We start from the raw sequence: 57671 nt of genomic DNA on the forward strand, positions 1-57671 counted from the left end.
ATGAGATTAATTTATGATAACTACGGATTTAAATCACAAATTTTAGCAGCCTCTGTACGTAATACAATGCATGTTATTAACTGTGCAAAATTAGGATCTGATGTAATGACTGGACCTTTATCATCTATTACAGGATTGTTAAAACATCCATTAACAGATAGTGGATTGGCACAATTTTTAGCTGATTATAAGAAGGGAAATTAGTATTGGAATTATTGTTATAAAGAAGAGAAAAAGGTAAATTCTATTTAGAGTTTACCTTTTTTTTATGCAATAATAATTACAGTAAAATTCTCGTACATTCTAAGTCAATAGTACTTTTTGATCAATCTATAACACTTCATGCACGATTTTTGTTATCTATATATTATGTTTAAGCGTATTTTTATTCTTTTAATAAGTTCTATCAACTCAAAATTTTATGGCCATAAATAAAAGAAGCTTTAGTCTCTATTTTTTACTACTCATTTTTAATTTCACTTTATTTTCTCAAGGAAAAATTGAAGGAAAATTAGAGAAATGGAACAAAATAACCATTCATTTTAATTATGAAGAATTTAGTGAAAACGATGAAGACAATCCATTCTTAAATTATAGGTTAAATGTTACTTTTAAAAATGGAAATGAAGAAATAACGATTCCTGGTTTTTTTGCTACAGACGGAAATGCTGCTGAAACAAGTTCTATAAAAGGTGTTGTTTGGCAGGTGCGTTTTATGCCCAATAAAATTGGAAAATGGACCTACAAAGCTTCTTTTAAAAAAGGAAATGAAATAGCCATAAATGATGATGAAAAAACTGGAGAATCGGTTGGTTTTGACGGGACTTCTGGAAGTTTTATAATCAAAGAAAGTAAAAATAGAACGGAAGGAAGATTAGTTTACAAGAACGAACGTTATTTACAATATTCTGAATCTAATAAACCATTTTTAAAAGGTGGTGCAAATAGTCCAGAAACCTTTTTGGCATATTATGAATTTGATGAAACACCAGCAACTCATAAATATCAACCGCATTTTAAAGATTGGACAAAAGGAGACCCAACTTGGCAAAACGGAAAAGGGAAAAATATTATTGGAGCACTCAATTATTTGGCTTCTACAGGAATGAATTCTGTCTTTTTTTTAACAATGAATGTACAAGGAGATGGAGATGATGTTTGGCCTTGGGCTACTAAAAATGACCGAACTCGTTTTGATACAAGTAAACTAGATCAATGGGAAATTGTCTTTGATCACATGGATAATTTAGGTTTAATGTTGCATATTGTTACGCAAGAAACAGAAAACGAATTACTATTAGATATTGGCGAGTTAAAAACGCAACGTAAATTATATTACAGAGAGTTAATTGCAAGATTTGCACATCACTTAGCAATTACTTGGAATTTAGGTGAAGAAAATGGACCTGTTCATTGGTCTCCAAAAGGACAAAACGATGCTGATAGAAAAGCAATGGCGAAGTATATTAAAACACATGATCCTTATCATAATTTTGTGGCTTTACATACACACTCTATACCAAAAGAGCAAGATTTGTATTTAGAGCCTTTATTAGGATATGAGTATTTAGATGGGCCTTCTATGCAAACAGCAAACCCTAATTTAATTCATAATATCACAAAAAAATGGGTGAATGAATCTCAATTAACAGGGAAAAACTGGGTGGTTTCTCAAGATGAAATTGGGCCTGCGGATGCAGGAGCAAAACCAGATGCAGATGATCCAAATCATGATGCTATAAGAAAGGAAGTTTTATGGGGGAATTTTATGGCTGGTGGTGCCGGAGTAGAATGGTATTTTGGTTATAAATTTGCGCATAACGATTTAAATTGTGAAGATTGGAGGTCTAGAGAAAACGTTTGGAATCAAACAAAATATGCATTAAACTTTTTTAATAAGTACTTGCCTTTTGATAAAATGCATGCTGCAGATGGTTTAACAGATAATTTAGACGATTATGTTTTTGCAGAAAATGATAACACGTATGCTATTTATGTACCAGAGGTAAAAGAAACTAAAATTAATTTATTTGGTTCAACAAAAGAGTACATTATTAAATGGTATAACCCAAGAACTGGAGGAGAATTGGTAAATGGTACTGTTAAAAAAATTACAGGTGGAGGTGAAAAATCTATTGGTTTTCCACCAAATAAAGATAAAGATTGGGTTGCACTTATTAAATCAACCAAAAAGGAAAAAGAAAGTTCTCAAGAAAAGGAACAAAAAATTATCAGTTTAAATGCTATTCAAGATTTCGATTTATTAGAAAAGGATGGTTTGTCTTATTACAAGGATTTTCCAAACAACGTATTGGCAATTAATGCATCCGAAGAAAATAATAGAAACAAGTTTGCAACTGCAATTGCTAAATTTAAAGGAGTTACAGGTGTTTATAATTTTACTTTTGTAACCACTGCAGAAAATGATGGAGAATCTGAATATGTTATTAAAATTAATGGGACTACTTTAGATACTATTAAAAACGCTAGAGTTTCTGAGTCTTTTAAAAGTATTAGACATCAGGTTAATGCTGTTTTTTTACATGTAAATGATATCATCGAAATAACCTCTAAAGCAGTGACCAATGGTTTAATTCCTGAAGGAAATGAAACGGCTTGGTCTAGAGGGAGATGGAATTCTATCACTTTTACGCCTAAAGATTATTCGTTGCTAAAAATATTAGCAGATACAAAACCTTTTGAAGAAAAAGACGGAATGTTAGAAATTGAAGCAGAAAATTATCATTATAAGAGTAATAATAGCACCAAGAGAAATTGGGTTGTAAGATCTTTAGATGATAAAATAAGTGCAACAAACTATAGTAAATCTGCTCATAAAAATAGCTATATCCAAGCATTACCAGATACAAGGGTTACACATGAAGATACACTTATTTTAGGTGAAAATTTCTTTCCAGTTTCTGGTACTGGAGGTGTTATTTCTTATAAAATAATAATAAATAATCCAGGAAAATATTATATTTGGGTCAATGCACTTTCTACAGGTACAGAAGATAATGGGGTACATGTTGGTTTTAATGAAAATTGGCAAGAAAGTGGAGCCAGAATACAATGGTGCGATGGTAAAAATGAATGGACTTGGTCTTCTGCACAAAGAATGCCCGATAATCATTGTGGTGAAAAAAAAACAATTTATTTAAACTTTGATAAATCAGGAGAATACGTGCTGTCTTTTTCTATGAGAGAAGATGGTTTTAAGATGGATCGTTTTATTCTAACAAAAAACAGTAATTTTAGTCCTAATTAAAATCCCAAATTATGCAACTTAAATGGTGTCTTACTTTTATTTTGTCTTTATGCACATTGTTTTGTGCACCTATTGAGGCACAAAATAAAACGCAAAATTTTAATTTTGAAACGATAAAAGAGGGGATTTCTAAAGTTGGTATTTATACCATTATTCAAGATAATTACGGTTTTATTTGGATAGGAACCAATGGGGCTGGTTTGTATAAGTTTGATGGTCTTGATTATACTTCTTATAAATTTAAGCAAGAAGATGCAACATCTATAAGTAGTGACCTGGTGTTTTCTTCCTATTTAGATAAAAATAATAATCTTTGGATTGGTACAGAAGATGGTTTAAATCTTTACGATAGAGATTTAGATCTGTTTAAAAAAATATCTGTTGGTCTATTAGAGAATGCTAATATATCTGTTTTGAGTATTCTAGAATGTAGAGGTAACCTTTACATTGGTACAAGGTTAAATGGTTTATTTAAGCTTAATCTAAAAACCAATAAAATACAAAGAATAGCTTGTAAAGATGCTAGTAAACCTGCTATAAATAGTATACAAAAGGATAAAAATGGTACAATATTTCTTGGTACAAGTTTAGGGTTAAGAATACTAGATACACTAAACGCTGTAATTTTAAAACCAAAAAAAATAGAGGGTGCTACTATTTTAAATTTTGAGATACCTATTCAAACTTTGTTGGTAGATACTAACAATAATTTATGGGCGGGAAGCTACACAAAAGGTGTTTTTAAGTATCAACTTAAAGACAATAATATTGTTAGTTTCTCACAATTTCCGATAACTGAAAAACGCATATTATCTTTAGTGGAATTAGCCGATAAAACCTTTTTGTTTGGTTCCGAAAATGATGGTCTTTTTCACATGGGTTCTAACGGAGTTTTAATAAAAAACTATCGCTATAATAAAAAAGACAAAAATAGTATTCGTTCAAATTCAATTTGGTCATTATTTGTTGATAATAATCAGCGAATATGGATGGGATATTACAATAGTGGTGTTGTTGTTAGTGATCATTTATTTGATAAATTCGATAACATAGAAAGCTTAGAAAATAACCCGAATTCTTTGCAAATCGGTTCAGTTACTGGTATAGTAAAAGATGCCAATGATAAATTATGGATAACGATGGATGGTGGTGGTATTGATGTTTTTGACATCAAAACCTCTAAAATAGACCATATCAATAAAGCTAATGATAAAACATATTCAGGACTTACAAGTAATCACATTCAAACTATTTTTATTGATAGTAAAAAGAATATTTGGGCAGGAAGTTGGGATAATGGGATTTACGTCTTAAAAGATGGATTTAAAAATATTACAAATATTAATATCGAAAACTCAAATGGAAAATTATTATCTAATGCCATTTTAAGTTTTGCAGAAGATAAAGACGGTATTATTTGGATAGGGACTTTTTACACAGGTGTATGTAGTTTTAATCCAAAGACACATGTTTTAACACACCATAATTCACAAGAATTTTCAAAATATGGTATAAATACAAGTGATGTTAGAAAAATATTGGTAGATAGTGATGGCGCTATTTGGTTAGGAACAACTATTGGCCTTTTTAAGATAAACAATAATCAAGGCGTATTAAGTGTAAAATCTTTTGTGAAGCCAATGGCTAATTCTAACAATAATCAAAGAAGTTCAACACATATATTATCTTTATATGAAAGTACAGATAATTATCTTTGGATTGGTACAAGAGGTGCTGGATTGTGTAGGTATGATAAAAAAACAGACGAATTTAAATGGTTTAATAAGTTTTCTGGTCTAAATGAAGAAAATATTGCAAGTATCATTGAAGATAATAAAGGGGATATTTGGGTAAGTGGAAATTCGGGAATTACAAAACTAGATTTAAAAACAAATGAAGTTGTTAATTATACCATGAATGATGGTTTGTTGTCTGATGATTTTAATTTTAATGCAGTATTAAAAGATGAAGAAGGAAAACTTTATTTTGGAAATTATAAAGGAGTAGATTTTTTTAACCCAAAAGACTTAAGTACAAATTCTAGCGTACCTTCTCTATATTTAACTGGGTTAAAAATATTTAACAAAGACGTGGTTCCTAATGAAGAAAACTCGCCACTTACAAAAACCATTACAGAAACTTCAAGTATAGAGTTTAATCATAAACAGTCTGTATTTACTATAAATTATACAGGGATTAATTATACAAGACCAGAGAAAAATCAATATGCTTATTATTTAGAAGGTTTAGAAAAATCTTGGAATTATGTAGGCAATCAAAGAAGTGCTACTTATACCAATTTAGATTACGGAGACTACATTTTTAAATTAAAGGCAGCAAATAATGATGGTCTTTGGAACGAAAAACCATTAGAATTAAAAATAACAATCTTACCACCTTGGTGGAAATCTAACTTGGCTTTGATTATTTATGCGCTACTTTTTGGGTTAGGAGTTTACCTTTTAAATAAAATAACACAAAATAGGTTAAAAGAAAAAGAACTCATTAAAAACGAGAGAACTCAAAGACTTCAACAAGAGGATTTAAATAAAAAGAAGTTACAGTTTTTTACAAATATTTCTCACGAATTTAGAACTCCTTTAACGTTGATATTAAATCCTTTAAAGGATATGATGAGGGATGAAACTTTAAACTTACCAGAAAAAGTTAAATCTAAACATAGTACTATTTATAGAAATTCTGATAGGTTATTTAGGCTTATAAATGAGCTAATGGATTTAAGAAAGTTAGAATTTGATAAATTAAAAGTAAGAGCATCAGAATTAAATTTGGTAGATTTTACCAAGAATATTGTGCTGTTCTTTAAAGAAGAAGCTGCAAATAGAAATATATTTTTGACTTTAGATACAGAAATGTCGTTGATAAAAACATGGGCAGATCAAAATATGCTCGAAAAAATTATCTTCAATATTTTGTCAAATGCAATGAAAGTAACTCCAGATAATGGAGTGATTAATGTAAATTTAATAGACAATGATGAAGACTATATTTTACCACTAATTTCATCAACCAAAGCAGTAAAAGTAGTAGAAATTGTAATATCTGATACAGGAAAAGGGCTTGAGGAAGATCAGGTAGATAAAATATTTGAAAGATTTTATCAAGTAGAAAGTCTTAATAAAACTTACTATGGTGGTACAGGTATTGGACTGGAAGTAGTTAGTAGTTTTGTTAATTTACACAAAGGTAAGATTGAAGTAACAAGTAAAATAAATGAAGGAACTACGTTTAGAATAATTTTACCAAAAGGGAAAGAACATTTTTCTGCAGATGAAATTAAGAGTTTTAAATTAGAGGCAGATCTTCCTAAAAAAGAAATAAACTTTATTCCAGAAAATAAAATTTCAGGAACAGAAGAAAATGAAGAAATCGAAAAAATAGCCTCTAAAAAATATACTATTTTAGTTGTAGAAGATAATACAGAGTTAAGAAATTATTTAAAAACGGAATTAAGTAAAACATACAAGGTTTTATCGGCTATTAATGGTGTGGAAGGTTTAAAGATTGCTGAAAAATCTTTTCCAGATGTTATTCTAACAGATGTTATTATGCCAGAAATGGATGGTTTTGAGTTTTGTAGACGTATTAAAACAGATATTAAAACAAGTCATATTCCTTTGTTAATGCTTACTGCAAAGGCAAGAATTGATGATCGTATTGAAGGGATTGAACACGGTTCTGATGCTTATATGACCAAACCATTTGATATGCGTTTGCTTACTTTAAGACTAAATCAATTAATTACCAGTAGAAAATTAATTTTTGATAAATACTTTAGTGAAGTTAGTGGCGCAAAAGAGAACACGAATGCTACCTCTATAGACAAAGAGTTTATTAATAAAGTTTTGGCATATATAGGAGAAAACATTAGCAATTCTAGTTTAAGTGTAGAGGAATTGGCTAATGAATTAAACCTAAGTAAAAGTCAATCATACAGAAAAATAAAATCTCTAACAGGACAAACTCCAAACGAACTGTTAAGAAGAATTAGATTAGAAAGAGCATATCAAATATTAGAAACGGGTTCTGCATTTATAAGCGAAGTTGGTTTTAAAGTAGGTTTCTCTTCTGCATCTTATTTTACAAAATGTTTCAAAGCACATTTTGGAAAACTTCCAACCGAGGTTGTTATCAAAGAAAAGTAATAACTCTTTCCCTTTTTATTTCTTGAATGTAAAATTAGCTACCAAAAGCTAATAGAGATAGTGTATTTGTACTATTTTACCTTAAAAAGAGCCAAAATTAACATCTAATGCATTCTTTTTTTTACTCAAAAGTGCAACAACTTTCTATATTTGGATAGTAGTATGAGTTAATTATGCAGAAAAAATATCCAATACGAAATATCATTATAGAAATCTTAATCGTAGGTGTTTTAATACTGTTACTAGTTTTAATCTTTAATTAATAACCTTGAATAAAAGTAAAATAAATATCAATAAACTAAAATCTAATGTTGCATTTAAAATCTGCTTCATTTCGTTATTTCTTGTTTTCTCATGCAGTAAAAAAGAGACTGAATTTAAATTTCAAAATCAATCTTTATCAACAGAAGAAAGAGTAGTAGATTTAATTAGTTTAATGACATTGAAAGAAAAAATATCTCAAATGAGATATGATGCACCTGCAATAGAAAGATTAGGTGTGCCAGAATATAATTGGTGGAACGAATGTTTGCATGGAGTTGCAAGAGCTGGTGAAGCAACTGTTTTTCCGCAAGCAATAGGAATGGGAGCAACCTGGAACCCAGACTTAATTTTTAATATGGGAACTGTTGTTTCTGATGAAGCTAGAGCAAAATATCATCAATTTATTAGTAAAGGACAAAGAAGAATGGGGCAAGGTCTAACTTTCTGGACTCCGAACATTAATATTTTTAGAGATCCACGTTGGGGAAGAGGACAAGAAACGTATGGAGAAGATCCTTATTTAACAAGTAGAATAGGAGTAAACTATATAAAAGGTTTACAAGGTGATAACGAAAAGTATTTAAAAGTTGTTGCTACTGCAAAACATTTTGCTGTTCATAGTGGTCCAGAAAAATCGAGACATCAAGATAATTATGTAACAACTAAAAAAGATTTATACGAAACCTATTTACCTGCTTTTGAAGCTGCTGTTAAAGAGGCTAAAGTCCATTCTGTAATGTGTGCATATAATAGATATAATGGTAAACCTTGTTGTGGAAGTGAAATGTTACTTCAAAAAATATTAAGAGAAGATTGGGGTTTTAGTGGTTATGTAGTTTCCGACTGTTGGGCAATAAATGATTTTTGGGAAGAAGATAAACATGCAGTTGTAGAAACACCTGAAGAAGCTGGTGCTTTAGCTGTAATGAGTGGTACAGATTTAAATTGTGGTAGTGTTTATGACCCTAATTTAAATGAGGCAGTTTTAAAAGAATTAATAGATGAAAAACAACTAGATGTTGCTTTAATCAGATTGTTTACAGCTCGTTTTAAGTTAGGTATGTTTGATGATCAGAAGGATGTTGAATGGTCTAAAATACCATACGATGTTGTTGCAAGTGAGAAACATTACAAATTGTCTGAACAAATTGCCAAAGAATCTATGGTGTTGTTAAAAAATGATAATAATATTTTGCCTTTAAGTAAGAGTATTAAATCGATAGCGGTAATTGGTCCGAATGCAGATTCTAAACAAGCGTTGTTAGGTAATTATCATGGAACACCAAATAACTTTATTACACCGTTAAAAGGATTGCAAGAGAAATTGCCAAACACAACTATTAATTATGCTTTAGGTTCATACATTGCAAAAGAATGGCCAACCTTAAAAGAAATTCCTAAAGAGGTTTTAAAAAATGAAAAAGGTGCAGGTCTTAAAGCGGAATATTACAACAACAGTAATTTAGAAGGAGAACCTGTATTTATAAAAAGTGATGCAACTGTAAACTTTATTTGGACACCTGTTAGACCTATAAAAGATTTAAAATCTGATGATTTTTCAGTAAGATGGTCAGGAGAAATTGTGCCAGAAGAAGCTGGAGAATATAGAATTGGTTTAAAAGCAAGTAGCTATGCAAAGCTTTATATCAATGATTCTTTAAAGTTTGAATACAGTGCAGATTATGAGCCAAAATTAGAATATTTTGATGCAAAATTAAAAGCGAAAGAAGCTTTTAAAATAAGAATAGAATATAGCAATACACTTTCAGACCCTCAAGCACATTTAGTTTGGGCAAAATTAAATGAAGACTTATTATCGCCAGCAATAGAAGCTGCAAAAAAATCTGAAGTTGTAATTCTTTGTTTAGGATTATCGCCAGAAGTAGAGGGAGAAGAAATGCCTGTAGTTATAGAGGGTTTTGATAAAGGAGATAGATCTAAAATTACATTACCAAAAACACAATTAGAATTGGTTAAAAAGATTCAGATGTTGGGTAAACCAACAGTAGTTGTTTTAATGAACGGAAGTGCTTTGGCTATTAATTGGACTGCAGAAAATATTCCTGCAATTCTAGAAGCATGGTATCCTGGTGAATTTGGAGGTAATGCAATTGCAGATATTCTTTTTGGTGATTATAATCCGTCAGGAAAATTACCAGTCACTTTTTATAAGTCTGTAAAAGACCTTCCCGATTTTAAAAATTACGACATGGAAAACAGAACTTATAAATACTTTAAAGGAGAACCACTATTTCCTTTTGGTCATGGTTTAAGTTATGCTAAATTCGAGTATTCAAATTTAAAAATATCAAATAAGATTGCAAAGAATGAGGATATCGTTATTTCTGTTGATGTAAAAAATAACAGCAAATATTCAGGAAAAGAAGTTGTACAATGTTATGTTACGCATGAGAATGATACCATTAAAAACAATCCAATAAGAAGTTTGGTAGATTTTAAGAAAGTACTTGTAAAACCGAACGAAACTAAAACAGTAACATTTAAAATTCCGTCTACAAAATATGCAAGAGTATCTGAAGAAGGAAAAAAAGTAATAGAATCTGGTATAATAAATATAAGTATTGGTGGTAAACAACCAGATAAGTCGGTTACACCAGAAGATAACGTTTTAATTACAAAAGTTCAAATTCAATAAATAAGTAAAAACAAACAAATTCAATTAATTAAAATTACTCAAAATGATAAAAATGAAAATCGCAATCATAGCATTGGTTATGATATGTTCTCAGAGTATGTTTTCGCAATCCAAGACCGTTAGCGGTTCTGTGAAAGATAATACAGGAGAATTATTACCAGGAGTTAGTGTAGTTATAAAGGGTACACAAAAAGGTGTACAAACAGATTTTGACGGTCTATTTAAGATTGACAATATTTTGCCTACAGATGAGTTAGTCTTTTCTTACATTGGTATGACAGGTAAAACAGTTCTTGTAGGTACAAGTACAAAAATTGATGTTGTTCTAATGGAATCATCAGAAAGTCTTGACGAAATCGTTATTGTAGGTTATGGAAAACAAAGTAGAACAACAGTAACAGGTGCAATAGCTACGGTGAAGTCTGAAGATATTTCTACATTACCAGTAACAAATGCAGAATCTGCTTTACAAGGTAGAGCAGCTGGTCTTACAATTACTAATAGTGGTTCTCCAGGATCTTCACCATCTGTATTAATTAGAGGGTTAGGTTCAGTGGGTAATAATAGTCCATTATATGTAATTGATGGTGTTATTGTAGGAAACTTGTCTGGTATTAGTCCTAATGATATAGAGTCAGTTTCTGTATTAAAAGATGCTTCTACTACAGCGGTCTATGGAGCACAAGGATCTAATGGTGTAGTGGTTGTTACTACAAAACAAGGTAAAAATGGAAAAGGAAAATTAAGTTTTAATACATATACCGGTTTTCAAACAGTAACACAAAGATATGATGTATTAGAAACCATAGATTATTTAAAATATGCAGGTGAATTAGGTGTGTTTCCTAATAGACCTTTATCTACTTACAAAACCAATACAAATTGGCAAGATGAAATCTTTAGAGTAGGTATAATTCAAGATTATAATTTAAGTTATTCTGGAGGTACAGAAAATTCAACACATCTTTTTTCTGGTGAATATTTAAAACAAGAAGGAACTATAATTGATTCAGGTTATGAAAGATATTCTTTTAGAGCAAATAGTAGTGCTAAATTTGGGAAAGTTAAAGTAGGAGAATCTATGTCTATTTCTTTCGGAAAACAAAACCCTGAAAGAGATGAAGAAGGTAGATCACTTATAGAGCACGCCATTAAATCGGCTCCTTATTTATCTGTATATAATGCAAGTAACTTAGGTGGTTTTCAAGGGCCTTCTTCATCAGCAGATGGACAAGATGCTGTAAACCCAATACGAGCTCAAACAATTGGTAATGCAATAAATAAATCATTAGGAATTATAGGTAATGTGTATGCAGAAGTAGAAATTATGGATGGATTAAAATTTAAATCTCAAGTAGGTTTAGATTATTACACATACGATAATAGTAGTTTTAAACCTTCATACAGTGATGATAGTGTAGAAGGAAGTACAACACACGCTCAAAACTACGCAGCAATTACACGTAATACAGGTAGTGGTCAAACAATTATATTTGATAATAGTTTAACCTACAATACAACTATTGCTGATAAACATAATATTGAAGCATTACTATTGGTTGAAAAATATCAAGGTCAGAATAAAAATCTAAATGCTAGTAGTAGAAATGCTGTTACAGATGAAGTAAATCAAATTTCTAATGAAGACTCAAGTGTTAGTTCAGGTTCTTCAGAATTAAATAAAATTGGATACTTAGGGCGTATCAATTACAATTATGATGGTAAATACATTGCATCTGCATCTTATAGACGTGATGCTTCAGCAAGATTTGGATCAAACAAACGTTGGGCTAACTTTTACTCAGCATCTGCTGGTTGGAATATTGCAAAAGAATCTTTTATGCAAGATTCTCACTTCAGTAACTTAAAATTAAGAGGAAGTTACGGTACTGTAGGTAGTGATGCTATTAATAATTATGCATATGCACCTTCTCTAGTTCAGAATTTTGAATATCCTATAGGTGGTGAAAACGCAATTGGTGTAACAGCCGACGGAGGTTCAAATCAAGATTTACAATGGGAAAGCAAAGAAATTATAAATATTGGTTTAGACGCAGGTTTATTTAATGAAAAATTTACAGCCTCTTTAGAGTACTATCAAAATACTAGTGATAATTTATTAATTAATATACCTACTGTATTATCAAGTGGTATTAATGCGGGTGTTTTACCTGTAAATGCTGGTTCTGTAGAAACTAAAGGTTTTGAATTAGTATTAGGATTTAATGATTATGATGGAGACTTTACTTGGTCTGCAAACTTAAATTTAGGAACTTCAAAAAACGAAGTATTAAGTTTAGGAGCTAGAGATGAAATTACAGGGTCTCAGTACAAATTAGGTGGAGCAGATGTTACACGTACAATTGTAGGAGAACCATTATTTCATTTTTATGGTTTAGAATCTGATGGAATTTACCAAAATCAAGATGAGGTAAATGCAGTGTTTACCGCAAACCCAAATCAAGTTATTGTGAAGCCAGGTGATATTCGTTTTAAAGATTTAAATGGTGATGGAACTATTAATTCTGATGATAGAACTATTATTGGTAATCCATTTCCAGATGTAACATATGGTTTAAATTTAGACGCTAAATATAAAAACTTTGATATGAGTCTATTCATTACAGGTGTTGCAGGAAACGAAATTTTTAATACAAATACATTCGATTTAGTAGGTGGATCAAATAGATTATTTAATGTAAGTCAATCTTATTACAATAATAAATGGTCTGCAGCAAACCCAACAGGTACAGAGCCTAGAATTTTAGGAGCACCTCAAAATAACGGAATTTCAGATCGTTTTGTAGAAGATGGATCATACACCAGGTTAAAAAATGTTTCTTTAGGGTATACGTTGCCAAGTGAAATGTTTGAAAAATATTTTTCAAAATTACGTGTGTATGTTAGTGGTACCAACTTACTAACTATAAGTGATTATTCTGGTTTAGATCCAGAAATTGGAGGTGGTGAATATGGAATTGATAGAGGTAATTATCCACAACCTAAATCTATTTTGTTAGGAGTTCAAGTTTCATTTTAAAAATTAAACAATTATGAAAAAATATATATTAATAATTATAGCGTTTTTAGGAGTTTTTACAATAAACTCTTGTTCTGAAGATGATTTAGAACTATCAAACCCAAGTACATTATCGCCAGATACTTTTTTCTCTACTGAAAATCAAGTAGAATCATCAGTAAATGCAGCGTATGCAAATTTACAACCATTCGGATTGTATGGTAGATTAGTATTTTACATGATGGACAACATGTCTCACGAAAATTCTGGCAACGGACAACAAGAAGGAGATAAAGTAACCTTTGCAGATTTTTCTTTTGATTCAAGTCTTCCTTCTATTAAAGATTATTGGGATGGATGTTTTAGAGGAATTAACAAAGCAAATTTTGTAATTTCTAATTCTGAAAAAATTAATGCATTGCCAGAGGGTACATTAACCGCAGCTAAAAAAGCAAAATTTATTGGTGAAGCACGTTTTTTAAGAGCATATTATTACTCGCTTTTAGTAAATCGTTTTGGAGGAGTTCCTATTTATTTAGGAGATGGAACCGACAATGTAGAAGGCCAACCAAGAAGCACAAAAGCTGCAGTGCTTGAATTAATTATAGACGATTTAAAATATGCGGCTACTAATCTATATGATAAAAGTGCAGAAACTACGGGTAGAGCAACAAAAGGAGCAGCGCAAGCTTTGTTAGGAAAAGTGTATTTATACCAAGAATCTTATGGTTTAGCTTTAGCAGAGTTTAATAAATTATCTGGTTACGCTCTTGAAACAAATTACTATGATAATTTTATGGAAGAAACAGAGCATGGTGTAGAATCAATTTTTGAAGTTGAATACGATATCGCTTTAGGAACTGAACAATTCTGGTGGTCTCCAGTTAATGGTACAGGTCCAATTAATGCAACTAAGAGAGGGCAAGATTATGGAGTTTTAGATTGGTTTAATGTGTATCCATCAGACGATTTAGTGGCTGAGTTTGAAGCAGGAGATAAAAGATTTGCTGGTAGTTTTTACGTAGCAGGAGACACCTATAACAATGGAGATAATACGTTTGTTGAATCGGATTTTGCTGAAAACGGAGGTAATATTAGACCCGCAGCTTGGAAAAAATACCAAAATTATTACAAACAACCTTCAGAAAATGGAGAATCTGGAATTAACGTGAAAGTACTTCGTTATTCAGATGTGTTATTAATGATGGCAGAATGTGAAAATGAAGTTGGTTCTCAAGCATCAGCAATTGGTTATATAAATAAAGTAAGAACAAGAGCAGGATTAGCTGATTTAGATGTAAGTTTATCTAAAGATGCTGTATTTAACGCTATTGTTCATGAACGTAAAGTAGAGCTTGCAGGAGAACAAGTAAGATTTGATGATATGCTTAGATGGGGTATTGCAGCTACTGAATTAGCAGGTACTAATTTTCAAGTAGGTAAAAATGAATTATGGCCAATACCAGATGCTGAAATTAGTTCAAATATTAATATTAATTCAGAAGATCAAAACCCAGGTTTTTAATACTTGAGTTCATGTAAATTAAGTTTAGTTTTAATAATGGTGTGTAACAAGGCACACTGTTATTAAACTATTTAAAGTTAGTTGTTTATAAAGTAGATTGTAGAGTATTTGGTTGTAAGGAAGAAAGCATTTATAGCAACTTGCAATTTTATTTTACAGGATTAAAATAATTATAATAAAAATACAATTATGAAAAAATATAAAATATTAGGTTTATTATGTTTGTTCATGGCTTTTTGTTCATGTACAAATAACGATGATGATGTTGCTGCATTAACGCAACCAACATTTACAGTAACAGAATCTGCTGAAAATCCAGGTGTTTATTCTTTTGAAAATACAACGCCAAATAAAGAGGATTTTTATAGTTATTGGGAGTTTGAAGTTGCTGGAAATAAAGTAGCTGATAAAGCAGGTGCTGTAGAATATAAATACAAAGAGTCTGGAAGCAAATTTGTAACACTTACCATGGTTAGTGTAGGAGATGCTTTACAAACGTCTCAAACTATTGATGTAATTGTACCAGTAGCGGAAGTAATCGTAACAAATCCAGAAAATTTACTATTAAACGGTTATTTAGCTGAAGGTGATGGTGATGACTTTACAAACTGGAGCGCATATAATGGAGGCGATAATATTTTTGCTACAACAGATGCACTTATAGGAGGTAGAGCAGCTACAATATCAAATTCTGCAGATGCAGATCCTTGGAGTGTTCAATTTGTAAGTGACGCTATTGAAACAGTAGTAGGAGAACAATATACTGTTTCGTTTTGGGGTAAAGGAAATGGAGAAGTAGTTCGTTTTTCAACAAAACCAGATGCATCTGCTCAATATGGGCCAGATTATACATTAACATCAGAATGGCAACAATACACTTGGACAATTACTGCAAATGAAGCAGCTACTAATATCTCTTTAGATATGGGTAAATCTGCAGGTACATTTGTAATAGATGTTATTGAAGTTGTAAAAGGAGACACAGCACCAGCACTTCCTTCTGATACTAGTTTAATTTTAAACGGTGGTTTTGAAGATGGTTCTGGTAATGATTTTACAAATTGGGGAAAATACAATGGAGGAGATTTTATTGTTGAAGAAACAAGTGATGTTTTATCAGGTGCTAGAGCCGTTAAAGTATCAAACTCTGCAGCTGGAGATCCTTGGAGTGTACAATTTGTAAGTGATGCCATAGAAACAGAAATAGATGCAGAATATGAAGTTACTTTATGGGCAAAAGGAGACCCTGCTGTAATTCGTTATTCAACAAAACCAGATGCAACGGCAAAATATGGACCTGACTATACAATTACTGCAGATTGGGCAAAATATACTTGGACTTTTGTAGCGAATGAAGCAAATACAAATATATCTTTAGATATGGGTGCATCAGCAGGTACATTCATTATTGATGATTTAAAAGTAGAAAAAAAATAATAGTAAAACCTTAATTAACGAAATATAGATTTTATGAAAATAAATAAATTAATAATATTATTAATCTCAACGCTATTCTTATTCTCTTGTTCAGAAGAGGATGAGAGTATCATGGGGGCTGAAGGTGAAACACCAATTTCAGTTAAAGCTTCTTTTAGTTATACAGTTTCAACAGCAGATCCTTATGTAGCAGTTTTACAAAGTACTACAGAAAGTTCCGTTGAATATCAAAGTTTTTGGGACTATGGTTTAGGAGGTGGAATTGTAAGTGATAACGCAGGTATTGCTGGGGTGAGATATAATGATGCAGGAGAATATATTGTGAAATACTATGTTATTTATGATGGACTTACAACAATAGCAACTCAAACAATTAGGGTTGATGAAAATGGAGTTTGTCCAGATGGATTATGTGGCTCAACAAGTAATATAAGTTTAAAAGACGCAGCAACTACTTTTTCAGTTGGTACAATCACTAGAGCATCTTGGGTAAAAGCAGGAGGGAAACATACAGAAATCTTAAAAAAGGAGTTTAATAATATAACTTCAGAATATGAGATGAAAATGAATGTGATGTATCCATCGCAAGGAAACTACGATTTTAGTGCAGCAGATGCTATGGTAGATTTTGCGCAAGCAAATGGTATGAATGTTCACGGACATGCATTAATTTGGCACAATGCAACACCTTCTTGGGTTGAAAATTTTGCAGGAACCAATGCTGAATTTGAAGCAATGGTGAAAGATTATATTACAACCACTTTAACAAGATTCAAAGGTAAAGTTCGTTCTTGGGATGTGGTAAATGAAGCTTTTGAAGATGGATCAGGTCATCCACTTAGAAATTCTGTTTTTAGACAAAAAATGGGTGATGACTATATTAAAAAATGTTTTCAATTTGCAAGAGACGCAGATCCAGATGTATTGCTTTTTTATAACGATTATAACATGGCTTCTAGTACAACAAAAAGAGCAGCAATGTTTAAAATGGTCGATGAGCTAGGTGATTTAATTGATGGTGTTGGAGCTCAAATGCATATTTCTTATGAAGGTCCTTCAAAATCTAATATTGAAGCAGTGGCAGATGGTACTGTATCTAGAGGTTTAAAATTACACTTTGCTGAGTTAGATATTAGAGCAAATCCAAACAAGGATATAACTACTTTAACAGATGATAGAGCTCAAGAACAAAGAGCAAAATATAAAGAAGTAGTTCAAATATACAATTCTATTCCTTTAGCAAATAAATTCGCCCTAACAATTTGGGGAGTAAGAGATAATGAATCTTGGCTGATAGATTTTTGGGGAAATGCAGATTGGCCTTTATTGTTTGATTCAAATTATAATAAAAAAGCTGCTTATTTCGGTTTTTTAGAAGGATTACAATAAATAAGTTATTTGTTAAGTGTAATTTGAATTTAGAATCAGTTAAACTTTTCTGCGAAGTTTAACTGATTTTTTTTTTAGAATAATAACCAGTTAATTTTTTATATATCATACGATGAAAACAAAAAATCTTATAAAACTAGCTTATATATTGGTGATTTTTACAAGTGTTATTGCGTGTAATAATTCAAAAGAAAAGAAGGAAGCATTAGGGTTAAAAAATGAGGCAACTTTTCCAATTGGTACGGCAATAAATATCAATAGGTTATTAAATGATGCGAAGCTTCAAAAATTACAAATTGAGAATTTTAATAGTATTACTGCCACTAGTGATATGAAAATGCAGTCCATTTTGCCGGTTGAAAATCAGTATAACTGGAAAACTGCCGATACCATTTTACAGTACGCTACAAAACACAATCAAAGGTTATTTGGACATAATTTAATTTGGCATAGTTCTACACCAAAATGGGTAGAGGAGAAAGGTGAAAAAGATAGTATTTGGTTAGGTGATTTTATGCAACAGTATATAAAAACCTACGTAGGAAGATATAAAGGAAAAGTAGCAGCTTGGGATGTAGTTAATGAAGCTTTTGAATCTAGTGGAGCGAATTATAGAGAATCATTTTGGTTTAAAAAACTAGGCAAAAGTTATATAGCAAAAGCATTTCAATATGCACATGAAGCAGACCCGGATGCTATATTATTTTATAACGATTTTAATATTGAAAGAGATACAGTAAAGTTAAACGCTGTATTAAAAATGGTTAACGAATTTAAAGCTAAAGGAGTTCCAATTTCTGGTATTGGTTTTCAAATGCACATAAGAATGGATATTCCTGACGAAATTATAGCGTTTGCATTAAAAAAAGCTGCGGAAACAGGTTTGCAAATTCATCTATCTGAAGTTGATATTATTTTTAATACTCATAATGATGAACGGTTAGGTGGTATTCAGAATTATAGCGTTTTAACCGATGAAATGAAACAAGCGCAAGCCGAGAAGTATAAAAATTTGATTAAAATGTATAAAGAGATAGTACCTAGAGAGCAACAATTTGGAATTACGTTTTGGGATTTTACAGATAGAGATTCTTGGATTAAAGGCTTCTTTAATTTGAAAGATTGGCCGTGTATATATGATGATAATTTACAACCAAAGCCGGCCTATTTTGGTGTGTTAGATGGTTTAAAAGAGTAAAAATATATCGTATGAAAAAATGTGCAATAGCAATGTTATTTGTAATTGCCGTAATTGGCTGTACAAATAAAAAAGAACAAATTAAAGCAGTTAAAAAACAGCTAAATACATTTTCAAACCCAATTTTACAGGGTTTTTATCCAGATCCAAGTATTTGTAAAGTAGATGATAGTTATTACCTTATAAATTCAACATTTGCTTATTTTCCAGGAATACCTGTTTTTAAAAGTGATGATTTAGTAAACTGGAAACAAATAGGAAACGCTTTAAACAGAGCAGAACAATTAGATTTAGAAGGTTTAGAAGTTTCTCAAGGCGTTTTTGCTCCTGCAATTTCTTATCATAATGGAGTGTTTTATATTATTAACACGATTGTTGGTGGTAAAAATAATTTTATTATTTCCGCTTCAGATCCTGCCGGACCTTGGTCTAACCCAACTTGGTTACCAAAAGTAGAAGGTATAGATCCATCAATTTTTTTTGATAAAGATGATAAAACGTATGTTGTTTTTAATAGTAATCCTCCTAATAATTCACCAGAATATGATGGGCACAGAACTATTAAAATTATAGAATTAGATGTTAAGAATCTAAAAACAGTTGGTGAAGCTAAAATAATTATAAATAAAGGAGCAAAACCAGAAGACAAACCTATTTGGATTGAAGGTCCGCATATTTATAATAGAAACGGGTTTTACTATGTAATGGCTGCAGAAGGTGGTACCGCAGAAGAGCATTCTGAAGTTGTGTTTAGAAGTGAAAATATTTTAGGTCCTTATAAAAGTTATAAAAATAACCCGATTTTAACGCAACGAAATTTAGACGTTAATAGACAAAATCCAATAACGTCAACAGGTCACGCAGATATTATTAAAGATATCAATGGTAATTGGTGGGGCGTTTTTTTAGGATGTAGACCTTATAATAAAAATTATTTTAACACTGGTAGAGAAACTTTTATGGCACCTGTAAAATGGAAAAATGATTGGCCAGTTTTTGATTTGGAAGGAGATGTTGTAAAAGATCGCTATCAAATAACATTAAAGAAACCTCTTGCTAATGTACAGTCTGTTAACGCCGATTTTATCGATGAATTTAATACAGATACTTTAGCGTTTGATTGGCTTTTTTTAAGAACTCCTAAAGAAAAATGGTATTCACTTTTAAACGGAGAATTAACAATAAAAACTCGTCCAGAAACTACTTCAGGGACATCAAACCCAAGTTTTATTGGGTATAGACAAAAACATCTATTAGGTCAGGTAACTACAAACCTATCTTTTAAACCAGTTTCAGAGAATGAAAAAGCAGGCTTAATTGCTTTTCAAAATGAAACGCATTATTATTACTTATGTAAAAGCTTAAAAGATAATATGCCTGTTGTTCAGTTATTAAAATCAACAGAAAACGGAACAGAAGAAATCGCCTTTACATCAATAAAAGAGAGCGATAAAATATCTTTTAAGATTCAAGCAAAAGGAATATATTACAATTTCTACTACTCAATAAATAATACAGATTGGCAAGTTTTAAATAAAAATGTAGATGCTCGTTTTTTAAGCACCAAACAAGCCGGTGGATTTGTAGGAACTATTTACGGAATGTACACAACTTCATCAGGTATTAAAAGCAAAAACAAAGCTGTTTATCATTGGTTTAAAAACAAGAATATAAATTAATAGTAATCTGTAAACTAGTGCGTAAAAAAGGCAAATATTGCTAATATTTATGTTGATTTTTAAATGCTATTTACAAAAAATTTTAAAAAATGATAAAATTAATAGGTTCATTATTTTTAGGTAAGTTAAGTTTAATTATTCTATTGTTGTTTTTGCAAAATGGATTTAGCCAAGAGGTAAAACCTCGTTTTAATTACAATGCTAAATACGAACCAGAAAAAGGAATTTATCACGGTGCTGGTCAAGATAAAAATGGGTTTCACGATTATGTAAATGCTGTAGGACAAGATAAAATGCCTGCAATTTATATGACGTATGTTAATATAACTTCACCGGTAAAAAGGATTGAGCGTTGGGGAAAAAGTTTAAAACAGGTTTTAGATAGTTTGCCCAAAGGGATAATGCCTCAAATTGGTTTAGGGTTTACTGGCGGTAAGGATACTGGAGCAGGTTTGGATAAAGAAGTCGCTGATGGAAAATATAACAAACAATTACAAGCATTTTATAAAGTGCTTTTAGATTTAGACAGACCCTCTTTTACTAGAATTGGTTATGAGTTTGAAGGCGATTGGAACGGCTATTCACCTGAAAGTTTTAAAAAAGTGTTCATCACTATTTCAAAGGCATTTAAAGAAAAGAATATAAAATCGGCTACGGTTTGGTGCTCAGGTGGGGGCTCTGCAGACTTTATAAGTCTTGATAAGTTGATGGAATACTATCCTGGTGATGAATATGTAGATTGGTGGGGTATCGATATTTTTAGTCCTGAAGAATTTGATCATATTGGTTTACAAAACTTTTTTGATGCAGCGCATATTCATAAAAGACCCGTTATGATTGGCGAGTGTACTCCACGATTTGTAGGTGTTTTAGATGGTGAAACTTCTTGGGGAAAATGGTTCAAACCTTTTTTTAGAATGTTACATGATACCCCAGGAATAAAAGCATTTTGCTACATCAATTGGGATTGGGAGTATTGGTCTAACAGAAATGGTTTTCCATGGCATGATTGGAAAGATGCACGTATCGAAAAAAATCCATTTGTATTAGAGGCTTATAAAAAAGAAATGGAGAAGCCATTATTTATTCACCTTAATAATAAATAAGTAAAGATGAAAAAGGTTATATTTTTAGTTATTTTTCTAATGACATTTATCGGTTTTGCTCAAGAAAACTACAGTATTACTTCTCAAAAAGAGAGACTAAGACAATATTCTGGTCAGTGGGTAAGTGCTATGAATCCGAGCACTGATAGTGTTGCAAAATTTCCTGAGATAAAAATGAGTAGTTTGAGTAATTTCAATAATCATTCGCTCACAGTTAAAGTTTTACAAAAAGACAGCGCCAACCAATACAATTCGATACTTCAAGAAATTATTGGTTATGATAGTGTTACTGATACTATTTTTGCTGCAGGTCATAATGCACAAGGCGCATTTTTCACAGGAAAAGGAAGTTTTGCTTCAGAAAAAAAATGGACGATGCAAGACAAAGACCTTAATGGAAATAAAACAATGAAGGTTGATTTTAACTTTCAAAATTATACGGATGTTATATTAGAAGGGTTTGATACTAATGAAAAGAGTTTATGGAAAACCAGATATATTAAAAACAATCCTAAAGACAAAAATATTGGTATTCAGCTCGTTTCTGTTCACAAAGAAATGCTTAAAAACCCGGAACAAACCTTAATTCAGTTAGGCAGAATGGGGTATAGCTATGTGGAGACCTTTGTATATAAAAACGGTAGTTTTTACGGTCAAAGTCCAACGCAGTTTAAGACTATGGTTGAAAAAGCAGGTATGAAATTTTTGGGTTCTATGACTTTTTTCGATCCTGAAGATAAAAATGATGATGCCGCAATATATGCATGGTGGAATAAAACGATACAAGACCATAAAAAAGCGGGTGTAGCATATCTATCTACTTCAAATAGTAAATTAAAAGGCATCAAGACGATTAAAGAACTTCAAGAGTATTGTAATTATTATGATAAAGTTGGAAAACTATGTAAAGAGAACGGACTTAAATTTGTGTATCATAATCATGCTGATGAATTTCTAAAGGTAGAAGGTGTAACCATTTATGATTATTTTCTTCAAAACACCAACCCAGAATATGTCTATTTTCAATCTGATGTATATTGGATGCAAGTGGGCGGTGTAAATCCTGTTCATTATTTTAAAACCTATCCTAAACGATTTATTAGTTGGCATGTAAAAGACTATAAAGAATTAGGCGAAAGTGGTAAAATAGATTTCAAGGATATTTTCAACTATCAAGAAATAGCTGGAGTTCAATACATTTTATCTGAAGTAGAAGAGTATAGTTTTCCACCAATGTATAGTGTTGGTTTAGCTTGGGAATATATTTATTATGAATTATTAAAATAAACGTTTGATTATGAAACCTTTTACAATGAAGTATCTTTTATTAACTATATTTTTCTTTACAATGATTAAAACCAATGCGCAAGACCAGTTTCGTGTTTTATTGTTTACCCAACATGATACTTGGCATTACAATACCATTCCTGTTGCTGTTGAAGCATTTAAGGAAATGGCAGCAGAAAATCAGTTTAAGTTTGATTGGACGCAAAGACCAGATGATCTTATAACTAAATTACCAGAATATGATGTTGTCATATTTATGAACGCCAATGCCAATTTTTTGACGTCAAAACATATGGATGCTTTAAAAATATTTATGAAACGAGGCGGAGGCTTTGTTGGCATACACGGAACTGCAGATGGCGAAAACGATAATGCTTGGTTTGATGGTCTTGTAGGGGCAAAATTTGTGAATCATCCAAAATTACAAGCAGCAATTGTAAACGTTGAGAATAGTGATTTTCCGGCAACATGGCATCTGCCAAAAAAATGGCTTCGTAGTGATGAGTGGTATAATTTTGAAAACATGAATTTAGATAAACTAAATATTCTAATGACTGTTGATGAAGCTTCTTATGATTTTACTGCGGGTTATGATGACATTCCGTTAAAAGGTATGGGATCGGAACATCCCATTTCATGGTATCAAGAATATGAAGGTGGAAGATCCTTTTACACGGCTTTAGGTCATAAACCAGAATCGTTTAAAGACAGAAACTTTTTGAATCACATTTTTGGTGGTATTTACTGGACATCTAATAAATAGGTTTTTCACAAACTTTTTAGCACTTATTTGCAGAAACCAATGCATTAAATTTTTTATAATATGACTATTTAGTTTTATCAAAAAATTTCAATTAATGATATCTTTACTTTAAAATATTTAGTCAAAAAAACTCAACAAACAATAAACACTACCTAACTAGAAAACCATTTGTTTAAGAAAAAAATAAATTTAAAATAAATAAGACATGATTAAAAATATGATGATAATTTCAATGGCCTTGTTTTGTGCTATTGGATATGGACAAACGAAACAAAATGCAAAATATGTATTTCTGTTTATTGGAGATGGTATGGGAGTAAGTCAAGTTTATACAACCGAAATGTATTTAAATGCAAAACCCAACGAGATTAAAACTGAAAAACTATTAATGAGTAGTTTTCCGGTTAATTCGAATATGACGAATTATTCAGCTAGTTCTTATGTTACTACCTCTTGTTCAGCAGCAACAGCAATGTCAACAGGATTTAAAACGGCTAATGGTATTATAGGAAAATCGCCTGACAAAAAAATAGCGTATGAAAACATATCTCAAAAAGTAAAAAAAGCAGGTTTTAAAGTAGGTATATTGTCTAGTGTAATGATAGATCACGCTACTCCTGCTTCCTTTTATGCACATCAAGATTCTCGTAATATGTATTACGAAATTAGCATGGAGCTACCCAATTATAATATTGATTATTTTGGAGGAGGAGGCTTCCATCATCCTAAAGGAAAAAAAGGAGATCAACCAGATTCATTTGAAAATGCTATTAAAAAGGGCTATACCATAGCAGACTCTCATGAGGAATTTAATAAACTGAAAAATGGCGATGAAAAAATAATTGCCATAAACCCTGAAAAGTATCCTACAGGAGAATTTTACTGGGCTATTGATAAAAAAGAAGACGCGCTTTCTCTTGCCGATTTTACAAAAAAAGGGATTGAAGTGATTGATAATGATAAAGGTTTTTTTATGATGGTAGAAGGCGGTAAAATTGATTGGGCGTGTCATGGAAACGATGGTGTATCTATGGTGCATGAAGTACTTGCTTTTAATGATGCTATTAAAGAAGCTTTTGAGTTTTACAAAAAACGACCAGATGAAACATTAATAATAGTTACTGCAGACCATGAAACAGGGGCCTTATCTACTGGGATAAATTATGTCACAAATCCTGAATTGTTGAAATACCAAATAATTTCAGTTCAAGAGTTTAAAAGAAAAATGACAGAACTTAAAAATACAGATCCAAAAGTCTCTTTCAATACTATTTTAGAGTTAGTACAGGCAGATTTTGGCTTAGGAAACAAGGATATCGGTTTGTCTTTAGATGATAAAGAATTGACCTTATTAAAATCTGCCTACAACAAACAGTTTAAAGGACATAAGGAAGTAAACGCAGATGCCGATTATTTAAGTAAAACTAAGACAAAATCCATTGCAGAAACAGCAGCCTACATTTTGAATAAAAAGGCAGGAATAAGATGGGGTTCTGGTGATCATTCTGGTACACCGGTTCCTGTTAGAGTTATAGGTAAAGGTCAAGAAGAGTTCTCAGAATATTTCGATAATACCGATTTACCAAAAAAAATTCTGAAACTTATGGGTATTTAAATGAATCATTTTTAGATAAAATTCTTTTAAAAATATCCTTAATTAATAGGGGGAAAAGGGAATAATATTCCATTGTCGAAGTTCCGAGATACTTTTTATCTGCTAACATAACAAGAAGTATTAACTTAATAAAAATATAATTAATTTAAAATTCACGAAACATGAAATACTCACTATTACTCGCGCTATTCTTAATACAATTCATTGGTTATTCGCAATCGACTGATGTAAAAACCGGTTCTGAAAAAGGTGAAGACAAATTGTTGTTAACAGTTTTTCTTAAACATGATCAAAGTATGAATTTAAATGAGATAGAAAAGATAAGAACCGATCAAGGGTTTTATGAAAATTTTCCGCCAGAAGGCGTTTCTGTAGTTAATTGGTTTGTAGTTATGGGAATTGGTCAAATGGTTGTTTTGGAACTGCCTGCTTCAAAATTATCAGCAGTAAACCTTGCTATTGAAAGAACAGCATGGAAAGCTTTTAAATCAGAGATGTATCCAACCTATGATTTATACCCTATTATGGAAAAAAAGTTAAAGAATAAGTCGAAGGTTACTTATTAGTACTTTAGCTGTAGAATTGCGTTATCTTAATAACTCTTTTTTAATGCGAATAAAATAAACTATTAATAAGGTATCACTAAAAATAAATATATGAAACGTAAAATAATATTATTAACTATAAGTTTAATTTGTTTTCTTGCTGTAGATGCACAAAACATTGTTTATGTATATGGAGATGTTGCTGCGGATGGCACGCTACCATCGGGAAGTAAAAAACCATTTCACCAAATGCGTTTGAATGATGAAGGAGCTTTAGGAATGAGTGGTTTTAAAAAAGCATTAGATGCTGTTGGGTTTACGGTAAACGAAGTTTACGATCAAGAAATTGTAATTAATGCCGAATTTTTAAAGTCGATTGATGTTTTAATTTTAGGCTCAAATCAGCGAGTTTTTAACAAAGCAGAAGCTAAAGCCTTAAAGCGTTGGGTGAAAAAAGGTGGCGGAGTAATTGCTTGGTCAGATAGTGGATTTGGTGGTGAGTATAGCATTGTAGGTGTGGATAATGAAGTAGGGAGAATTTCTGACAATGCTTTAATGGAGCAATTTGGTATGTATTTTTTGACTGATAATGGTGCTGGAAACTATTTGGTGAATGAGTATACACAAGATCACTTTATTAATAAAAAAAATAAACATAAAGGCGTTGCTTTTAGGGGAGAAGGCGTAAGTTTTATTCGTGTTTCTAAACCGGCAGTAATTTTAGCGAAAGCGCAAGAAGGCGGATTAGGCGGTAGGTTAGTTGTAAATTCTAATGATGGTAAATTTAATGAAAATACTGATGTAGCTTTAGCAATAGCAGAAATAGGTAAAGGTAGAGTAATAGGTGTTTTTGATCGTAATTTGTTTTGGAATGCCGGGGCTGGTACCCGTTTAAGTCATTCCGATAATAGAGTATTTGCACAGCGTATTGCACTTTGGGCAGCAGGTATTGAGGATGAGGAACGTTTTGCAAATGACAGCAATGCTATAGTTTCTGCAATAAATACACCACCCACTATTACTATCGATTATACGTATTCAAAAACAGATAACAGTCTTGCAATTACGGCTGTAATTACTGACGAGGATAAAGATGATATTAGCCCAGAAATAGTATGGAAGCAAGTAAAAGGTCCTGCCGATTGTGCGTTCGAAAATAATAACCCAAATACTATAACACCACGTATTTTTATTCCCAAAGCAGGTAAATATATTTTTAAAGCAACTGTTTTAGATGGTGAGTTTAAAATTAATAAATTCTTAAACTATACAAGGGAGTAAAAATTATTTAAATGAAAATAAATATAAAATTGTTTAAAACCTTTTTAGGTTTTAAACATATCATTTTCTTTATAGTATTATGCACCTCATGTAATGCTCAAAACAAAAAGAGCAATCAAATTATAGGCGATGGTGCAGAATTGGTCTTAATTTCAAATGATTTTGAATTTACGGAAGGGCCAGCAACAGATAAAGAAGGGAATGTTTTTTTTACCGACCAACCCAATGACAGAATTTTAAAATGGGATGCAAAAACCAATTTAGTATCTGAGTATATGAAACCCTCAGGTCGTTCAAATGGGCTTTATTTTGATAATAATGGTAACCTATTGTCTGCCGCAGATAAAAAAAACGAATTATGGCGTATTAAACCAAATAAAGAGGTAACTGTACTTGTAGATAACTATGAGCATAAAAAACTTAACGGCCCAAATGATCTTTGGGTTAATGCTACAGGAGGTATTTATTTTACAGACCCTTATTATCAACGTGATTGGTGGTCTCATAAAAAGCCACAACAAAAAGAAAATAGAGTCTATTATTTAGCCCCAAATACAGATAAACCTATTATTGTATCTAATGATAATTACGTACAGCCCAATGGTCTTATTGGTTCTAAAGATGGTAGAAAATTGTATGTAGCAGACCAAGCAGACAATAAAACCTTTGTTTTTGATGTGCAAGAAAACGGAAATTTAACGAATAGAAAATTATTTACAACTATGGGATCTGATGGAATGACGATAGATAATAAGGGAAATATTTATTTAACAGGAACTGATGGTGTTACAGTTTTTAATGTTGATGGTGAAAAAATTCAACAAATTGCAGTGCCGCAGGGTTGGACTGCGAATGTAACTTTTGGTGGGAAAAATCAAAAAAAACTTTTTATAACAGCGATGAGTTCAGTGTATACTTTAGAGATGAATGTACAAGGTGTTCGATATGCGAATTAAGATAGTTTAGAAATCAAATTTTATGAAAAAAACAAAATTCACTTTTATGCTAATTGGTATTTTAATGCTTGCAATTACTGCATGTAATAATGATAAAACACCAAAAGAAACTAGTAATAATTTATCTGTATCTAAATCTAACGAGGATATGGCACTAAAACACGCTTTTGAAAAACGTTTTTTATTAGGTAGTGCAATAAACGATGATATTGTTTCTGGAAAAGAGAATGTTTTAAACCAAATTGTAAAAAAGGAGTTCAATACAATTACACCAGAAAATTGTATGAAAGCAGAATCTGTAAATCCAGCTCCTGGAGTTTATAATTTTAAAGCTGCAGATGAATTTGTTGCTTTTGGAAAAGAAAATAACATGTTTATTGTTGGACACACTTTAATATGGCATAACCAAACACCTGCTTGGTTTTTTACCAATAAAAAAGGAGAGGCTAATACTCCTAAAGAGCAAAAGGAGCAGTTACGAACCTACATTAAAACAGTTGCAGGTAGATATGCAGGAAAAGTACAAGCTTGGGATGTGGTAAATGAGGTTATGGATAATGATGGTTCATACAGACCAACAATATGGGTAAATAGTATTGGTGACGGTGATGAAATGGTAAAACTAGCCTTTAAATATGCAAGTGAATATGCACCAGATACAGAACTGTATTATAATGATTTTAATGCTTGGCGACCAGAAAAGAGAGAGGGTATAGTACGCATGGTAAAAATGCTTCAAAAAGAAGGAATTCGTATAGATGGAGTTGGTATTCAAGCACACTGGGGTCTTAATTTCCCTAAAAACGAATACATTCAGCAAGCTATTGATGCATATTCTGCACTTGGGATAAAAGTAATGATTACGGAGTTAGATGTTGATGTTTTGCCTTTAACAAAAGAAGGGCAAATTATTGGAAAAAGTATGATGGAACCTCAATTTCAATTGGAAGAATTTAAAACTTTTTTTGATCCTTATAAAAACGGTTTGCCAGAAGATGTGGAAAAACAATTGGCAAATAGATATAAAGAAATATTTGAGATTTTCTTAAAAAATAAAGATAAAATAGACAGAGTAACTTTTTGGGGTGTTCATGATGGAATGTCTTGGAAGAATGACTATCCTATACCAAATAGAACAAATTATCCTCTTTTGTATGATAGAAATATACAACCTAAATTGGCCAGAGAAGCTATTTTGGAAACAGTATTAAATTGGATTAATTGATATCGTAATCATTCTAAATACCGGTAAAAAGATAACTTATCTTTTACATAATTAGGCAAGTTATCTTTATATTTAATTACAAATACGAAATATAAGTATTGATAAGGGTAGATGACAAAGCATGTAATATGATGTTGCATTTATCTTTTAAACTTACAAATTCATAAAAATAATCGCTATTTGTATTCCATTTGAGAGCAACATTATTAGAAATTAAGCAACATAGAATTATAACTATCTTGAACAGATTGAATAACATAAGACTTATCTGAATTCAAACCCTCTATATCGTTTATTTTATTAAATTCTCGCATATTAGTATCGCCCCACAAACTGAATTCAACGATTATTGGAGTTAATCGAATTCCTTTTTCGGTTAACAAATAAATATTCTCTTTTTTATTTTCAGGTATTTTTGTCTTGGATATTAATTTATAAGATTCCAATAACTTTAATCGTGCAGACAAAATACTTGGAGCAATCCTTTCGTCTGAATCAGATATTTCTTTGAATGTTTTTTTATGTTTAATTAACATATCTCGGATAATTAACAAAGACCATTTATCACCTACAACATCTAATGCAGAAGAGATTGGACAGCCAGAGCGAAATTCTTTTATCATCTTTAATTAATTATTACTATTAATTCGATAGTAATTATTACTTTTGCTATCGAATTGAAAGCAAAAATACAAAAATTATGTTAGCAGGTCATTTTACTACAGCATTAATAGCGAAACAAAAATTCCCAAAAGGAACATTACTTTATTTTTTAATCATATCACAATTACAGGATTTATTGTGGTTTACTTTTCATTATTTAGGACTTGAACGTACTGACCCAAGTGATGCCTTTGATGCCACTTTAAGTAATATGGCAGTTGATATGTTATATAGTCATGATTTAGCGCCTTTATTATTCTGGTTAGCTATTGCATTTGTAATTGGAAAATTATTATTTAAAAGCACGAAAATAGGATTAGTAAGTATGGCTTTAGTCTTTATACACTTTGTATTAGATTTCTTTTCTGGTCATATGCATCATCTGTTTGGGGCGGGTACAATGGAAGCTGGTCTTGGTCTGTACGCTTCCAACGTATATTTAGCCATTTTCATAGAAGTAATATTCATGATTGGAGCACTTTGGTATTTCTTTATAGGAGAGGTGAAAAAAGGAATTATGCGAACTACTAAAAATAAAGTAGCCATTATTTCTGTTTTCGCTTATGGAATTGTTTTTATGTCACTAATTGCAACACGTTCTTTTAGAGAGCTTCTAAGTATTCCTAAATTTAATTTAGGATTTAACACCAATATGCCTACCTTGATTTTCACTTATGGTGCAATGTTGTATTGTTTAAATTATTTTGTTCCAAAATACAAGGTTGAATAAAAAATAGAACTATGATTGAAGGAATTATCAGCTTTATAAAAGAATTGAAACTTCGTAACGAGTACTTATTTTATTTTGGCCTGTTATGTTTAATTCTTTCCATAATTTGTATGGTTCTTACCAAAACAACATCGACACAGATTCACGGGGTAAATGCCTGGGTCAAGCCTTTCAAATTTGCTGTATCAATAGGCTTATATTCTTGGACTATGGCTTGGTACTGCCATTATCTTTCAGATTTTAATGGAACACCTTTTAATTGGACAGTAATTACGTTGTTCGGTTTTGAACTTTTATATATTATTTTTCAAGCATCAAAAGGACAATTATCTCATTTCAATATTAGCACACCAACGTATTCACTTCTATATTCGTTAATGGGTTTAATAGCAGTAGTTGTTACACTATATATTGCTTATATTGGCTTGTTATTTTTCACACAGTCTTTTCCAAATTTACCGAGTTATTACGTTTGGTCAATTCGTTTGGGAATCTTTATTTTTGTTATTTTTTCATTTGAAGGAGGTTTAATGGGGGCTCGTATGAACCACAGTGTTGGAGCTATCAATGATAATTCGAATTGGTGGATTCTAGGTTGGAGTAAAATTGTAGGAGATTTAAGAGTCTCTCACTTTATTGGTATGCACGCTTTACAAGTACTACCATTACTTTCTTTTTACATTTTTAAAAACACAAAAGCAACAATAGTTATTTCATTACTTTATGGACTTCTTGCAACATCAACTTTAGTTCAGGCATTAAAGGGCAAACCTATTATTTCTCAAAAGAAGGTAAAAGAATTGGAATGAAAAACGGCATCCAACGATGTATCAAAGCACTAGTGGTTTAGGTTTTAACTCTAACCGTTTTTCTTTTTTTTAAGTATATTTCGATCCGAAAGCTAATGCGTTTTAATCCGCTACTGTTCTTATACTAAACGATGTATTATTGCTTACAAAAGAAGGGCAAATTATTGGCAGAAGTATGATGGAATCTCAATTTTAATTAGAAGAATTTGAAACCTTTTTTGACCCTTATAAAAAAGGTTTGCCACAAGATGTAGAAAAACAATTGGCAAATAGATACAAGGAATTATTGGAGATTTTCTTAAAGAACAAACATAAAATAGACAGAGTAACTTTTTGAGGTGTGTATGATGGCATATCTTGTAAAAATGGTTACCCAATAACAAACAGAACAAATTATCCTCTTTTATATAATAGAAATTTACAAACTAAACTTGTTAGAAAAGCTATTTTAGAAACTGTAAAATAAACCCATTAACTTTGATTATAAAGGTTTTTATAAAGTAGATAAAAATCAAATCCTCTTCTATAAAGTCATTACTTGAGCAAAATTATAGTGCTACCAAGTATTTATAAATTTTATGTAGTATTTAATCATTTGCTAAAGAATTTTTTTTTCAGTTGTTCAAATAACAAAACGAATGCAATAATTGTTTTACTCAAAGCACTATTTGTCTTACAGTATTTTAGCGATTATAATTAATTTTAAAATTGAAATTACTAAATTTTAATCTGTCAAATAATAAATTTAATTTTTTAAAGTTTGACAAAAATAAAACACCTTAAAATATTGGAAAGAAAATCTTTTATTAAACAACTTTTAGCGGGGTCTACAGGTATAACACTATTTGCATTGCAAATGCAAATGTTACAAGGTTGTACAACTTCTGATAAAACTAAAAAATTAGGCATAGCTTTAGTTGGCTTGGGTTCTTATTCCACAACACAATTAGCACCAGCTTTATTAGAAACAAAGCACTCTTATCTGTCTGCAATTGTTACTGGTACCAAAGAAAAAGAAGGTGTTTGGGCAAAAAAATACAACATCAAAAAAGAAAATATTTACAACTATACTAATTTTGATGAAATTGTAAATAATGATGCTATAGATATCGTATATATTGTCTTACCAAATAGTATGCATGCAGAATTTACTATTAGAGCAGCAAAGGCAGGTAAACATGTTATTTGTGAAAAACCGATGGCAACTTCTGTGGAAGATTGTCAAAGAATGATCGCTAGTTGTAAAAAAGAAAATGTAAAACTATCTATAGGTTACAGATTACATTTCGATCCTATTAATGGCTATTTGATGGAACTTGGGCAAAATAAAGTTTTTGGCAAAATGAATACTGAAGCTGGTTTTGCGTTTACTTTAAAAAATCCTAAAAAATGGAGATTGCAAAAATCTTTATCTGGTGGAGGACCTTTAATGGATTTAGGAATTTATGTATTACAATCTGCGATCTATATGTTTGGTGAATTACCAACATCTTTATGGGCAAAAGACACAACTAAAGACATTACCTTTTTTAACAAACAAAATATTGAAGGAAGTTTAGAATGGGAAATGACATTTCCATCAGGAAAAGCCTTGTGCAAAACTTCATATGAAGAAGATTTTTATTGTTATATAACTGCATCCACAGAAAAAGGAGAAATAGAATTAAATCCTTCATTTACTTATGGTGGTTTAGAAGGTAAAACCCCAAATGGCCCTATAGAAATTGAAAACGTAAATCAACAAGCACTTCAAATTGATGCTTTTGCATTAAATATTTTAAATGATACTAAAAGTATCGTTCCTGGTGAAATGGGGTTACGTGATATGTATATCATTGAAAAGATTTATGAATCAGCAAATGAAAATAGCAAGGAAGTTTTTTTAGATGAAATTCCTAATATTCTAGACTTAAGAAAAAGAGGTGATTAAAAATCGCTCCAAATTTGACTATTTCAGATAAAGATGATACAAGTATTGCTATTTTATTTGTTTAGATACCTACAAGTTTAAAATATCTAATTGCAGAAGTAGAAGATTACACCTATCCAAGAATTACAATTGTGGGTTTAGCATAGGAATATATGTATTATTAAAATAAACGTTTTATGATGAAATCTTTTACAATTAAATATCTGTTATTAACTATAAGTTTCTTGACAATGATGAAAACAAATGCGCAAGACCAGTTTAGTGTTCTATTGTATACCCAACATGATACTTGGCATTACAATAACATACCTGTTGCTATTCAGGCTTTTGAAGAAATGGCAAAAGAACATCAATTTAAGTTTAATTGGACACAAAGACCAAATGATCTTATAACGAAATTACCAAAACATGATGTAGTAATATTTATGAACGCTAATGCTGATTCTTTAAAGACAAAACATATGATTGCTTTAAAAGTATTTATGAAAAGAGGCGGAGGCTTTGTTGGTATACATGGAACATCAGATGGTAAAAACGATAATTCTTGGTTTGATGGTCTTGTTGGAGCGAAATTTGTGAATCATCCAAAATTGCAAGCCGCAATTGTAAAAGTTGAAAATAATGATTTTCCAGCAACATGGCATTTGCCAAATAAATGGCTACGAAGTGATGAATGGTATAACTTTAAAAATATAAATTTAGAGAAACTAAATATTCTATTGACTGTTGATGAAGCTTCTTATGATTTTACTGAGGGTTATGATAACATTCCGTTAAAAGGTATGGGAGAGAAACATCCCATTTCATGGAATCAAGAGTATGGAGGAGGAAAATCTTTTTATACAGCTTTAGGCCATAAACCAGAATCATATAAAGACAAAAATTTCTTAAATCACATTTTTGGAGGCATATACTGGGTTTTAAATAAAAATAAGCAATACTGAACTAAAATGATAAAATTAATAGATGCTAATAATTTTTCAAAAGATTTTGAAAAACAGGGGATTCAATTATTTACATTAAAAAATAAAAATGGAATTGTATCTCAAATAACCAATTATGGGGGTAGAGTTGTAAATCTATTTGTTCCTGATAAAAATGGTGTATTTGAAGATGTTGTTTTAGGCTACGATTCTGCAAAAGATTATTTAGAAAAGCCAGATCATTTTTTTGGAGCTATTATTGGTCGATATGGTAATAGAATTGCAAATGGTAAATTCGGTATAGATAATAATGAATTTTTATTAGAGAAAAATGAAGAAGAAAACCAATTACATGGAGGTGAAAAAGGTTTTCATGCAGTTGTTTGGCAAGCAAAACAAATATCCGAATCCGTTTTAGAATTAACTCATTTTTCAAAACACTTAGATCAAGGATTTCCTGGTAATTTAGAAGTGAAAGTAGAGTATACGTTAACCGATGAAAATGAATTACAAATAAAATATTTTGCAGTTTCAGATGCAAAAACCGTTATAAACTTAACAAATCATTCTTATTTTAATTTATCGGGTAATTTTAATAAATCAATAGAAAATCATTTATTTCAGATAAAGGCAGATTATTATTTACCTGTAAATGATAAAATGGTTCCTGTAGGGATTTTAGAAAATGTTGCCAATTCTCCTTTCGATTTCAGAAAATTAAAAACACTGAAGCAAGCTCTAAATAAACAACATAAACAAATAGATTTAGGTAGTGGTTTTGACCATAATTTTGTTTTAGATGATGTGAATACAGGTTTTGTAGCAAAAGTAATTGATGAAAATTCTGGGAGAAGTTTAGAGGTTTTTACTACTGAACCTGGCATACAATTTTATTCAGGAAATCATCTAAATAACTTAGAAGGCAAAAACGATGTTTTATATCAAAAAAGAGCCGCGTTTTGTTTAGAAACGCAACATTTTCCAAATAGTCCTAATCAAACCAATTTTCCATCAACCTTATTACTATCTGGAGAAAAATATTTTTCAAGAACTATTTATAAGTTTAGTGTTTATAAGTGATTGCTAGAATTTAGTAACACTTTTAAAATAGAATTAAATTCTTATAATGCAAGAATTGTTCTACTAAAAGCAGTATTTGTTTTACAGCAATCTACATATTACAGTTAATTTTAAACCAATATTAAGGGCTATTTTTTTAAACTACCTATTGGTCGGTTTATATAAAAAAAAACTCACTTAATAGCAGTAAGTGATATTCATAGAGATTTACAAATAAATACAATATAGATATGTTTAATAAAATAAATACAACTTTACTCTTATTATCAATTTGCTTTTTAAGCTGTAAAGAGACAAAAAAAGAAGCTGTTAAAGAAACACCTCAAAACAAAACTTCTTTGAAAGATAGTTTTAAAGAAGACTTTTTAATAGGTACGGCACTTAATACAGGGCAGATTAAAGAAGTAAATGCGGAGCAAACAGCTTTAATAACTAGAGAGTTTAATGCGATTTCTCCAGAGAACGATTTAAAATGGGAACAAATTCACCCTAAAAAAGACATTTATAATTTTGAGGTATCAGATGCTTATGTTGCTTTTGGTAATAAAAATAAAATGCATGTTGTAGGGCATACCTTGCTTTGGCATAGTCAATTGGCACCTTGGGTTCATGAAATTACAAATAAGGATACTTTAGTAAATAACATTACAAAACACATTAATACCATTGCAGGTAGATATAAAGGAAAAATCGATTCTTGGGATGTTGTAAATGAAGCTTTAAATGAAGATGGGTCTCCAAGAGAATCTATGTTTTATAAAATTTTTGGCGATGAAAGTTATTTAGAATTGGCCTTTAAACTTGCTGAAAAAGCAGCACCAGATGCAGATCTAGTTTACAACGATTACAATCTTTGGAAACCAGCAAAAAGAGAAGGAGTTATTAGAATTGTAAAAAATTTACAAGCAAAAGGTATTAGAATTGATGGTGTTGGTATGCAAGCACATTGGAGTTTAGAGGGGCCATCTTTAGAAGATATTGAAAATAGTATAATTGCGTATTCAGAATTAGGAGTAAAAGTTATGTTTACAGAATTAGACATTACCGTTCTGCCAAATCCTTGGGAACTGGATGGAGCTGCTGTAGAGCAAAGCTATGAAAGCTATGAAAATGATCCTAAAATGAATCCTTATCCAAATGGATTAACAGAAGACATTAAACTAAAAATAGCAAAACGGTATGAAGATATTTTTAATCTTTTCTTAAAACACAAAGATAAAATTAGTCGTGTAACTTTTTGGGGAGTTAACGATGGGCAATCTTGGTTAAATGATTGGCCAATAAAAGGACGAACAAATTATCCTTTACTTTTTGGAAGAGATGATAAACCAAAAGAAGTATACAATAATGTAATTGCACTTAAAAATAAGGCAAACTAATACCTCCTAAAAATGACAACTATTTCACACAAATTATCAGTAAAAGAAAAAGTAGGTTATGCTCTTGGAGATTTAGCAGCCAATTTAGTTTTTCAAACTTTAGTAACCTATCTCTCTTATTTTTATACAGATATTTATGGCTTAAAGCCAGAAGATGCCGCATTAGTAACCTTAACCGTTGGTCTTATAGCTGCGTTTGGTTTTAACCCAATAGTGGGTGCTTTGGCAGATAGAACAAATACTAAAATGGGTAAATTTAGACCCTGGATTTTATGGACTGCAATACCTCTAGGGCTAGCTGCATTATTAGCTTTTTCTACGCCAGATTTTGAGTATCAAGGAAAGGTTATTTATGCTGTAATTACCTATTCTTTATTGCTCTTATTATACTCAGCAAATAATTTACCGTATGCTGCTTTAAGTGGTGTTATTACAGGAGATATGAAAGAGCGTAATAGCTTATCTGCATATCGATTTGTGGGAGTTTTAGGAGCACAGTTTTTTGTACAAGTTTTTATGTACGATTTAATTTTAAAAGCAGGTGATGGTAACAAAGCAGCAGGTATGGAAACTGTAATGACCTATTTGGCAATTATCGGAACCATAATGTTAATGATTACATTTTTTACAACAAAAGAAAGAGTAATACCTAAGCCAGAACAAAAATCTAGTTTAAAAGAAGATTTATCAGATTTGTTTAAAAATAAACCTTGGGTAATTATGTTGGTGCTTACCACTCTAATATTTATCACATTAGCAATGAAAGGGGGTTCTTATGTTTATTATTTCGAAAACTTTGTAAATGAAGATAAACTAAGAGTGTTTTTAGATCCATATAAATCAATATTACCCACATTTGAAAATGAAACCTCTTTTGGTTTAGGAGTGTTTAACGGAATTGGAATTTTAGTTGGGTTAATAGGAATCGTTCTTTCTAAACGTTTGGCAGATAAATATGGAAAACGAAATGTTTTAGGTATTTCGCTCTTTATTTCAACCTTATTTATCATTGCTTTTTATTTTTATCAACCAGAATCTATAGGACTCATATTTGGTACTCAGATTTTACACATGTTTTTTTACGGAATTGGTACTCCAATTCTTTGGACGATGATTGCCGATGTAGCTGATTATTCTGAATGGAAAACAAACAGAAGAGCCACTGCTATTATTTTTTCTGCAATGATGGTTGGTTTAAAAGGAGGTATTAGTATTGGTAGTGCTTTAGTTTCATCAATTTTAGGAGGCTATGGATATGATTCTCATTTAGAAATACAAAGTGAAGCAGCCATTAATGGTACAAAGTTATTAATTAGTGTGTATGCTGCAGTTCCATTTTTAATAGGAGTAGGACTATTATATTTTTATGAAATTGATAAAAAAATGGAATTAAAAATAGAAAAAGAGTTAAAAGAAAGAAGAGCAATTTAAATAAGAATACCATGCCAGAAAAAAGTATAGAACACATCAATTTTGATGAATTAAATAAAAAAGCCATTTCGCAACCATTAGTTTCTCACATTTATACCGCAGATCCATCTGCACATGTCTTTGATGGTAAGATATATATATATCCATCTCATGATATTGATGCAGGAGAAGCTTTTGACGATTTAGGTAGCCATTTTGCTATGGAAGATTATCATGTATTATCTATGGATAGTATAGATAGTAAGGCTGTAGATAATGGTTTGGCTTTGCATGTAAAAGATGTGCCATGGGCAAAACAACAAATGTGGGCGCCAGATGCAAATGAAAAAGATGGGACTTACTATTTGTTTTTTCCAGCAAAAGCACATGATGATATTTTTAGAATTGGGGTGGCTACAAGCACCTCACCAACAGGTCCGTTTAAAGCAGAACCAGAAGCAATTAAAGGTAGTTTTTCTATAGATCCAGCTGTTTTTAAAGATGATGATGGAAGTTGCTTTATGTACTTTGGAGGTCTTTGGGGTGGACAATTGCAACGTTGGAGAACGGGCGAGTTTAATGCAGCCCAACCAGAAAGTCCTACAGCGTTTCTTCCTGAAGGAGATGAGCCTGCATTATTGCCATATATTGCAAAAATGACGGATGATTTATTAGAGTTTGATGAAAAGCCAAAAGAAATTGAAATTGTTGATGAAAATGGAGATTTATTAGTAGCAAGTGATATTGATAGACGATTTTTTGAAGCTGCATGGTTACATAAACATAACGGAAAATATTATTTCTCATACTCTACAGGCGATACGCATTTTATTTGTTATGGAATAAGTGATAGTCCTTATGGGCCATTTACGTATGGTGGTAGAATTTTAGAACCAGTTGTAGGTTGGACATCTCATCATTCTGTTTGTAATGTAGAAGGAAAAGATTATTTGTTTTATCATGATTCTAGTTTATCTAAAGGAGTAACACATTTACGTTCTGTAAAAGTTATAGAAATTAATTATAACGAGGATGGAACAATACAAACAATAGAACCTTATAGGGATTAGTTTTAAGAAGTTGTAACTTGTTGATTGACAAACATCCCTACATGATATGAAATAGATAAAAAATGTAGCGGAAATTGTTCAACCTCAATTAAAAGCTGATTTTAATGGTCTAGATAGATAAAGGAAAGTATATCGAAAAAAATAATTTTAATGGTATTTACTATTAGAAAATTAAGAATTATAACTACAATTATTTGTGACCTGGATTTAAGGAAGATATTTTAAATATGCTGAAAGCCGTTACCGATGTGAAACGAAAAGAGGAAGGTAATATCTCGTATATATTACATGAAGATATTAACATCAGCTCAAAGGTTGTGATTTTGGAAGAATGGCAAGCTCAGTAAGCGATCGACATTAATAACCAAACAGCTCATTTTTTAATATTAAAGACCCAACTAGGGAAAAAGGCTGATAGTTTAACGATAGATATAATAAGAGTGTTTTATTAATTTTATAATTCTATACAAAATGAAACGTTCAATTTTAAATGCAGATGAAAAATAGGTGAAACAGCAGTAAATTTAAGGTTTTTGGCTTATCTCAAACTTTGTGATTACTCGAAATCGTCTACTTTTCATCTACTAACCAGTTAGCAACAACAGTTGCAATTTTCGATATTAAAACATGTTAGTTCTCCATTAAATTACAGTCTATATCAATTTATTGACTTAGGTCAAATAGTTTGGCTTGAAACAACATTAGTTTTGCTAATTCAAAAATTAAATTAGTGGAATTAGATACGATACAAACAACTAGTACCGAAAGTTAGGAAATCTTTTAAAATAGAAATTTATCCTATGTAAGATTTATATCTCCTGTTAGAAGATAAGTTGAAGAATACATCAAAAGTAACTTACTATGTTTTTGATAGTCGTAAATAGTTATATAAGATCTATTTTTAAGTCGGAAATAAGACATAAAAAAAACTAAGATTTCACAAACAAACATATGGACTTAGGACTTTAATAAAACAACAAATAACTATGGCTATTTACGCAATTGGAGACATACATGGTTGTCTAAATGCTTTAAAAACCATTTTTCAACAAGGCATAATTAAAGAGCAAGATAAAGTAGTTTTTCTGGGCGACTATGTTGATAAAGGAGCTGACAGTAAGGGAGTACTGGATTGGTTATTAGAAAAAAGAAAAGTATTCGACTTTGAATTTATACTTGGTAATCATGAAATAATGATGACAGCTGCCAAATCTTCACCACAAAAATATGCTGAATGGGTCCAAAATTATGGAGGCTTCCATACTTTATATTCGTATAAAATGGCAGATAACCTAAACTGGATGAACCACGTAGATAAAAAGTATTGGGACTTTATCGATTCTTGCTTGCCATATTTGGAAATAGAAGAGTTCATTTTCGTTCATGCGGGCCTTGAAAGCAATAAGCATCTAGACGTACAGAATGAGCATCATTTATTTCATAAGAAATATGAAACCCCTGTAATTTATAATCTAGGAAAAACTGTAATTTGCGGACATACTGCTCGTAAAAATGGAGAAATAGCCGATTTTGGTCATACTATTTGTATTGATACTTTCGCACACGGTGGCATGTGGTTGACTTGTTTGAACGTTGAAACAGGTGAGTTTTTAAAAGCGAATGAAAAGGGACAAATAAAAAAAGGAAAACTAAAACGATTTTCTAACACTATGCAAAACGTAATAAAACGCTTCTTTCACTAATCGCTACCGGTTTTTATATAAAATAAAAAAGTTAAACGATTAAATACGACTTATTTAATTTTAGGCCAATGGTCTAGTATCAAAAAAGAAAGTATATTTTAAAAATTAATTTTACTACTATTTATTATGAGCAAATTAAAAATTATAGCTACAATTATTGTAAAACCCGGATTTAAGGAAGATGTTTTAAATATGTTGCAAACCGTAACTGATGCAACACGGAAAGAGGAAGGTAATATCTCCTATATATTACATGAAGATATTAATAACAGCTCAAAGGTTATAATTTTGGAAGAATGGAAATCACAGGAAGCGATTGACTTTCATAACCAAACAGAACATTTTTTATTATTAAAGACCGAACTAGGGAATAAGGCTGATAGTTTAACAATAGATATAATAAGAGAGTCTTATTAGTTTTATAATTTAAAATTTTATACAAAATGAAACGTTCAATTTTAATAGTATTCTGTCTTACAGTATCTTTTTTAGCAAACTCACAATCAAACTCTAAACTTTACACTTACAAGCAGTTTGGTAACACGTATGTTGTAAGTATTCAAAACCATTCTGAAATTACAAAAGCAATCACTGCATTTGTGAAAAAGCTAGATATAAAAGCAGGAACAATTTCTGGTCTTGGAGCTGTAAATGAAGCTACATTAAGAATTTTGGATCCAGCTACTAAAAAATTTGTAGATAAAACTTTCACCGAACAAATGGAAATTACCAACATAACAGGTAATATATCTCAACAAAATGATAAGCATTACATACACATGCATGTAACACTTGGACGAAGTGATTACACAGCATTAGCAGGACACTTACTTACAGCTAAAATTAATGGAGCTGGAGAATTTGTTATAGAAAGTTTTGAAGGAACCGTTAATCGTTATTCTGATGAGGACACCGGTTTAAACTTGTATAAGTTTTAGAAGTATAGAAAAGAAAATCGGTAATAAATATAGACAAATTACTGCCTCAGTAGATTACTAGTATTTCAGTGATTATAAATCGTTAAAAAACAGAATAAAACAGTTGGGAAACTATAAAACGCAATAGATGAAATCGAGAAAATTATTAATGATACCTGGTCCAATAGAATTTGAAAGTGAAGTTATGCAATGTATGGCAGTACCAACTCCTAGCCATGTTTCCCCGGGTTTTATAGACCTCTTTGCCAATAGTTTAAAACTAATGAAAGAGGTTTGGAAATGCCCATCTGGTCAGGCATTTATAGTGGCAGGAACAGGTACGCTTGCTATGGATATGGCTGCTGTAAACCTAATAGAAACCGGTGATAAAGCACTTGTAATATCTACAGGCTACTTTGGTTTACGTTATGCCGAAATCTTAAAACGATATGGAGCTCAAGTAGATATTCTTGAAGCTGAAGTAGGTAACATTGTACCCTTAGAGCTTATAGAACAACAACTAAAATCTAAAAGCTATAAACTTTTAACCTTTACACACGTTGACACATCAACAGCTGTTTTAAATGATGCTAAAAGTATTGGTGCTTTAGGTAAAAAGTACAACGTATTAACCATTCTTGACGGTGTTTGCTCTGTTGCGGGCGAAGAAATTAAACAAGAAGATTGGGGAATTGATGTTGTACTTACAGCTTCTCAAAAAGCAATAGGAGTTCCTCCAGGACTTGCTCTTTTAGTTGCTTCTAAAAATGCGATGCAAACATTTGAACAACGAACAAGTCCTGTTGCTAATTACTATGGAGATTGGACTAATTGGTTACCAATAATGAAAGCTTATGAAAATAGACAAGCCTCATATTTTGGAACACCTGCCGTTAATCTTGTAATTGCTCTAGAAAAAAGTTTACAACTCATTTTAAAGGAAGGTTTAGACAGTCGTTTCGACCGACACAGAAGAGCAGGAAAAGCCATGCGAGCTGCAATCAAAGCTTTAGGCTTAGACTTATTATCAAAAAACGAACAAGTTTCTGCAAATACCTTATCAGCGCCTTTATATCCAAACCAAATGGACACAGCCTCTTTTTTAAAGGCCGTAAATCAAGAAGGAGTTATACTGGCTGGAGGTCTTTTGCCTCAATTAAAAAATAGTTATTTTAGAATTGGACACATGGGGTCGGTAAACAAGAATGATTTACTCGCAACGGTTGGAGCCATTGAATCAGCGTTGAAGAACAATGGGTATTCACATGAATTAGGATTAGGAACAGCTCAAATATTGAAATACTTCTAACTAGAATAAAGAAACCATTACATTGTCATTATACCTATTTAAGGTAGAAATAATTTAAGTGTGAAAGTTTTTAATTTTATCTTACTCAATGATAATTGTGTTAATAGAGCATCTATTTTAAAAAAAGGAAAACCAAAATAAATAGATATTTTGGTTTTCCTTAATTTCCTTAAAATGATGTAGAATTATTTTATGTCTAAGAATATTCCTCCAGAGAAAGAAGGGCTAGCGGCTATTATTCTACCAGAAAAAGCAGAATCGAAGCCAAGTGAAACGCCTAGTTTTTTAGTAATATAGTAAGCCGTTTCAAAACCAAAACTACTGTATTCTATATCGTTTGCAAAAATACTTCCATTACTATTGGTAGCATTTAACGACCCGTTTTTAAAAGATTTTACAACATTTAATCTTGTAATAAGCCAAAGCTTATTGTTTATTAAATTGATTCCTGCTTCTAAGCCAGTTCTAAATTCATCAGAAAAACCTTCACTTCTATTGTTGTACCCTAAATAAAATTTTAAATAAACAGGTTTGTCTTTATAAGATGTAGAATAACCTAGAGATGATGATATAATCTGATTAAACTCTCCATCTCCGTTTTGAAAACTACCATCGCTACCACCATTATTATCACCTGTTGGTAAGCCTAATATTAGTTTTATATCAGCAGCCCAATTTCCTTTTTTGTATAAACCATATCTAAAACCTAAATCGACATCTCCAAATGAATTGACAGTTTCTCCTTGGCTAATAGTTTCTCCTGTGGTTCCTGAAATTTGATTGTTTTGAGAAGAGCTAGCAAAGAACGGTACGTATGCAATAACATCAAACTTATTACCTACCCCATATTCTGCATACAAACTAGTGTTAAATAAAGTTCTAGTTCTATTAGGGTCTTTTGCTCCTGTATCTGTATAATGCTCATCATACTGTAATTGCCAACCTGCAAGTTTGTAATATCCCTTTCCTTTTCCTTTAGTCCATTGCGCAAAACCAATGTTACTTGCTAATACTATTAAAAGTAATGTAATTATATGCTTTTTCATATTTCCTTTATTTAATTTCTCCATTTCCTACATCTACACCAAAGGGTTTACACCAATATAATAAATGCGAAAAATCATTAATACCTGTATTTTTTATAATGTATGTATGGGCTCCTTTAAAAACAGTAACTTTTTCTATTTCTTTAGCATTTGCTACTGTATTAATATTATTGGTAAAGTATAAATATAAACCAGGTAGTCTGTCTGATGCTTTGTAGTTTTCATCAATTGTTAATTCTAAATCATTAGTATTTGGTATTTCTTTTAAAGTAAAACCTCCTTTAAGTTCATAACTGCTAGATGTTTTTAACGTTCCTGTTTTTTCTTGAGTTGTATTGCCAATAACGGTTACTGTATCTTGTATTGTAAGCGTATTATTAGAAGAACTTACTGTTGCAGTAATAACAGCTTCTCCCGGTGCAATTGCAGTTATTAACCCCGTATTAGTAACAGTTATTACGTTTGTGTTAGAACTTTGCCAAGTAATAGTAGTGTTCTCTGTTTCTCCACTACTGTTTGTGTATGTTGTGGTATACTGATGAGTATTGTTAATGTTTAACTCTTCTATTGGGTTGTTAATACTTATACGTTCGTTTATATTTACTACCGTTACGGTATCTTCTGTGTTAATTATTTCTCCGTTTGCTGTTGTAATACTTGCTGTAACGGTTGCTGAACCTTCACTAAGCGCAGTAATTAAGCCCTCGTTAGAAACTGTAATAATAGAGGGGTTAGAGCTATTCCATGACGTTTTTAAATCTTCGATCTCTCCAAGTTCATTTGTAAAAGATGCAGTGTATTGGTGTGTGTTAGAAATAATTATTTCTTCAATAACATTATCTATTGTTAGTTTTTTATCAACAGCTATAACTTCTATATTGTTTTCGTTTGTAATAATACTTCCATTTTCGTTTGTTACAGAAGCTGTAATTACAGATTCTCCAATGGATAGTGCTGTAAGTAATCCAGCGTTAGAAACAGATATAATGTTAGAATTGCTGCTATCCCAATTAATTTTAGGAGTTGTTACTTCTCCAATATTATTGGTGTATTTAGTGCTGTATAGATGTGTGTTTTTTATACCAAGTTCTGTGATTGTATTGTTAAAACTTAATATTTCTATTTGGTTGTCTGCGATAATATCATCTTCAATACAGCTATTAAAAGTGAGTGAAAGGAATAGAATAAATTGTAAATATCTCATTAGTGTTATTTTTAAATTCTAAAAACTTGGTCGTAGAAAAAAATGATTGTTTACAACCATCACTAGAATAGTCGACTTTTTTTTAAAAAAGTAGTTAAGAATATGGAAACCCGTATAAAAACTATAAAATGATAAATTAAATTTGAAATTAAATTAGTGATAAGTTTTAAAGTAACTTTTCATTTTAAAAGATAAAAATGTTTAAAAAAGTTCTAGTTGCAGAAGATTTTGATGTTATTAATAACGGAATTAAAATGGCATTAAAAGAAATTGGAGTTCAAGAAATAGATTCTATTTCTTATTGTGATGAAGCGTATGCTAAAATTAAAAGTGCTTCTTTAAACAATGAGCCTTACGATTTAATTATTTCTGATTTGTCTTTTGAAAATGATGGAACTCCACAAGAATTAAAATCTGGAGAAGAATTGATAGAGAAAATTAGCAATGAATTTTTAGATTTAAAAATTATTGTTTTTTCTATTGAGGACAAACCGTATATAATTCAGCATTTATATAAGAACCTAAAAATAGATGGGTATGTTTGGAAGAACAGAAATGGATTAAAAGAATTAAAGAAAGCAATTCATACAATTTCAACGTCAAAACAGTTTTATATTTCACCCGGTTTAAATAGTGCAATACAGTCCAAGCAAGCAGTAGAAATTACAGCTTTCGATGTCTTTTTGATTGAAGAACTCTCTAAAGGACTACTTCAGGAAGATATTAGTAAAAAGTTAAAAGAAAAAGAGATTTCTCCTTCTAGTACGAGTGCTATAGAAAAAAGATTAAGATTTTTAAAAGAACATTTTAATGCCAATAATCCAACGCACCTAGTGGCTATAGCTAAAGATTTTGGGTTGATTTAAGAAAATAATTAAAACAAATAAAGCCGATTACGGAAACCCGTAATATTTTATGGTTTTATTAGTATACTTTTGAAAAGTAGTTCTAAAAAGAACCTATTGAAAAGGAAAGAATGCTAATACCAGGCCTTACGGATTTTCGTAAGGCTTTTTTTAGGAATGTTTTCTTTTTTGGTTTGTTTCTTAGGTTTTTTGAATGATTTAGATCATTTTTTGAAGCCGATAATTATATTGAATAAGGGGGTTGAGGTAGAGTAGAGTGATTTAGAAATAAATTGTTATTTAAATAAATTTATTACAACTTCATTTATTATGATTTTTTATTCGAGATAGTGTTGGGGAGCAGTATTTGAATGATTAAATTATTTCATTTGGAGTTGTTTTTCTATATAAAATAAATTAGTACTGAAAAGGATACTAAATGATAGAAATCTTCAAATTAGTGAGTTTATTGGTATTAAATTATAAATAAACTTACTAGATATTAAATTCTAAAAATACTGGTAAATGATCAGAAATCATTCTGGCATTTATTAAGTTGTTGCAATTGTCTACAAAATCTACAACTCCAGTATTTACTGCATTAACTTTATTGGCATTATAGTAAATATTATCAATAGCATGGTTTGTGTAGTTGCCGTTTTTACATTTCTTTTTTAAGGTGGTTGCCGTATTTTTTATGGCAGGCTTAAAGCCCATTTTGTAGAGTGGATTCCATACATTATGCTTTTCATTCAAGTTAAAATCGCCTAAAATAAAAAGATGGTCCGTTTCTAGTTTTTTAGGATATTTTTTAAAATGTGCTATTTCCATTTCTGGATGTTTATTGTAAATACGAGCATGTATATTGATGAAATAAAAAGTGGTGTTACTTTTTTTGATTTCAAATTTTGCTAAGTAGGGTTCTCTTTCAATTATGTTTTCTAAAGAAACGTCTAAAGTAGCTTTTTTTACAAGTCTTAATTTAGAAGTTTTCCAAATGTAGGCATAACGTTCGCTTATATAACTAGAGGGACTTTTGGTTGGGTTGCTTATAGTGTAATTCCATTTGTTACCTAATCTATTTAACGCACTTACAATTTTAGCAACTGCCTGCGTACCTTTTGGATCTTTGGCAACAACTTCTTGAATAGCAATTACATCGTAGTTTTTTATGGTATTAGCTATAAAATTTAGCTCTTCATTATTTTTTGTTCTTCCTAGGTTTTGAATATTCCATGTAAGAATTTTTAAAGTTGTCTTTTTCTCTGAGTTTCTTTCTACTGCAGTATCCTTGTTTTTATTATTTTCTTTGTCGGAATTATATGGGTTTGTAAAACTGTAAAACAATATAATCAAACATAAAAACAAGTTATTTCTCATAAGGTGTATTTTTTTGCAAATTTAGAAAAAAGGTGCACATTTATATCGATCTAATGCTCTTATGTTTATTTCAAAATCATAAGAATACCCAAAATGAAAGCCTTTCTAAATTTGTATACGTATTTAAAAATATATTAAATATTAATAAGAAAGAGATGCCATAGGTTTTAGGCCTATAGTTAAAAGATTGTAGTTTTTTAATTTTCATGCTTGTTGCTGAAAATTGGCATATAATATTTATTTATAAAATAGTTGGATTCTAAATTAGATAGGGAAGTTTTTAAATTTCTTAGGTGGCCAAGGATAGTAAAACCTGTGTGTAAATATTTTTTTAATCGTTGATTCATTGATTAAAATTGTGAGTATAAGAGATCTTATTTATTGGGTAAAAGCAAAAAGCTTCTCATAACGAGAAGCTTTTTAAATTTCTAAAAGTTTGTAAATGCTACAAACAGTCTTTGATCATTTTTACCGCTTGTTCTGCCGTAATATCTCTTTGTGGAGTTCCAAACATTTCGTAACCTACCATAAATTTCTTTACAGATGCGCTTCTTAATAAAGGTGGATAAAAACTCATATGGAAATGCCAATGTTTGTTTTCATTACCATCTGTTGGTGCTTGATGAATTCCGCTAGAATATGGAAAAGAAGTATTAAAAATCTTATCGTATGCTTTTGTTAATACAGAAATTGCTTCACCGTATTGTAAGGTTTCTGCTTCCGTCATTTCTAAGATGTTAGCCAAAGGTCTTTTAGGAACTATCATAGCTTCGAAAGGCCAAATAGCCCAGAAAGGAACCAAAACAACAAAACCATCATTTTCAAAAATAATACGTTCTTGTTTTTCTAATTCTTGCGCTAAATAATCGCCCAATAAACTACTGTTATTGTTATTGTAGTAGTTTAATTGTTGTGTGTTTTTTTTATCAACTTCATTAGGTAAAGAAGATTGACTCCAAATTTGACCGTGAGGATGCGGATTACTACAACCCATTACTGCACCTTTGTTCTCAAATATTTGAACGTAGTTAATGTTAGGGTTTTCAGACAATTCTTTAAATTCTTTTTGCCAAGCAAAAACTACTTTTTGAATTTCCGTTGCAGACATATCAGCCAAACTTTTTGAGTGATCTGGACTAAAACAAATTACTTTACAAATACCCGTTTCACTTTGTGCTTTTAAAAGTCCGTCGTTTACACTAAACGTTGGCGAATCATTTTGTAATGCAGCAAAATCGTTTGTAAAAACAAAAACATCTTTATAATCTGGGTTTACTTCTCCGTTAATTCTAGTGTTTCCAGCACACAAATAACAAGAATCGTCATGTGTTGGTCTTTTTTCGTTATTAACAGCTTCATTTTGTCCTTGCCAAGGTCTTTTAGCTCTATGTGGTGAAACTAACACCCATTCTCCTGTAAGAATATTAAATCGCTTGTGCGAATAATCTTGTAAATTTGTATTGCTCATTTTCTTGTGTTGTAATTATTGTTTTACGATATGTGTTCCTTCAGAAAGTTCAATAAAATAGACTGAACATTCGTTGTTAAATTTATTTTTATACGCTTTGGCTGCCGTTTCAGCAAATGCTTTTGCTTCGCTTTTGTCAATTAAATTAATGGTACAACCACCAAAACCACCACCCATCATTCTTGCCCCAAGAACGTGTTTGTTTTTCTTTGCTTGTGCAACTAAAAAGTCTAATTCATCACAACTCACTTTGTATTGGTTAGATAAACCTTCGTGAGATTGGTAAATTAATGAACCCAACAATTCTAAATCATTATTTTCAATAGCATGTGCGGCTTTTATAGTTCTATTATTTTCTTGAATTACAAATAATGCCTTTTGATAATTTGCAGGCGTAACTTTGTCTACAATCGTTTCTAGATCTGCTTCAGTAGCGTCTCTTAAAGCTTTTATGTTTAATAATTCAGAAACGCTTTCGCAAGCAGAACGTCTGTCGTTATAGGCACTGTCAGATAAACTGTGTTTAACGTTGGTGTTTATCAACATTAATTGATGATTTTCGAAATCTATTTTATAAGGCTTAGATTCTACAGTTCTACAATCTAAATGTAATGCATGGTCTTTAATACCGAACATACTTGCATATTGATCCATAATACCACAATTTACACCCACATAATTATGCTCTGCTTTTTGTGAGATTAAAATCATTTCGTGTTTGGTTAACCCTAAATCAAACAATTCATTTAAACCAAAAACAACACTATTTTCTAAAGCTGCAGAAGAAGACATACCAGCTCCACCAGGAATATTTCCTTTAAACACAATGTTAAAATCGCCAATTACTTTGTTTTTATTTTGTATTTCTGCTACAACACCAAAAACATAATTTTCCCAACTACCTTCCTTAGATGGTTTTATTTTATCTAATTCAAATTTTATGGTACTGTCTAGGTCTAAAGCGATGGCTGTAGAGCAGCCAGAATCACTTTTTTGAATAGCTGCTGCAATTCCTTTATTTACAGCTGCAGGAAAAACAAAACCATCATTATAATCTGTGTGTTCTCCAATAATATTTATTCTTCCAGGAGAAAAAATTAATAAAGGTTCCGTTTTAAATTTTTTGATGAATGTATCTTTGACATCCTTAATTAGTGTTGCACTCATAATTTGCTTAGTTAATTGTTAATTATGTTTATTTTCCAAACAATGGAATATTTTTCGTGAGGTTTTAATGTTTGTAAGCCAATTTTATTATTAAAGCTATTAGAAACACCTGTTGTAGGCTCAATAGCTATCGTATTTAATCTTGGTGGAGTGTATGTTTGTAAATAAATGTCTTTACCCGATGATTGAAAATTTAATTGATATTTAGGAGTCTTAAATGTAACTTTGTCAGAATTTAATCCCCAGCAATCATCTAATTGTTTATTTTCAATAGCTAAATTGATCATTGACTTTACATCTTCTGATCCGGTAGTAATATTTCTATCTCCAATAATTAATTTTTGATCACAATCAAAATTTAATGAACTTTCCGCTAAATTATCACTGATAAAATAGGGATGCCATCCTAAAGTAAATGGAAAAACTTTAGTGTCGGTGTTTTTAACGGCAAGAGTCAAATCTAAACCATCGTTTGTAAAAGTATAAGTAACTTGAATAGCATACGTATACGGAAAACCAGCGTTTCGTGTTTTTTCAATATATTCTAAAGTTATTTTTGCGGTATCTGCGGATACTTTTTTATCAATTACTTTAAAAGTTTTATTATACACAAAACCATGTAGTGCATTTTGTTCTTCTTCTTGATTTTTTTCTAGTTGAAAATCTTCATTGTTAAAAGAATATTTTCCATCTTTAATTCTGTTTGCAAACGGAAATAAAATGGAGGATGCAAATGTAGAATCGTATGTTAATGGATTCAAATCTTGAATGATGGCATTTCCGCCTAAGGTTAATTCTTGCAAACTAGCTCCTTTATTTAGGTAAATTTTACCAAAAACGGTGTTTTCAGTATTTGTTACTTCTAAAGTATTTTTTTCGGTGTTTTGGTTTATAGTATACAATGTGTTGTTAAATTGAGTTTCTAATAATTAATTTATTCGGGTTTTCTATTTTTCCCTGTTCTTTGTTCAAAATCATTTTAGCCAATCTTTTCCCCATTTCATTAAAGTCTGTAGTAATGGTAGTAATGCCTCCTTCAACTATTTCTTTTAATAACGTGTCATTATAAGAAATTACGCCAATATCATTCACTAAAGTCATATTCTGACTCTTCATTTTCTTGATAATTCTAAGTAAGCTAATATCATCTAGCAATACGTAGAGTTCTCCTTTTATTAAGGGAGCTGCTTTTACTTTGCTTAATACTTTAAAAGGTATTGTGTTTTGTTCGCAGAAGCGTGTAAATCCTTTAAGTATACCTCTAGGTTGTTTTTGCTCTGAAAAGATAAGATTTATTTTGCTATATTTTGAAATAAATTTTAATGCTTTATTTAAATTATCATAGATAGTATTTTCGAAATTTTGATATATGGATGGATAATCTTTGAGATCTTTGGGTACTTGATCTAAAATGTATACTTTTTCTTTGGGTAAAAGTTGAACAGTTTTAAAAGTATCTCTAAAATTTGCCGGCATAATTATGTAATAATTATAAGCACCAGCATTGTCTTTTATTAGTTTCTGAAAAATAGTTTCATTAAAATGATGAAAGAAAATATCTACTTGAATAGTTTCGTCTAGATTTTTTAAAAATGAATTATATAAATCTTCTTTAAATGAATTTAATTCATCAAAAAGTAAAAATATTTTTTGTAGAACATTGATGTCTTCATTTAAAACATAATACCCTTTGCCTACAATAGATTCTATAATGCCTCTATTTTTTAATTCATTAAAAGCCATTAAAACGGTATCTCTAGATAACTTGTTTTCGCTTTTTAATGTATTAATTGATGGAAGTTGATCTCCTTTTTTTAAAGAACTATTAGAAATAGCATTTTCTATAGCAATAATTATTTGCTTGTATTTAGGAATGCCAGATTTGTTTTTTATAGAAATCATGAGTACAACAAATTTATAACTTTTTTATATACTAACCAACTAGTAGGGTCTAGTATGTTTTTTTTTAATATTTTATTGATTTTAGTATTGAAAATAATATTATTTTTTCCATCTTTGTTCGTGATTTTTTCTAAATTATCTCTTAAAAGGAGCAGATAAACGTCTTATTTGTAGAAAACCAACATTTGAGTTAGTAAAAAAGCTATTTGTTTCATCTTTTTACTAAAAAAGACATTTAATTTACGGATGTAAACATTTTTTAAAAAGAAAAAATCAATATTTACATATTAAATAATTAACTAAACAAAAATAACAATTATGAAAGCAGGATTTGAAATGTGGGACTATGTAGTCTTCATTGCGTATGCCATTTTAATTTTAGGTGTAGGTTTATGGGTATCTCGAGATAAGAAGGGACACCAAAAAAATGCAGAAGATTACTTCTTAGCAAGTAAATCTTTGCCTTGGTGGGCAATTGGTACTTCTTTAATTGCAGCAAATATTTCTGCAGAGCAATTTATAGGAATGTCTGGTTCTGGTTTTGCTTTAGGTATTGCAATTGCATCTTACGAGTGGATGGCAGCCTTAACGTTAATAATTGTTGGTAAATATTTCTTACCTATTTTTATAGAAAAAGGATTGTATACCATTCCTGAATTTGTTGAAAAACGTTTTTCTACCAACCTTAAAACAATCTTAGCCGTATTTTGGTTAGGTTTATACATATTTGTTAATCTTGCTTCTGTTTTATATTTAGGAGGATTAGCTATTGAAACCATTATGGGTGTAGATATGATGTATGCCATTATTGGTTTGGCACTATTTGCAGCTGCATACTCTTTATATGGTGGTTTATCTGCCGTAGCATGGACAGATGTTATACAAGTAGTCTTTTTAGTGTTAGGTGGTTTGGTAACTACTTATTTAGCTTTAAATACGGTTTCTGGAGGAGAAGGAATGTTGGCTGGTTTTTCTAAAGTATTGGATGCAGCACCAGAAAAGTTTCATATGATATTGGATGAATCTAATGATAACTATGTAAACTTACCTGGTATTTGGGTATTAGTTGGTGGTTTATGGGTTGCCAACTTATATTATTGGGGTTTCAATCAATATATTATTCAAAGAACTTTAGCCGCTAAATCTTTAAAAGAATCTCAGAAAGGTATTTTGTTAGCTGCATTTTTAAAATTAATTATTCCTTTAATTGTTGTAATTCCTGGAATTGCGGCTTATGTAATGGTGAATGATCCGTCTATTATGGCTAATTTAGGATCAGTAGGTCAGTTAAACATGCCTTCTGCCGGACAAGCAGATAAAGCGTATCCTTGGTTGTTGCAATTTTTACCTACAGGTCTTAAAGGTGTTGCTTTTGCTGCTTTAGCTGCTGCAATTGTTTCTTCTTTAGCTTCTATGTTAAACTCTACATCTACCATTTTTACAATGGATATTTATAAGCAATATATCAACAAAAATGCAGATGATAAAACAACAGTAAATGTGGGAAGAATTTCTGCAGCAGTTGCTTTAATAATTGCTGTTATTGTGGCTCCACTTTTAGGGGGTATCGATCAAGCATTTCAATTTATTCAAGAATACACAGGTATTGTAAGTCCAGGTATTTTAGCGGTATTTATCTTAGGTTTGTTTTATAAGAAAACAACGAATAATGCAGCTATTTGGGGAGCCATTTTATCTATTCCAATTGCATTAGCCTTAAAATTCATTCCAATAGCAGCATTTGAGCCTTGGATGCATCAAATGGGAATTACAGCTGTCTTAACGCTTATTATCATTATGGTAATGAGTAATATTCAAAACAAAGGGAAAGATGATCCTAAAGGGATTGATTTTGGAACAGATTTATTTAAAACTACACCGTTGTTTAACTTAGGTTCTATTGCCGTTTGTATTTTAGTAACTGTGCTATATTGTTTATTCTGGTAAGAAATTAGCAATAGGTAATAAGGTTGTCTAAAAAGTACATCCTTGTTATACTAAACTTGTTTCAGTATCTAAGTTTACTGAAATAAATTCTGATTAACATAAAAAATCGTCTAAAGAAATTTAGACGATTTTTTTTATAAATTATTTTAGAGTTGATAGCTGATTAAGAAAATAAGCTGCAGAAACAAGTTCTGCATGACAAGATTTAAACGATTAGCTTCTTGTTAGAACTATTTCTTCAAAGGCATCACTTTTTTCTGCAATATCAAACAAATGTTTCGCTTCTTCTGGAGGCGTAGTTAGTTTTCGTTTTGTTAAATCTATCCAAGCTCCATACACTTTTATAACCGCAGAAAGTTGGCCAGCTTCATTAAAAACCTGATGTGTAATTTTCCATCGTTCTCCGTTTTTAGATAAACCAGATAGTTTTAAATCTACGGTGATATTTTCTCCTAAATGAATTTCTTTTCTAAAGGAGGTTTCTTCGGTAAATAAAATAGGACCAATATTATGTCTTGTAAATTCTTCTATAGAAAAATTTTGATCTCTAAAATACCGAACTCTTACTTCTGCAGCATAATCATTATACGCTGTATGGCGCATGTGTCTGTTTGGGTCAAAGTCTGACCATTTAGTGTGAAATGTTACTTTAAAACTCATGTTAGCTCTTTTTTTAAACCATAAACCTGATAACATTAGATAATATTATCAGGCTTGTAGTTATTTAATATTTGGTAATTATTGTTTTACTATTTCGTTTTTTGGATTCATTTTTAGTTCACTTAAAACATTTATAGCTTCAAAAACATATACATCTTTAGAAAGGTTTTTATGCCATGCTATTCTTTTATCGGCTAATGCTGTATCTTTTTTAATTAATGAAAGTTCATAAGTAGGAGAATTAAAAGTTAAATCTGATTTATAATCAAAAACAGCTTTGAATTTTTCGGCATCTTTTTCATTAGCTACATTTACTTCATCAAATAGTTTGTAATTTAGAGAGTATGAAGTGTCATCTTGCTTCTGTTTTAACCATTTTGCATATTCATTTATCAACTTAAACTTAGAATCGGCAGCAATTCTTTGTTTGCTTTTATTAATTACATCAGAAAAGTTTTCATAAGAATTTGTTTGTACATAATCTGCTTGTTTTACTTTGTCCCAAACTAATGCATTATCTAGATCTCTTTCACCAAATTTCATATAACTATATCTGTCTGGCATTGCAATATCAGAATATACACCTTCAATTTGAGTAGAACCACCATTAATTCTGTAGAATTTTTGAATGGTCATTTTTAAAGCTCCTAAATCTTTATCGTATTTTGTAAATTGATTAATAGGTAACACACTTTGTACTGTTCCTTTACCATATGTTTGGTTTCCACCCATTATTACCGCTCTTTTATAATCTTGCATTGCAGCTGCAAAAATTTCTGATGCAGAGGCAGAAAATTCATTTACAAGGACAACTACGGCACCATTCCATTGAATTTTAGGATCAATATCTTTTTTTATGATTGGATCTTCACCTCTATATTTTACCTGTACAATTGGGCCTTGGTTTATAAACAACCCGCTAATTTCAATGGCTGTTTTTAAAGAACCACCTCCATTATTTCTTAAATCTACAATTAAACCAGTAACTCCTTCGCTTTTTAATCGTGCAATTTCTTTCTCCATGTCTTTTGCGGAGTCTCTATAGTTTTGTTCATCAAAATCTATATAAAATTTAGGTAAATCTATAATTCCGAATTTCTTACCATCTTTTTCTACAATGCTAGATTTTACAAAAGTTTCTTCTAATTCTACAACATCTCTAGTAATAGAAATTACTTTGGTAGAACCGTCTAGTTTTTTCTTAACCGTCAATCTCACTTCAGTACCTTTTTTACCTTTTATAAATTTAATGGCGTCATCTAAACGCATACCTACAATATCTAAAGGTTCTTTAGATCCTTGTGCAACTTCTAAAATAATATCACCAGGTTCTAAGTTTCCTTCTTTCCATGCAGGACCTCCAGAGACTAATTCAAAAATTTCTGTATAAATACCTTTTTTTACCAAACGAGCTCCAATTCCTTCTAATTTACCAGACATATCTTGGTCAAAACGTTCTTTTATACTTGGCGCCATATACGTTGTATGCGGGTCAAAAGCACCAACAACAGTGTTTAAAAAAGTAGAAAACCAGTCTTCATGCTCTAATTCTTCAATTCTAACATATAAATCGTCCATGTTTTTAAGAACTTCTGCACGCGCTTCTTTTTCTAACTCGTCAAAGCTTTTAGTTTTAAAGTTTTTGTCTTTGAGTACGTCTGCTTTTTGTTTTTCTAATTTAGCTTCAATTCTAATTAAAGTGCTTAATTTAAGTTGTTTGCGCCAATAGTCAATCAGTTCGTTTTCGTTTTTAGCAAACGGAACTTTTTCGTAATCTACATCTATCGTTTCTTTTTTCTTAAAGTTAAAAGGGTGTTCTAATAAACTACCATAGTAAGATTTTGCATTTTTAATCTTGTTAGAAAAACGTTCATATACCAAGTTGTAAAAAGAAATATCTTCTTTTAAAAGTTGATTATCTATATCATATTTATATTTAGAAAAATCTTTAATGTCTTGTTGTGTAAAATATCTTTTATTTGGGTCTAAGCCATCAATAAATTCGGTAAATACATATTCAGAAAAATCATCATTCATATCTTTAACTACAAAATGACTTCTGGTAAGGATATTTCTAAGAATATAAATTAAAATTTTATCTTTTTCAGGATCTGATTTTGTGCCTATATTAGCAGCGTTTGCTTGTAAACTAGTTGCAAATAATAGCATTGCTAATAAAAAGGTGGTGATTTTATATTTAGTTTTCATGTTGTCTTTTGTCGTTGTTTTAATGCTGATATTACTCCTTGTGCTTTGCTAAACTACTAAAATAATGCCAAAATTATTGAGTATGCAATTACCTTGCTGTTTTTTAGAACGTTTTAAGTCCTATTCAGAAATAACATTTTGTCTTAATTTATTATTCTTTAACTTAAAAATACAGCTTTGTATACTACAATATTACATAAAAAAGAGAAAATTTATTCTTTACAAAATGTTAAAAAGGAAATCGTAATAAAATCAATTATCTTTGCTTAAAATAATGTAATATTTAAAGTTCAATATTTAAATTGAAAACTACCTCAAATTTTGAATTTTAAATTCAGAAAATCAAACTAAAAAGATGCAAGACAAGCCTTTAATTTTACTTACAAATGATGATGGAATTACAGCTCCTGGTTTAAGAGCTTTAATTGGAATAATGAATAAAATTGGTGAAGTTGTTGTAGTTGCACCTGATAGTCCACAAAGTGGAATGGGACACGCAATTACGGTTGATAATGTTTTAACCTGCAATGCAATTACGGTTG

General features: G+C 30.7%; 44 protein-coding genes (1 of these 44 running past the window's edge). 34 read left to right on the top strand and 10 right to left on the bottom strand.

The features are described from left to right. The 18 genes from MPF19_RS14950 to MPF19_RS15035 form a co-directional block, all read left to right on the top strand. Nucleotides 1–204, top strand: a 204-nt coding sequence (locus MPF19_RS14950) for a transaldolase family protein (RefSeq protein ID WP_284041543.1), incomplete at its 5' end; no start/stop codon positions are given. Between the two features lie 217 nt (nucleotides 205–421). Next, complete coding sequence (locus MPF19_RS14955) at nucleotides 422–3268, top strand: DUF5060 domain-containing protein (protein ID WP_249988908.1); 2847 nt, start codon at nucleotides 422–424, stop codon at nucleotides 3266–3268. An 11-nt stretch (nucleotides 3269–3279) separates the two neighbouring features. Further along, nucleotides 3280–7434, top strand: coding sequence for a hybrid sensor histidine kinase/response regulator transcription factor (locus MPF19_RS14960; RefSeq protein WP_249988910.1), 4155 nt, complete (start codon nucleotides 3280–3282; stop codon nucleotides 7432–7434). Between the two features lie 268 nt (nucleotides 7435–7702). After that, entirely contained in the window at nucleotides 7703–10354 is a 2652-nt protein-coding gene (locus MPF19_RS14965) for a glycoside hydrolase family 3 protein (RefSeq protein WP_249988911.1), read from the top strand. Nucleotides 10355–10406: 52 nt separating this feature from the next. Then, the gene (locus MPF19_RS14970) at nucleotides 10407–13394 is read left to right on the top strand and encodes a SusC/RagA family TonB-linked outer membrane protein (RefSeq protein ID WP_249988912.1); all 2988 of its coding nucleotides are present in this window, start codon (nucleotides 10407–10409) and stop codon (nucleotides 13392–13394) included. A gap of 13 nt (nucleotides 13395–13407) precedes the next feature. After that, nucleotides 13408–14898, top strand: coding sequence for a RagB/SusD family nutrient uptake outer membrane protein (locus MPF19_RS14975; RefSeq protein ID WP_249988914.1), 1491 nt, complete (start codon nucleotides 13408–13410; stop codon nucleotides 14896–14898). A gap of 189 nt (nucleotides 14899–15087) precedes the next feature. Next, nucleotides 15088–16335, top strand: coding sequence for a carbohydrate binding domain-containing protein (locus MPF19_RS14980; protein ID WP_249988915.1), 1248 nt, complete (start codon nucleotides 15088–15090; stop codon nucleotides 16333–16335). Between the two features lie 33 nt (nucleotides 16336–16368). Then, on the top strand, nucleotides 16369–17724 hold the full coding sequence (locus MPF19_RS14985; RefSeq protein ID WP_249988917.1) for an endo-1,4-beta-xylanase: 1356 nt from the start codon (nucleotides 16369–16371) through the stop codon (nucleotides 17722–17724). Between the two features lie 112 nt (nucleotides 17725–17836). Then, nucleotides 17837–18922, top strand: a complete 1086-nt coding sequence (locus MPF19_RS14990; protein WP_249988918.1) for an endo-1,4-beta-xylanase — start codon at nucleotides 17837–17839, stop codon at nucleotides 18920–18922. 11 nt (nucleotides 18923–18933) lie between these two features. Beyond that, entirely contained in the window at nucleotides 18934–20601 is a 1668-nt protein-coding gene (locus tag MPF19_RS14995; RefSeq protein ID WP_249988919.1) for a glycoside hydrolase family 43 protein, read from the top strand. A gap of 89 nt (nucleotides 20602–20690) precedes the next feature. Next, a complete protein-coding gene (locus MPF19_RS15000) occupies nucleotides 20691–21707 on the top strand; it encodes a glycosyl hydrolase (protein ID WP_203394778.1) in 1017 nt (338 codons plus the stop codon). A gap of 6 nt (nucleotides 21708–21713) precedes the next feature. Then, a complete protein-coding gene (locus MPF19_RS15005) occupies nucleotides 21714–22994 on the top strand; it encodes a sugar phosphate isomerase/epimerase family protein (RefSeq protein WP_249988921.1) in 1281 nt (426 codons plus the stop codon). 25 nt (nucleotides 22995–23019) lie between these two features. Next, nucleotides 23020–23757, top strand: coding sequence for a ThuA domain-containing protein (locus MPF19_RS15010; protein WP_249988923.1), 738 nt, complete (start codon nucleotides 23020–23022; stop codon nucleotides 23755–23757). A gap of 217 nt (nucleotides 23758–23974) precedes the next feature. Then, nucleotides 23975–25372 (top strand): alkaline phosphatase, encoded by a 1398-nt coding sequence (locus MPF19_RS15015; RefSeq protein ID WP_203394775.1) that lies wholly within the window; start codon nucleotides 23975–23977, stop codon nucleotides 25370–25372. Between the two features lie 161 nt (nucleotides 25373–25533). After that, entirely contained in the window at nucleotides 25534–25938 is a 405-nt protein-coding gene (locus MPF19_RS15020) for a hypothetical protein (protein WP_203394774.1), read from the top strand. A 90-nt stretch (nucleotides 25939–26028) separates the two neighbouring features. Then, the gene (locus MPF19_RS15025) at nucleotides 26029–27198 is read left to right on the top strand and encodes a hypothetical protein (RefSeq protein WP_249988924.1); all 1170 of its coding nucleotides are present in this window, start codon (nucleotides 26029–26031) and stop codon (nucleotides 27196–27198) included. Nucleotides 27199–27209: 11 nt separating this feature from the next. Beyond that, entirely contained in the window at nucleotides 27210–28154 is a 945-nt protein-coding gene (locus MPF19_RS15030; protein ID WP_249988925.1) for an SMP-30/gluconolactonase/LRE family protein, read from the top strand. A 22-nt stretch (nucleotides 28155–28176) separates the two neighbouring features. Continuing rightward, entirely contained in the window at nucleotides 28177–29379 is a 1203-nt protein-coding gene (locus tag MPF19_RS15035; protein ID WP_203394771.1) for an endo-1,4-beta-xylanase, read from the top strand. Between the two features lie 206 nt (nucleotides 29380–29585). Here MPF19_RS15035 and MPF19_RS15040 read toward each other — a convergent pair whose 3' ends face one another. After that, nucleotides 29586–30002, bottom strand: a complete 417-nt coding sequence (locus MPF19_RS15040) for a winged helix-turn-helix transcriptional regulator (RefSeq protein ID WP_249988926.1) — start codon at nucleotides 30000–30002, stop codon at nucleotides 29586–29588. Between the two features lie 77 nt (nucleotides 30003–30079). Here MPF19_RS15040 and MPF19_RS15045 point away from each other — a divergent pair, with 77 nt between their 5' ends. The 13 genes from MPF19_RS15045 (at nucleotide 30080) to MPF19_RS15100 (ending at nucleotide 43302) form a co-directional block, all read left to right on the top strand. Then, nucleotides 30080–30772 carry a hypothetical protein gene (locus MPF19_RS15045; RefSeq protein ID WP_249988928.1) on the top strand — a complete coding sequence of 231 codons (693 nt, stop codon included), beginning with the start codon at nucleotides 30080–30082 and terminating at the stop codon, nucleotides 30770–30772. 209 nt (nucleotides 30773–30981) lie between these two features. Then, entirely contained in the window at nucleotides 30982–31581 is a 600-nt protein-coding gene (locus MPF19_RS15050) for a hypothetical protein (RefSeq protein WP_249988930.1), read from the top strand. A gap of 787 nt (nucleotides 31582–32368) precedes the next feature. Beyond that, entirely contained in the window at nucleotides 32369–33511 is a 1143-nt protein-coding gene (locus MPF19_RS15055; RefSeq protein ID WP_249988932.1) for a Gfo/Idh/MocA family protein, read from the top strand. 176 nt (nucleotides 33512–33687) lie between these two features. Beyond that, on the top strand, nucleotides 33688–34455 hold the full coding sequence (locus tag MPF19_RS15060; RefSeq protein WP_249988933.1) for a ThuA domain-containing protein: 768 nt from the start codon (nucleotides 33688–33690) through the stop codon (nucleotides 34453–34455). A 6-nt stretch (nucleotides 34456–34461) separates the two neighbouring features. Beyond that, entirely contained in the window at nucleotides 34462–35514 is a 1053-nt protein-coding gene (locus MPF19_RS15065) for an aldose epimerase family protein (protein WP_249988935.1), read from the top strand. A gap of 230 nt (nucleotides 35515–35744) precedes the next feature. Next, nucleotides 35745–36893: an endo-1,4-beta-xylanase gene (locus MPF19_RS15070; protein WP_249988936.1), complete on the top strand. Its 1149-nt coding sequence runs from the start codon at nucleotides 35745–35747 to the stop codon at nucleotides 36891–36893. Nucleotides 36894–36905: 12 nt separating this feature from the next. Beyond that, on the top strand, nucleotides 36906–38324 hold the full coding sequence (locus MPF19_RS15075) for an MFS transporter (RefSeq protein ID WP_203394765.1): 1419 nt from the start codon (nucleotides 36906–36908) through the stop codon (nucleotides 38322–38324). A gap of 11 nt (nucleotides 38325–38335) precedes the next feature. Further along, nucleotides 38336–39373 (top strand): glycoside hydrolase family 43 protein, encoded by a 1038-nt coding sequence (locus MPF19_RS15080; RefSeq protein ID WP_249988938.1) that lies wholly within the window; start codon nucleotides 38336–38338, stop codon nucleotides 39371–39373. 227 nt (nucleotides 39374–39600) lie between these two features. Continuing rightward, nucleotides 39601–39720 (top strand): antibiotic biosynthesis monooxygenase, encoded by a 120-nt coding sequence (locus tag MPF19_RS19515; protein ID WP_502925191.1) that lies wholly within the window; start codon nucleotides 39601–39603, stop codon nucleotides 39718–39720. A gap of 639 nt (nucleotides 39721–40359) precedes the next feature. After that, entirely contained in the window at nucleotides 40360–41076 is a 717-nt protein-coding gene (locus MPF19_RS15085) for a metallophosphoesterase family protein (RefSeq protein ID WP_203394763.1), read from the top strand. Nucleotides 41077–41202: 126 nt separating this feature from the next. Continuing rightward, the gene (locus tag MPF19_RS15090; protein ID WP_208890369.1) at nucleotides 41203–41493 is read left to right on the top strand and encodes a putative quinol monooxygenase; all 291 of its coding nucleotides are present in this window, start codon (nucleotides 41203–41205) and stop codon (nucleotides 41491–41493) included. 26 nt (nucleotides 41494–41519) lie between these two features. Further along, a complete protein-coding gene (locus tag MPF19_RS15095) occupies nucleotides 41520–42014 on the top strand; it encodes a PPC domain-containing DNA-binding protein (protein ID WP_249988940.1) in 495 nt (164 codons plus the stop codon). Nucleotides 42015–42141: 127 nt separating this feature from the next. After that, complete coding sequence (locus tag MPF19_RS15100) at nucleotides 42142–43302, top strand: pyridoxal-phosphate-dependent aminotransferase family protein (protein WP_203394760.1); 1161 nt, start codon at nucleotides 42142–42144, stop codon at nucleotides 43300–43302. Between the two features lie 185 nt (nucleotides 43303–43487). Here the strand turns inward: MPF19_RS15100 and MPF19_RS15105 are convergent, their stop codons facing one another. Further along, nucleotides 43488–44348 carry a hypothetical protein gene (locus MPF19_RS15105; RefSeq protein ID WP_249988941.1) on the bottom strand — a complete coding sequence of 287 codons (861 nt, stop codon included), beginning with the start codon at nucleotides 44346–44348 and terminating at the stop codon, nucleotides 43488–43490. 7 nt (nucleotides 44349–44355) lie between these two features. After that, nucleotides 44356–45552, bottom strand: a complete 1197-nt coding sequence (locus MPF19_RS15110) for an Ig-like domain-containing protein (RefSeq protein ID WP_203394758.1) — start codon at nucleotides 45550–45552, stop codon at nucleotides 44356–44358. 197 nt (nucleotides 45553–45749) lie between these two features. Here MPF19_RS15110 and MPF19_RS15115 point away from each other — a divergent pair, with 197 nt between their 5' ends. After that, nucleotides 45750–46418: a response regulator gene (locus tag MPF19_RS15115; RefSeq protein ID WP_249988942.1), complete on the top strand. Its 669-nt coding sequence runs from the start codon at nucleotides 45750–45752 to the stop codon at nucleotides 46416–46418. 474 nt (nucleotides 46419–46892) lie between these two features. Here MPF19_RS15115 and MPF19_RS15120 read toward each other — a convergent pair whose 3' ends face one another. From MPF19_RS15120 to MPF19_RS15140, 5 genes are all read right to left on the bottom strand, one after another. Further along, nucleotides 46893–47777, bottom strand: a complete 885-nt coding sequence (locus MPF19_RS15120; protein ID WP_249988944.1) for an endonuclease/exonuclease/phosphatase family protein — start codon at nucleotides 47775–47777, stop codon at nucleotides 46893–46895. Nucleotides 47778–48222: 445 nt separating this feature from the next. Continuing rightward, nucleotides 48223–49245, bottom strand: a complete 1023-nt coding sequence (locus MPF19_RS15125) for a UDP-glucose--hexose-1-phosphate uridylyltransferase (protein ID WP_203394755.1) — start codon at nucleotides 49243–49245, stop codon at nucleotides 48223–48225. 15 nt (nucleotides 49246–49260) lie between these two features. Next, entirely contained in the window at nucleotides 49261–50412 is a 1152-nt protein-coding gene (gene galK, locus MPF19_RS15130; protein ID WP_203394754.1) for a galactokinase, read from the bottom strand. A gap of 11 nt (nucleotides 50413–50423) precedes the next feature. After that, complete coding sequence (locus MPF19_RS15135) at nucleotides 50424–51314, bottom strand: aldose 1-epimerase (protein ID WP_203394753.1); 891 nt, start codon at nucleotides 51312–51314, stop codon at nucleotides 50424–50426. 7 nt (nucleotides 51315–51321) lie between these two features. Continuing rightward, nucleotides 51322–52314 (bottom strand): GntR family transcriptional regulator, encoded by a 993-nt coding sequence (locus tag MPF19_RS15140; RefSeq protein ID WP_249988946.1) that lies wholly within the window; start codon nucleotides 52312–52314, stop codon nucleotides 51322–51324. Between the two features lie 318 nt (nucleotides 52315–52632). On the opposite strand from MPF19_RS15140, the gene MPF19_RS15145 reads away from it, so the two are divergent. Then, nucleotides 52633–54261, top strand: coding sequence for a sodium/sugar symporter (locus tag MPF19_RS15145; RefSeq protein ID WP_203394751.1), 1629 nt, complete (start codon nucleotides 52633–52635; stop codon nucleotides 54259–54261). A gap of 213 nt (nucleotides 54262–54474) precedes the next feature. Here MPF19_RS15145 and MPF19_RS15150 read toward each other — a convergent pair whose 3' ends face one another. Together MPF19_RS15150 and MPF19_RS15155 are read right to left on the bottom strand one after the other, a co-directional pair. Continuing rightward, complete coding sequence (locus MPF19_RS15150; RefSeq protein WP_249988948.1) at nucleotides 54475–54921, bottom strand: acyl-CoA thioesterase; 447 nt, start codon at nucleotides 54919–54921, stop codon at nucleotides 54475–54477. Nucleotides 54922–54999: 78 nt separating this feature from the next. Next, complete coding sequence (locus MPF19_RS15155) at nucleotides 55000–57129, bottom strand: carboxy terminal-processing peptidase (RefSeq protein ID WP_249988950.1); 2130 nt, start codon at nucleotides 57127–57129, stop codon at nucleotides 55000–55002. A 355-nt stretch (nucleotides 57130–57484) separates the two neighbouring features. On the opposite strand from MPF19_RS15155, the gene surE reads away from it, so the two are divergent. Beyond that, nucleotides 57485–57671 carry the 5' portion of a 5'/3'-nucleotidase SurE gene (gene surE, locus MPF19_RS15160; protein ID WP_203394748.1) on the top strand. 584 nt of this gene lie beyond the right edge of the window, so only the first 187 of its 771 coding nucleotides appear in the window; its start codon is at nucleotides 57485–57487; its stop codon lies off the right edge, out of view.

It is taken from the genome of Polaribacter sp. Z014 (genome assembly GCF_023555435.1).
In the GTDB taxonomy this organism is placed as follows: domain Bacteria; phylum Bacteroidota; class Bacteroidia; order Flavobacteriales; family Flavobacteriaceae; genus Polaribacter.

Excerpts from the sequence above, each read along its gene's own strand:
- MPF19_RS15100 (WP_203394760.1), top strand. The coding sequence starts at position 42,142 with ATGAAATCGAGAAAATTATTAATGATACCTGGTCCAATAGAATTTGAA.
- MPF19_RS15090 (WP_208890369.1), top strand. The coding sequence starts at position 41,203 with ATGAGCAAATTAAAAATTATAGCTACAATTATTGTAAAACCCGGATTT.
- MPF19_RS15155 (WP_249988950.1), bottom strand. The coding sequence starts at position 57,129 with ATGAAAACTAAATATAAAATCACCACCTTTTTATTAGCAATGCTATTA.
- MPF19_RS15120 (WP_249988944.1), bottom strand. The coding sequence starts at position 47,777 with ATGAGAAATAACTTGTTTTTATGTTTGATTATATTGTTTTACAGTTTT.
- MPF19_RS15075 (WP_203394765.1), top strand. The coding sequence starts at position 36,906 with ATGACAACTATTTCACACAAATTATCAGTAAAAGAAAAAGTAGGTTAT.
- MPF19_RS15140 (WP_249988946.1), bottom strand. The coding sequence starts at position 52,314 with ATGATTTCTATAAAAAACAAATCTGGCATTCCTAAATACAAGCAAATA.
- MPF19_RS15080 (WP_249988938.1), top strand. The coding sequence starts at position 38,336 with ATGCCAGAAAAAAGTATAGAACACATCAATTTTGATGAATTAAATAAA.
- MPF19_RS15065 (WP_249988935.1), top strand. The coding sequence starts at position 34,462 with ATGATAAAATTAATAGATGCTAATAATTTTTCAAAAGATTTTGAAAAA.
- MPF19_RS15000 (WP_203394778.1), top strand. The coding sequence starts at position 20,691 with ATGATAAAATTAATAGGTTCATTATTTTTAGGTAAGTTAAGTTTAATT.
- MPF19_RS15060 (WP_249988933.1), top strand. The coding sequence starts at position 33,688 with ATGATGAAATCTTTTACAATTAAATATCTGTTATTAACTATAAGTTTC.
- MPF19_RS15070 (WP_249988936.1), top strand. The coding sequence starts at position 35,745 with ATGTTTAATAAAATAAATACAACTTTACTCTTATTATCAATTTGCTTT.
- MPF19_RS15145 (WP_203394751.1), top strand. The coding sequence starts at position 52,633 with ATGAAAGCAGGATTTGAAATGTGGGACTATGTAGTCTTCATTGCGTAT.
- MPF19_RS15020 (WP_203394774.1), top strand. The coding sequence starts at position 25,534 with ATGAAATACTCACTATTACTCGCGCTATTCTTAATACAATTCATTGGT.
- MPF19_RS15010 (WP_249988923.1), top strand. The coding sequence starts at position 23,020 with ATGAAGTATCTTTTATTAACTATATTTTTCTTTACAATGATTAAAACC.
- galK (WP_203394754.1), bottom strand. The coding sequence starts at position 50,412 with ATGAGTGCAACACTAATTAAGGATGTCAAAGATACATTCATCAAAAAA.
- MPF19_RS15040 (WP_249988926.1), bottom strand. The coding sequence starts at position 30,002 with ATGATAAAAGAATTTCGCTCTGGCTGTCCAATCTCTTCTGCATTAGAT.
- MPF19_RS15095 (WP_249988940.1), top strand. The coding sequence starts at position 41,520 with ATGAAACGTTCAATTTTAATAGTATTCTGTCTTACAGTATCTTTTTTA.
- MPF19_RS15110 (WP_203394758.1), bottom strand. The coding sequence starts at position 45,552 with ATGAGATATTTACAATTTATTCTATTCCTTTCACTCACTTTTAATAGC.
- MPF19_RS15115 (WP_249988942.1), top strand. The coding sequence starts at position 45,750 with ATGTTTAAAAAAGTTCTAGTTGCAGAAGATTTTGATGTTATTAATAAC.
- MPF19_RS15105 (WP_249988941.1), bottom strand. The coding sequence starts at position 44,348 with ATGAAAAAGCATATAATTACATTACTTTTAATAGTATTAGCAAGTAAC.
- MPF19_RS15085 (WP_203394763.1), top strand. The coding sequence starts at position 40,360 with ATGGCTATTTACGCAATTGGAGACATACATGGTTGTCTAAATGCTTTA.
- MPF19_RS14975 (WP_249988914.1), top strand. The coding sequence starts at position 13,408 with ATGAAAAAATATATATTAATAATTATAGCGTTTTTAGGAGTTTTTACA.
- MPF19_RS15025 (WP_249988924.1), top strand. The coding sequence starts at position 26,029 with ATGAAACGTAAAATAATATTATTAACTATAAGTTTAATTTGTTTTCTT.
- MPF19_RS14955 (WP_249988908.1), top strand. The coding sequence starts at position 422 with ATGGCCATAAATAAAAGAAGCTTTAGTCTCTATTTTTTACTACTCATT.
- MPF19_RS15150 (WP_249988948.1), bottom strand. The coding sequence starts at position 54,921 with ATGAGTTTTAAAGTAACATTTCACACTAAATGGTCAGACTTTGACCCA.
- MPF19_RS14985 (WP_249988917.1), top strand. The coding sequence starts at position 16,369 with ATGAAAATAAATAAATTAATAATATTATTAATCTCAACGCTATTCTTA.
- MPF19_RS15005 (WP_249988921.1), top strand. The coding sequence starts at position 21,714 with ATGAAAAAGGTTATATTTTTAGTTATTTTTCTAATGACATTTATCGGT.
- MPF19_RS15030 (WP_249988925.1), top strand. The coding sequence starts at position 27,210 with ATGAAAATAAATATAAAATTGTTTAAAACCTTTTTAGGTTTTAAACAT.
- MPF19_RS14990 (WP_249988918.1), top strand. The coding sequence starts at position 17,837 with ATGAAAACAAAAAATCTTATAAAACTAGCTTATATATTGGTGATTTTT.
- MPF19_RS14960 (WP_249988910.1), top strand. The coding sequence starts at position 3,280 with ATGCAACTTAAATGGTGTCTTACTTTTATTTTGTCTTTATGCACATTG.
- MPF19_RS14980 (WP_249988915.1), top strand. The coding sequence starts at position 15,088 with ATGAAAAAATATAAAATATTAGGTTTATTATGTTTGTTCATGGCTTTT.
- MPF19_RS14970 (WP_249988912.1), top strand. The coding sequence starts at position 10,407 with ATGAAAATCGCAATCATAGCATTGGTTATGATATGTTCTCAGAGTATG.
- MPF19_RS15050 (WP_249988930.1), top strand. The coding sequence starts at position 30,982 with ATGGCTTGGTACTGCCATTATCTTTCAGATTTTAATGGAACACCTTTT.
- MPF19_RS15035 (WP_203394771.1), top strand. The coding sequence starts at position 28,177 with ATGAAAAAAACAAAATTCACTTTTATGCTAATTGGTATTTTAATGCTT.
- MPF19_RS15125 (WP_203394755.1), bottom strand. The coding sequence starts at position 49,245 with ATGAGCAATACAAATTTACAAGATTATTCGCACAAGCGATTTAATATT.
- MPF19_RS14995 (WP_249988919.1), top strand. The coding sequence starts at position 18,934 with ATGAAAAAATGTGCAATAGCAATGTTATTTGTAATTGCCGTAATTGGC.
- MPF19_RS19515 (WP_502925191.1), top strand. The coding sequence starts at position 39,601 with ATGCTGAAAGCCGTTACCGATGTGAAACGAAAAGAGGAAGGTAATATC.
- MPF19_RS15015 (WP_203394775.1), top strand. The coding sequence starts at position 23,975 with ATGATGATAATTTCAATGGCCTTGTTTTGTGCTATTGGATATGGACAA.
- MPF19_RS15045 (WP_249988928.1), top strand. The coding sequence starts at position 30,080 with ATGTTAGCAGGTCATTTTACTACAGCATTAATAGCGAAACAAAAATTC.